Annotated in this window: 52 protein-coding genes, 1 tRNA gene, 2 pseudogenes and 1 riboswitch (1 of these 56 running past the window's edge); of the genes and pseudogenes, 24 read left to right on the forward strand and 31 right to left on the reverse strand. The window is 44.8% G+C overall.

Translation table 11 applies throughout. The features are described from left to right. Positions 1-485 (forward strand): annotated as a pseudogene (locus DXD65_RS11705) (hypothetical protein); the annotation flags it as partial. Between the two features lie 110 nt (positions 486-595). On the opposite strand, the gene DXD65_RS11710 reads toward DXD65_RS11705, so the two are convergent. The 3 genes from DXD65_RS11710 to DXD65_RS11720 all read right to left on the reverse strand — a co-directional run bounded on the left by DXD65_RS11710 (position 596) and on the right by DXD65_RS11720 (position 2,654). Continuing rightward, positions 596-925 (reverse strand): hypothetical protein, encoded by a 330-nt coding sequence (locus DXD65_RS11710; RefSeq protein ID WP_005655143.1) that lies wholly within the window; start codon positions 923-925, stop codon positions 596-598. Then, a complete protein-coding gene (locus DXD65_RS11715; RefSeq protein ID WP_005651667.1) occupies positions 922-1,227 on the reverse strand; it encodes a DNA-binding protein in 306 nt (101 codons plus the stop codon). The genes DXD65_RS11710 and DXD65_RS11715 overlap by 4 nt, the downstream gene beginning before the upstream one ends. A gap of 203 nt (positions 1,228-1,430) precedes the next feature. Beyond that, positions 1,431-2,654 (reverse strand): site-specific integrase, encoded by a 1,224-nt coding sequence (locus DXD65_RS11720; protein ID WP_008781863.1) that lies wholly within the window; start codon positions 2,652-2,654, stop codon positions 1,431-1,433. 411 nt (positions 2,655-3,065) lie between these two features. On the opposite strand from DXD65_RS11720, the gene DXD65_RS11725 reads away from it, so the two are divergent. From DXD65_RS11725 to DXD65_RS11760, 8 genes are all read left to right on the forward strand, one after another. After that, entirely contained in the window at positions 3,066-4,349 is a 1,284-nt protein-coding gene (locus DXD65_RS11725) for a site-specific integrase (RefSeq protein ID WP_004308773.1), read from the forward strand. Between the two features lie 63 nt (positions 4,350-4,412). After that, positions 4,413-5,708, forward strand: a complete 1,296-nt coding sequence (locus DXD65_RS11730) for a YhcG family protein (protein WP_004308774.1) — start codon at positions 4,413-4,415, stop codon at positions 5,706-5,708. A gap of 8 nt (positions 5,709-5,716) precedes the next feature. Next, on the forward strand, positions 5,717-6,760 hold the full coding sequence (locus DXD65_RS11735) for a hypothetical protein (protein WP_117887663.1): 1,044 nt from the start codon (positions 5,717-5,719) through the stop codon (positions 6,758-6,760). A gap of 224 nt (positions 6,761-6,984) precedes the next feature. Further along, complete coding sequence (locus DXD65_RS11740) at positions 6,985-7,293, forward strand: DUF3853 family protein (RefSeq protein ID WP_004308776.1); 309 nt, start codon at positions 6,985-6,987, stop codon at positions 7,291-7,293. Positions 7,294-7,307: 14 nt separating this feature from the next. Then, positions 7,308-8,384: an AAA family ATPase gene (locus DXD65_RS11745; RefSeq protein ID WP_008766855.1), complete on the forward strand. Its 1,077-nt coding sequence runs from the start codon at positions 7,308-7,310 to the stop codon at positions 8,382-8,384. 212 nt (positions 8,385-8,596) lie between these two features. Further along, positions 8,597-9,553, forward strand: a complete 957-nt coding sequence (locus DXD65_RS11750; protein WP_117887664.1) for a toprim domain-containing protein — start codon at positions 8,597-8,599, stop codon at positions 9,551-9,553. Positions 9,554-9,764: 211 nt separating this feature from the next. Beyond that, positions 9,765-11,168, forward strand: coding sequence for a hypothetical protein (locus DXD65_RS11755; RefSeq protein ID WP_004308779.1), 1,404 nt, complete (start codon positions 9,765-9,767; stop codon positions 11,166-11,168). Positions 11,169-11,256: 88 nt separating this feature from the next. Beyond that, positions 11,257-11,610 carry a nuclear transport factor 2 family protein gene (locus DXD65_RS11760; protein WP_004308780.1) on the forward strand — a complete coding sequence of 118 codons (354 nt, stop codon included), beginning with the start codon at positions 11,257-11,259 and terminating at the stop codon, positions 11,608-11,610. Positions 11,611-11,902: 292 nt separating this feature from the next. On the opposite strand, the gene DXD65_RS21135 is transcribed toward DXD65_RS11760, so the two are convergent. The 4 genes from DXD65_RS21135 to DXD65_RS11775 form a co-directional block, all read right to left on the reverse strand. Continuing rightward, entirely contained in the window at positions 11,903-12,046 is a 144-nt protein-coding gene (locus DXD65_RS21135; RefSeq protein WP_004308782.1) for a hypothetical protein, read from the reverse strand. A gap of 10 nt (positions 12,047-12,056) precedes the next feature. Further along, a complete protein-coding gene (gene lnu(AN2) / locus DXD65_RS11765; RefSeq protein ID WP_004308783.1) occupies positions 12,057-12,569 on the reverse strand; it encodes a lincosamide nucleotidyltransferase Lnu(AN2) in 513 nt (170 codons plus the stop codon). Between the two features lie 24 nt (positions 12,570-12,593). Next, positions 12,594-13,799, reverse strand: coding sequence for a macrolide efflux MFS transporter Mef(En2) (gene mef(En2), locus DXD65_RS11770; RefSeq protein ID WP_005786079.1), 1,206 nt, complete (start codon positions 13,797-13,799; stop codon positions 12,594-12,596). Positions 13,800-14,126: 327 nt separating this feature from the next. Continuing rightward, positions 14,127-14,211 (reverse strand) — tRNA-Ser (locus tag DXD65_RS11775). 116 nt (positions 14,212-14,327) lie between these two features. Here DXD65_RS11775 and DXD65_RS11780 point away from each other — a divergent pair. Both DXD65_RS11780 and DXD65_RS11785 read left to right on the forward strand, forming a co-directional pair. Beyond that, entirely contained in the window at positions 14,328-16,865 is a 2,538-nt protein-coding gene (locus DXD65_RS11780; protein WP_117878472.1) for an endonuclease MutS2, read from the forward strand. A 56-nt stretch (positions 16,866-16,921) separates the two neighbouring features. Then, complete coding sequence (locus DXD65_RS11785; RefSeq protein ID WP_005831694.1) at positions 16,922-18,133, forward strand: L-serine ammonia-lyase; 1,212 nt, start codon at positions 16,922-16,924, stop codon at positions 18,131-18,133. Between the two features lie 90 nt (positions 18,134-18,223). Here the strand turns inward: DXD65_RS11785 and DXD65_RS11790 are convergent, their stop codons facing one another. The 10 genes from DXD65_RS11790 to DXD65_RS11845 form a co-directional block, all read right to left on the reverse strand. Beyond that, positions 18,224-18,727, reverse strand: coding sequence for a PepSY-like domain-containing protein (locus DXD65_RS11790; RefSeq protein WP_009038162.1), 504 nt, complete (start codon positions 18,725-18,727; stop codon positions 18,224-18,226). A gap of 36 nt (positions 18,728-18,763) precedes the next feature. Beyond that, on the reverse strand, positions 18,764-19,204 hold the full coding sequence (locus DXD65_RS11795) for a PepSY-like domain-containing protein (protein ID WP_005831697.1): 441 nt from the start codon (positions 19,202-19,204) through the stop codon (positions 18,764-18,766). 92 nt (positions 19,205-19,296) lie between these two features. Continuing rightward, positions 19,297-20,586, reverse strand: a complete 1,290-nt coding sequence (locus tag DXD65_RS11800) for a sensor histidine kinase (RefSeq protein WP_009038161.1) — start codon at positions 20,584-20,586, stop codon at positions 19,297-19,299. After that, positions 20,583-21,260: a response regulator transcription factor gene (locus tag DXD65_RS11805; protein ID WP_005832639.1), complete on the reverse strand. Its 678-nt coding sequence runs from the start codon at positions 21,258-21,260 to the stop codon at positions 20,583-20,585. Before DXD65_RS11805 ends, DXD65_RS11800 begins: the two co-directional genes overlap by 4 nt. Before the next feature lie 49 nt (positions 21,261-21,309). Next, positions 21,310-21,858: a DUF4738 domain-containing protein gene (locus tag DXD65_RS11810; RefSeq protein ID WP_005831701.1), complete on the reverse strand. Its 549-nt coding sequence runs from the start codon at positions 21,856-21,858 to the stop codon at positions 21,310-21,312. Positions 21,859-21,918: 60 nt separating this feature from the next. Continuing rightward, a complete protein-coding gene (locus DXD65_RS11815; protein ID WP_016272777.1) occupies positions 21,919-22,368 on the reverse strand; it encodes a DUF4890 domain-containing protein in 450 nt (149 codons plus the stop codon). A 136-nt stretch (positions 22,369-22,504) separates the two neighbouring features. Next, entirely contained in the window at positions 22,505-22,732 is a 228-nt protein-coding gene (locus DXD65_RS11820; protein WP_005831704.1) for a DUF4248 domain-containing protein, read from the reverse strand. 126 nt (positions 22,733-22,858) lie between these two features. Then, positions 22,859-23,338 carry an HU family DNA-binding protein gene (locus DXD65_RS11825; protein ID WP_005831707.1) on the reverse strand — a complete coding sequence of 160 codons (480 nt, stop codon included), beginning with the start codon at positions 23,336-23,338 and terminating at the stop codon, positions 22,859-22,861. Between the two features lie 246 nt (positions 23,339-23,584). Beyond that, complete coding sequence (locus tag DXD65_RS21565) at positions 23,585-23,794, reverse strand: 4Fe-4S binding protein (protein WP_080597342.1); 210 nt, start codon at positions 23,792-23,794, stop codon at positions 23,585-23,587. 486 nt (positions 23,795-24,280) lie between these two features. Next, positions 24,281-24,901, reverse strand: a complete 621-nt coding sequence (locus DXD65_RS11845) for a DsbA family protein (RefSeq protein ID WP_005832650.1) — start codon at positions 24,899-24,901, stop codon at positions 24,281-24,283. A gap of 293 nt (positions 24,902-25,194) precedes the next feature. Between DXD65_RS11845 and DXD65_RS11850 the strand changes: the two genes are divergently transcribed. Continuing rightward, complete coding sequence (locus DXD65_RS11850) at positions 25,195-26,703, forward strand: DUF3843 family protein (protein ID WP_233556135.1); 1,509 nt, start codon at positions 25,195-25,197, stop codon at positions 26,701-26,703. Between the two features lie 51 nt (positions 26,704-26,754). Here the strand turns inward: DXD65_RS11850 and DXD65_RS11855 are convergent, their stop codons facing one another. Both DXD65_RS11855 and DXD65_RS11860 read right to left on the reverse strand, forming a co-directional pair. Beyond that, a complete protein-coding gene (locus DXD65_RS11855) occupies positions 26,755-27,441 on the reverse strand; it encodes a potassium channel family protein (protein ID WP_008665006.1) in 687 nt (228 codons plus the stop codon). Positions 27,442-27,446: 5 nt separating this feature from the next. Continuing rightward, positions 27,447-29,276, reverse strand: a complete 1,830-nt coding sequence (locus tag DXD65_RS11860; protein ID WP_005831722.1) for a TrkH family potassium uptake protein — start codon at positions 29,274-29,276, stop codon at positions 27,447-27,449. 133 nt (positions 29,277-29,409) lie between these two features. Here DXD65_RS11860 and DXD65_RS11865 point away from each other — a divergent pair, with 133 nt between their 5' ends. Further along, entirely contained in the window at positions 29,410-30,777 is a 1,368-nt protein-coding gene (locus DXD65_RS11865; protein ID WP_005831725.1) for a TrpB-like pyridoxal phosphate-dependent enzyme, read from the forward strand. On the opposite strand, the gene DXD65_RS11870 is transcribed toward DXD65_RS11865, so the two are convergent. From DXD65_RS11870 to DXD65_RS11915, 10 genes are all read right to left on the reverse strand, one after another. After that, complete coding sequence (locus tag DXD65_RS11870) at positions 30,774-32,372, reverse strand: ClC family H(+)/Cl(-) exchange transporter (protein ID WP_117887666.1); 1,599 nt, start codon at positions 32,370-32,372, stop codon at positions 30,774-30,776. The genes DXD65_RS11865 and DXD65_RS11870 overlap by 4 nt on opposite strands. Positions 32,373-32,444: 72 nt before the next feature. Beyond that, positions 32,445-32,621 carry a DUF4250 domain-containing protein gene (locus DXD65_RS11875; RefSeq protein WP_005832662.1) on the reverse strand — a complete coding sequence of 59 codons (177 nt, stop codon included), beginning with the start codon at positions 32,619-32,621 and terminating at the stop codon, positions 32,445-32,447. A gap of 118 nt (positions 32,622-32,739) precedes the next feature. Then, positions 32,740-34,293, reverse strand: a complete 1,554-nt coding sequence (locus DXD65_RS11880) for a carboxypeptidase-like regulatory domain-containing protein (protein ID WP_005831730.1) — start codon at positions 34,291-34,293, stop codon at positions 32,740-32,742. After that, positions 34,290-35,150 (reverse strand): FecR family protein, encoded by an 861-nt coding sequence (locus tag DXD65_RS11885; RefSeq protein WP_009038153.1) that lies wholly within the window; start codon positions 35,148-35,150, stop codon positions 34,290-34,292. The genes DXD65_RS11880 and DXD65_RS11885 overlap by 4 nt, the downstream gene beginning before the upstream one ends. Further along, entirely contained in the window at positions 35,147-35,698 is a 552-nt protein-coding gene (locus DXD65_RS11890) for an RNA polymerase sigma-70 factor (RefSeq protein ID WP_005831734.1), read from the reverse strand. The genes DXD65_RS11885 and DXD65_RS11890 overlap by 4 nt, the downstream gene beginning before the upstream one ends. 51 nt (positions 35,699-35,749) lie before the next feature. Then, on the reverse strand, positions 35,750-37,012 hold the full coding sequence (locus tag DXD65_RS11895; RefSeq protein ID WP_009038151.1) for a carboxypeptidase-like regulatory domain-containing protein: 1,263 nt from the start codon (positions 37,010-37,012) through the stop codon (positions 35,750-35,752). A gap of 167 nt (positions 37,013-37,179) precedes the next feature. After that, on the reverse strand, positions 37,180-38,208 hold the full coding sequence (locus tag DXD65_RS11900; RefSeq protein ID WP_117887667.1) for an iron ABC transporter permease: 1,029 nt from the start codon (positions 38,206-38,208) through the stop codon (positions 37,180-37,182). An 81-nt stretch (positions 38,209-38,289) separates the two neighbouring features. Continuing rightward, positions 38,290-39,423 (reverse strand): ABC transporter substrate-binding protein, encoded by a 1,134-nt coding sequence (locus tag DXD65_RS11905; RefSeq protein ID WP_117887668.1) that lies wholly within the window; start codon positions 39,421-39,423, stop codon positions 38,290-38,292. A 5-nt stretch (positions 39,424-39,428) separates the two neighbouring features. Then, complete coding sequence (locus tag DXD65_RS11910; RefSeq protein ID WP_057258666.1) at positions 39,429-40,529, reverse strand: YncE family protein; 1,101 nt, start codon at positions 40,527-40,529, stop codon at positions 39,429-39,431. A 53-nt stretch (positions 40,530-40,582) separates the two neighbouring features. Next, complete coding sequence (locus tag DXD65_RS11915; protein WP_034526139.1) at positions 40,583-42,598, reverse strand: TonB-dependent receptor plug domain-containing protein; 2,016 nt, start codon at positions 42,596-42,598, stop codon at positions 40,583-40,585. Between the two features lie 58 nt (positions 42,599-42,656). Beyond that, positions 42,657-42,856, reverse strand: a riboswitch (cobalamin riboswitch). A 100-nt stretch (positions 42,857-42,956) separates the two neighbouring features. On the opposite strand from DXD65_RS11915, the gene DXD65_RS11920 reads away from it, so the two are divergent. The 5 genes and pseudogenes from DXD65_RS11920 to DXD65_RS11940 all read left to right on the forward strand — a co-directional run bounded on the left by DXD65_RS11920 (position 42,957) and on the right by DXD65_RS11940 (position 48,099). After that, entirely contained in the window at positions 42,957-44,189 is a 1,233-nt protein-coding gene (locus tag DXD65_RS11920) for a Cof-type HAD-IIB family hydrolase (protein ID WP_005832678.1), read from the forward strand. A 129-nt stretch (positions 44,190-44,318) separates the two neighbouring features. Then, positions 44,319-44,857, forward strand: a pseudogene (locus DXD65_RS11925) (transcriptional regulator); the annotation flags it as partial. A gap of 405 nt (positions 44,858-45,262) precedes the next feature. Further along, positions 45,263-45,727: a hypothetical protein gene (locus tag DXD65_RS11930; protein ID WP_032570077.1), complete on the forward strand. Its 465-nt coding sequence runs from the start codon at positions 45,263-45,265 to the stop codon at positions 45,725-45,727. Between the two features lie 70 nt (positions 45,728-45,797). Further along, complete coding sequence (locus DXD65_RS11935; protein ID WP_032592789.1) at positions 45,798-47,375, forward strand: ATP-binding protein; 1,578 nt, start codon at positions 45,798-45,800, stop codon at positions 47,373-47,375. A 4-nt stretch (positions 47,376-47,379) separates the two neighbouring features. Further along, positions 47,380-48,099: a hypothetical protein gene (locus DXD65_RS11940; protein WP_117887691.1), complete on the forward strand. Its 720-nt coding sequence runs from the start codon at positions 47,380-47,382 to the stop codon at positions 48,097-48,099. Positions 48,100-48,109: 10 nt separating this feature from the next. Here the strand turns inward: DXD65_RS11940 and DXD65_RS11945 are convergent, their stop codons facing one another. Beyond that, positions 48,110-48,934: a restriction endonuclease gene (locus tag DXD65_RS11945; protein WP_032570107.1), complete on the reverse strand. Its 825-nt coding sequence runs from the start codon at positions 48,932-48,934 to the stop codon at positions 48,110-48,112. 322 nt (positions 48,935-49,256) lie between these two features. Between DXD65_RS11945 and DXD65_RS11950 the strand changes: the two genes are divergently transcribed. The 6 genes from DXD65_RS11950 (at position 49,257) to DXD65_RS11975 (ending at position 57,104) form a co-directional block, all read left to right on the forward strand. Continuing rightward, positions 49,257-49,469 (forward strand): helix-turn-helix transcriptional regulator, encoded by a 213-nt coding sequence (locus DXD65_RS11950; RefSeq protein WP_005816358.1) that lies wholly within the window; start codon positions 49,257-49,259, stop codon positions 49,467-49,469. A 15-nt stretch (positions 49,470-49,484) separates the two neighbouring features. Continuing rightward, complete coding sequence (locus DXD65_RS11955; RefSeq protein WP_005816356.1) at positions 49,485-50,516, forward strand: DNA cytosine methyltransferase; 1,032 nt, start codon at positions 49,485-49,487, stop codon at positions 50,514-50,516. Next, a complete protein-coding gene (locus tag DXD65_RS11960; protein ID WP_032570075.1) occupies positions 50,513-52,342 on the forward strand; it encodes an McrB family protein in 1,830 nt (609 codons plus the stop codon). Before DXD65_RS11955 ends, DXD65_RS11960 begins: the two co-directional genes overlap by 4 nt. A gap of 26 nt (positions 52,343-52,368) precedes the next feature. After that, entirely contained in the window at positions 52,369-54,570 is a 2,202-nt protein-coding gene (locus DXD65_RS11965; protein ID WP_032570074.1) for a DUF2357 domain-containing protein, read from the forward strand. A 98-nt stretch (positions 54,571-54,668) separates the two neighbouring features. Then, positions 54,669-56,498, forward strand: coding sequence for a hypothetical protein (locus DXD65_RS11970; RefSeq protein WP_032570073.1), 1,830 nt, complete (start codon positions 54,669-54,671; stop codon positions 56,496-56,498). Positions 56,499-56,591: 93 nt separating this feature from the next. After that, the gene (locus DXD65_RS11975) at positions 56,592-57,104 is read left to right on the forward strand and encodes a very short patch repair endonuclease (RefSeq protein WP_032570072.1); all 513 of its coding nucleotides are present in this window, start codon (positions 56,592-56,594) and stop codon (positions 57,102-57,104) included. A 22-nt stretch (positions 57,105-57,126) separates the two neighbouring features. On the opposite strand, the gene DXD65_RS11980 is transcribed toward DXD65_RS11975, so the two are convergent. Further along, positions 57,127-57,671, reverse strand: the 3' portion of a protein-coding gene (locus DXD65_RS11980) for a hypothetical protein (protein ID WP_032570071.1). It continues 118 nt past the right edge of the window; the window shows 545 of its 663 coding nt (coding positions 119-663); its start codon lies off the right edge, out of view — the gene reads right to left on this strand; the stop codon is at positions 57,127-57,129.

Consider the following 57,671-nt stretch of genomic DNA (forward strand, 5'->3'; position numbering starts at 1 on the left):
TCCTATGGCGGCGCACTTTTCAATTGGAATATTGGCGCACTTTTCAATTAGTATCTACAGTCGAGGGGCTGGACGGTATCAAATATACCTACAACAACGGTTATATAGCCAAAGACCCGAAACTGGCCGTCATGAACTTCATCAATGCGCTGGAACGCATTCCCGCCATGATAGAGAAACGGGAAAAGGAAAACGCGGAGCTGTCGAAGGACATCCCGGTCCTTCAGGAGATTGTGGCGGCTTCATGGCCCAAGGATGCGGAAATCAAGCGGCTGAATGAGGAACTTGCCACGCTGAACCGGAAAATACAGCTTACCATAAAACCGGCAGGCGGGCATGAAAGCGGAACGGATGACGGAACGGAAATGAAAGGACAGAAAGAGACAGGCGAAAGTGACAATACACCGGACCTGCCACGGAAGGCAAGGCATGTCCCCCCAATGGAAATTGCCGCCCCGTCAAACGGACTGAAAAAAATATCCTAAGTTTGCCGTAAAGAGCCGCTTTTCAGGAAATGACAAAGATATGGCCGGCACCCGGATAAATCCGGTCTGCCGGCCATACTCTTATCTGTAATGGAAAGAAGGGCACTCCGTCATTCCTCTTCCTCAAAGGAAAGGCTTTCCACCTGTCTGTTAATAACCTTCCAGTCAATGGAATCCTTCAGATTGATTATATCCACAATCGAATAATGCCTGGTCCCGTTCTCCTCTTCCGCAAAACGCAGCCGTCCGCTCAAACGCTGCTTCTCAATCTCTGCCGGATCGAGGTTTATCAGCTCACAAACCTCATCGGGCAGCATGGAGAGTTCTACACAGTTATCCTCACAGATATGTTGCAGCACGGCCAACATGTTGAGGGACTTCTTGTAACTTCTCACGAGTGCGGCGAACGAGCCGCTTTCAACCTTAATCATCTTTCTCATAACCTTTTATTTTTAGAGTGTTCTTCTTTTTCAAGCAGCATGGCACGCAGCACGTCCGAACGGCGGTAGTAAATCTTCCCCTTGTCACGGTGGAAAGGCAACGAACCGTCATTGCGGCGTCTTAGAAGTGTCCTGTCGGACATTTTGGTAAGCAGGCGCACGCCTTTTGAATCCAGTATCTCGCTGTCGGGCAAGTTATGTATGGCAGGAGCCAGTAACTTTTCAATGTTGGTTACTTTGGCGAGTATGGTACTGAGCATGTGAGTCATCTGCCCACCAGGTGCAGTTCTTCTGTTATTCATAATGACCTTGTTTTTATTGTTTACGGTGCAATATTACGGAGATATTACAAGGTCATTGGTTACTCAACCGTTGAGCAACCGCCAAAAAAAGACAGAAAACGCCAGAATGAAATAAAAAAGGCCGGAAGCAATCTCCGGCCATTCCTGAAAGAGCAAGCATCCGAACCTCATGTCTGCCTTTGCTCATTCCAAACACCCTCTCCTTACATGGAAAAATGAAAATCCATCTTTATCTGTGACATCTCACGTATCACTGTACGGTCCAGCACACGCGCATAATGACGGGTCATCTGAACATTGGTATGCCCCAGCATTTTAGCAACGCTCTCTATCGAAACACCATTAGCCAGGGCAAAAGTGGCAAAAGTATGACGCGCCACATGGGTGGTCAATGTTTTTTTTATGCCACAAATATCAGCCAGCTCCTTAAGATAGGCGTTCATTTTTTGATTACAAAGCACCGGAAAAAGCACACCATGTTTCCTGCAATATTCATTGGTGGAATACTTCTCCAATATTTTTAACGGAACTTCCATCAATGGGATGTTACACATGATTTTGGTCTTCTGCCTTCCCTTGCGTATCCATCTGACACCGTTCGAGTCCTCCACGATATGCTCCTTTCCCAATCCGTGAATATCCGAAAAGGCCAGACCGGTGAAGCAACAGAACACAAAAATATCCCGTACCTGACCCAGCCTCGGAATATCAATCTCCTTTGAAATCAGTTTTCGGATTTCCGAATCTTCCAAGAAGTCCGGCTCCACCTTATCCAACGAGAACCTGATTTCCAAAAACGGATCATTCTTCATCCATCCCTTGGCCAAAGCGATACGGATAATCTTCTTGAAGTTCTTCAGATACTTGGTGGCTGTATTATGACAACACTTTTTCGAGGTCTTAAGCCAAAACTCGTAATCCTCAACAAACTGGCGGGAAACTTCATCCAAAAGAATATCTTTCTTATGATATGTCTCCCAGACAAAATCCTGAGTATGCTTCAAGGATGTCTCATAACGCTGCACGGTTGCAGGCGCCATGTCCGTACCGGACAATCGGGCGCATTTATCATTATGTTCACGGAAAACCTCAAACAGGGTACGCTGTACGGGAGCATCCTTTCCCCAAAAACGGTCCAGGACACTACCGGCAGAAACCGCTACACCTTCTATTTCCAGTTCACGCTGAATTTTCATTATCCTCAAACGGATAGAATCAAGATACAGATTCAGTTCCTTGTACTCACGCTTCTTTTCCAGAGCCTTTCCTTTTGCCGCACTCCAGAACTCCGGAAGAATTGTTTTCTTCACTGAAGCATCAACCCGGACTCCATTCACTGTAATTCTCATCATTATCGGAGCCTCACCGTTCCGATTCAATTTCGTCCTACGAATGTAGAACAATAGACAAAATGTTGTTCTTTCCATCTTACTTGTTTTTTAATCACAAAACTAAAATTCCAAGAGCAACAAGTCAAGATGCAAAACACTGATAAACAATGAATTATTTACTTAATAGGTGTACCTGACATTGAAGGCAAACAGGTACACCGAATAGTACACCGAAAGAATGCTTTGATATGCTTATTTTTGCTATGCACCAAAAACAAAAAATCCCCGTAAAGTATTAATTTACAGGGATTTTCTTTGTTTTGCAATTCTTTCCAGCGGAGAGACAGGCTCTCGAACTTATACTTTCACAGAATATCATAAAACTGCAAACGACTGATAATCAAGTGTAAATTACAATATAGAGTAAAAGTAAATGTTTCTAAATGTCTTTTGCTATCTCAATAATTGGGTGTATATTTGGGTGTAGAATTTCAAACGCACCCAATTATGAATATCAAGCGCAACATCATTTTTGCATTGGAGAGCCGGAAAAAGAACGGTGTGCCAATCGTAGAGAACGTACCCATCCGTATGCGTGTCATCTTTGCCAGCCAACGCATCGAGTTTACAACGGGCTACCGGATTGACGTAGCCAAATGGGATGCAGATAAGCAGCGGGTAAAGAACGGATGTACCAACAAGCTAAAGCAAAGTGCAGCCGAAATCAATACGGACTTGCTGAAATACTATGCCGAAATCCAGAATATTTTCAAGGAATTTGAGGTGCAGGAGGTCATGCCAACGACCCAACAGTTGAAGGAAGCTTTCAACATGAGAATGAAAGACACCAGCGAAGAACAGCCGGAAGAAGCCCCTGTCAGCTTTTGGGAGGTGTTCGATGAGTTTGTAAAAGAGTGCGGTAACCAGAATAACTGGACGGCATCCACCTATGAAAAATTTGCAGCAGTGAGGAACCACCTCAAAGAGTTCAAGGAGGATGCAACGTTCAACTATTTCAACGAGTTTGGATTGAACGAATACGTCAACTTCCTGCGTGACACCAAGGATATGAGAAACAGCACCATCGGCAAGCAAATGGGATTCCTCAAATGGTTCCTGCGCTGGAGCTTCAAGAAAGGACATCATCAGAACATTGCATACGATACGTTCAAACCGAAACTGAAAACCACCTCGAAAAAAGTAATCTTCCTGACTTGGGATGAACTGAACAAGCTGAAAGACTACCAGATACCCAAGGATAAGCAATACCTGGAACGTGTGCGTGATGTTTTCCTGTTCTGCTGCTTTACGAGTTTGCGGTATTCGGATGTTCGCAATCTGAAAAGAAGCGATGTGAAGTCCGACCACATCGAAATAACCACAGTCAAGACTGCCGACAGCCTGACGATTGAACTGAACAAATACAGCAAAGCCATACTGGACAAATACAAGGACATCCATTTCGAGAATTACATGGCTCTGCCCGTCATCAGCAACCAGAAGATGAACGATTACCTGAAAGAGCTGGGCGAACTGGCAGAAATCAACGAGCCTGTACGGGAAACCTACTACAAGGGAAATGAACGTATTGATGAAGTCACACCCAAATACGCTTTGCTCAGTACCCATGCAGGAAGAAGGACATTCATCTGCAATGCGCTGGCTCTCGGAATCCCGGCACAGGTGGTCATGAAATGGACGGGACACAGCGACTACAAAGCTATGAAACCCTACATTGACATAGCGGATGATATTAAGGCAAATGCCATGAACAAGTTTAATCAACTATAAAAGTATCAAACAGTTTCATAGATAGTTACCAATGACTATATTTGTAGAAATTATCATCACAATATGAGCAACAAGGAATCCAACATAGAGAAAACGAATTTTGATGCATTCATACAAGCGGTCGGTTCGGAAATAGAACAGGCACAAGTAAGGCTGATTGTTGCAGCCAATGCACAAATGCTGTTCCATTACTGGAAGATAGGCAATTACATCCTTTATCACCAGCAGCTGCACGGATGGGGAAGCAAAATCATCAAGCAGTTGGCAAAGGCTATCCGACTGCATTACCCTGAAAAGAAAGGCTATTCGGAACGTAACCTTACCTATATGTGCCAGTTTGCAAAAGCATATCCTTTAAGAGCGTTGCAAAGTTTCATAGAAACAGATGCAAGCCTGTCTGTCCCAACCATACAGAGTGTGACCAATGAAGTATTAAAACTGAATGACAAGCAATTTACGCAGGAACTTACTGCGCAAATACAATCAATTGATTGTCAATCATTAGCAATTACGCAGGAAGTTCCTGCGCAATTTGAAGATGTGGGAAAAACCGTGTCTGCCATTTACAGGATGGGAATCAGGGAAATAGAAGAAGTTTTCTTGACCTCTCCTATAGCCAAAATAAACTGGACAAGCCAAATGACTATACTTGACAGTTCGCTACCTTTAGGTCTAAGCTACTGGTACATGAAGCAGTCTGTGGAAATGGGATGGAGCAGCAATGTATTGAAAATGCAAATTGACAGTGATTTGTATAGCCGACAAATCAGCAACAACAAGGTAAACAATTTCACGACCACACTTCCGGCTCCACAAAGCGACCTTGCCAATTACCTACTCAAAGACCCGTACATCTTTGATTTGGCAGGAGCCAAAGAAAAAGCAGACGAAAGGGATATTGAAGAACAGCTGGTGAAACACGTTACCCGCTACCTGTTGGAAATGGGCAACGGTTTTGCCTTCGTTGCCCGGCAGAAGCACTTCCAAGTCGGAAACAGCGATTTCTTTGCCGACCTGATTCTATATTCCATTCCGTTGCACGCATATATCGTGGTAGAATTAAAGGCTACCCCATTCAAACCGGAGTATGCAGGACAACTGAACTTCTACATCAATGTGGTGGATGATAAACTGAGGGGAGAGAATGACAACAAGACTATCGGGTTGTTGCTATGCAAGGGAAAAGACGAAGTTGTGGCACAATACGCATTGACAGGCTATGACCAGCCCATCGGCATCAGCGATTACCAATTGAGCAAAGCGATTCCCGAGAAACTGAAATCAGCGTTGCCCAGCGTGGAAGAAGTGGAAGAAGAACTGGCCTCTTTCCTTGACAAAGACAATAACACTCAAAAATAGTTGCGTCCATGAAAGATGTAATTACAACGCTGATTCCCCGATACGGAGAATTGAACAGAATATATAAAGACTGGTTTGATAATAAAGGTTTCTCTTTTGAAAAGCAGAAATTCATTACCAAGTTCTATCTGGACTACAATGATGTAACGGTTCTTGAAACAGCCATTCTTGAACTGGTGTTTCATCTTCCACAGGAGCAATACACACTGATTCTGAATAGCCTGAAAAAGGAAGTATGCGAAAACATAAGTTATTACAAGAAAGGATGTATGCCGGATGAACAGACCGTTTACAATATCTGCTTCCGAGTTTCAGAAATCTATAAAGAAGCCATAGAAGAACAGCAATACAAGACGACCAAGCTCCATGCTCCGCTAAACGAAGCATACCACCGATACGATTCCATAGGTTATCGGGAACACACTGCAGAGGATGAAAAGCGTGCGGAAATGGAATATGAACGGTGCAAAGATGAATACGAGGAGAAAAAAAACAAGCTGACCGAACTCTACGATCTGCAAAAACAGACCAGAGAGAAAGCCCTGCAATATGCAAAAAGCCGTTTCAATGAAATCTATCGGCTGGGCTGCCACCTCAAAGAGACATTGGCGAAATATGTATTTGATGAAACAAACGAGCCGGAAGAGCCAGCCGAACAAGAACCAAATGCCCCCAACATACAGGAAGAAGTGCTGGGAACGAAACAGACTGAGTATTTCAATATGGAACTGCTTTCGCTCATTCATGTAACCTGCGTGGGAGAACAGTTCGAGAATATTTCCGAACATGATTTCTATACCTGCATGAACCTGCTACCAAGCGACACCAAACCCCAAATCAGACCGAGAGAAAAAATACGTACCTGCTATCTGATATTCCTGATGAGCGAAAAACTGCCCAAACAGGACAGGGAGAATTGGAAGAGGAATATCCTGAAAATATTGGGTATTGAGGAAAGCTACTACAAGTCAAAGTACAAAGAGCCTGTTTCCGATTTCCCCAGTGACAGCAACCGGAAATTTGCCAAAGAAATGGATGGTATATTCCGATAATCTGTGATATGCCCTGACATTTTACGAAACAACCACTTTTACCACTCAAATTAAATTTTTGAGTGGTATTTTTATTATCTGATATTCAGATAAATAACAAGATATTCCATTTATATCAACCACATCCTTACCACTTACAACCCTACCTAATTTTGCATCGTTCGAGAACAGAGATAACAGCCAGTGCGCAGGGCTGATTGTTAAACGACTAAATAGATTGAACGATGAAAAATCTTCAAGAATTATTATCAAAACCCGTCTGGCAGATGACAGGTGAAGAGTTCATATTCCTAAGTAAGCACGCTTCCCGTCAAACGGAAACGCAGCCACAGCCCATTACAGACACAGAAAGAAAATATGTGTACGGAATACTGGGCATAGCCAAACTGTTCGGGTGCAGCCTACCCACCGCCAACCGTATCAAGAAAAGCGGAAAGATTGACAAGGCAATCACTCAGATAGGACGTAAGATTATCGTGGATGTTGAGCTTGCCCTTGAACTGGCTGGAAAGAAAACAGGAGGACGGAAATAACGGGAGGCATGGCTATGGACTATATGAAAGAGACTAAGGAAATATCGGCTGAAGAAGCCATAATCCTTTGGCAAGCCTCACGTTTGAGCCTGTCGAAAAGTTATGAGAAAGCACCTGAAATCCTTAAAGTACATGATTCTGTCATTGGGACATTGGGTAATTTCAGCGCATCCATCGGCAAAGCCAAAAGTAAAAAAACGTTCAATGTATCGGCTATCGTAGCCGCTGCATTGAAGAACGGCACAGTGCTGCGGTATGTGGCTGAACTGCCTGAAGATAAGCGGAAAGTGCTTTATGTTGATACAGAGCAAAGCCCTTACCATTGTCTGAAAGTCATGACGCGCATTTTGCGAATGGCTGGTTTGCCAGATGATAGGGACAATGAGAATCTTGAATTTCTTGCCTTAAGAAAATACACGCCTGAGCAGCGTATCAGGATTGTGGAACAGGCTATTTACAATACACCCGAAATCGGTCTTGTAATTATAGACGGCATACGGGATATGGTGTATGACATCAACAGCCCCAGTGAATCAACACGCATCATATCCAAGCTGATGCAGTGGACGGACGACAGGCAGATACATATCCATACGATACTGCATCAGAACAAAGGGGATGAGAACGCAAGAGGGCACATTGGTACGGAGTTGAACAACAAGGCGGAAACCGTATTGCAGGTAGAAAAGGACAAGGGCAACGGTGACATCAGCCATGTTTCAGCCATTCACATCCGGGCAATGGACTTTGAGCCTTTCGCATTCCGTATCAACGACAAAGCCCTTCCCGAACTCATTGAGGGATACAAACCTGAAACAAAGAAGCCGGGAAGACCCGAAGAAGAGAAGTTCGACCCTTACAGGCATATCACCGAGCAGCAGCACCGTATCGCATTGGAAGCCGTTTTCGGGCTGAAAGAGGAATACGGCTACAAGGAACTGGAAGATGCCTTAATCAAGACCTATATGTCAGTGGGTGTAAAGCTGAACCATAAAAAGGCGGTATCGCTCATCACCATGCTCCGCAACAAACGGATGATAGTGCAGGAGACAGGCAGAAAATACACATTCATGCCTGACTTCCACTATTAGCCCATTTCCCTGCAATCACTTCACTTTATTCTCGGGGTGTATATATTAGGAATATAGTGAAGTGCTTGGGGAATGGGACTAAATCACTTCACTTTATTACCGTATCCTATATATACGAGAATTTAGTGAAGTGATTATAGACCGTACTTCCTAAAAAGGTACGGGCAAAAAGAAAAATAAACCAATTCACCAACTACTAAAACAATCATTTTATGGATATACAGACAGCCAAGCAAATCAGAATAGCGGATTATCTGCATAGTTTAGGATATTCTCCCGTCAAGCAACAAGGTGTCAATCTGTGGTATAAATCACCGTTAAGGGAAGAAGCCGAAGCCTCGTTCAAGGTAAATACCGAACGTGAACAATGGTATGACTTCGGTTTGGGTAAAGGTGGTGGTATCATAGAACTGGCTGCACACCTGTACGCTACCGACCATGTACCTTACATCTTGAAACGGATAGCAGAGCAGACACCGCACGTGCGCCCGGTATCTTTCTCTTTTGGAAAGCAAAACTCTTCCGAGCCGAGCTTCCAACAGTTGGAGATTGTTCCGCTGTCATCTACTGCCCTGCTTGCCTACTTACAAGGTAGAGGAATTAACATAAAACTGGCGAAAAGAGAATGTAGTGAAGCACGTTTCACTCACAACGGCAAGCGGTACTTTGCCATCGCCTTTCCCAATGGTTCGTGTGGATATGAAATCCGCAACCGCTATTTCAAGGGCTGCATCGCCCCAAAGGAAATCTCCCACATCAGGCAGTCGGGAAAAGCGAGGAATACCTGTTATGTGTTCGAGGGATTTATGGACTACCTCTCCTTTTTGACATTGAGACAAGAGAGCTGCCCAAATTATCCGGAATTGGACGGGCAGGACTACATTGTATTGAACTCCGTATCGAATGTAAACAAGGCTCTCTATCCGTTGGGCAATTACGAACGCATCCACTGCTTTTTCGACAACGACCATGCAGGACTGGAAGCACTCCAGCAAATCCGCATGGAATACGGCAGAGAGCGGTACATCCGGGACGCTTCGCAGATTTACAGAGGATGCAAGGACTTGAACGAATACTTACAGAAACAGATTGAAAGAAAAAGGCAGCTCCAGTCCGCCAAAGGGGTGCGCAGCCAATCACCGGAAAAGAAGAACGGCTTCCAGTTATAGCCCACTATAACTACACGCTTCGCTTTCGTAGTTGTGGGCTCTCCCGAGGGGATTAGGGCTTTGCCCTAATGACCCACTCAGGGCGTTTCACCCCTGAGAACCCCGAGCAAAGAGTGACCCTCTCTTTGCAATCTCCGCTTATGGGTTACCCCTAAGAACCCCTCTGCGAAAGCGAGCAAAGTAAATCAATTGTAAACAAAGGAAAGAAGCTATGGCAACAAAATCAAGCATACATATCAAGCCTTGCAACATCGCATCGAGCGAGGCACACAACCGAAGGACTGCCGAGTATATGCGTAATATCGGGGAGTCCAGAATCTATGTCGTTCCCGAACTTTCCACCGATAACGAACAGTGGATAAATCCCGACTTCGGCACTCCCGAACTGCGAACTCATTATGACAATATCAAGCAAATGGTCAAGGAAAAGACCGGACGTGCCATGCAGGAAAAGGAAAGGGAACGCAAGGGAAAGAATGGAAAGATTATCAAGGTGGCGGGATGCTCACCCATCCGTGAAGGAGTATTGCTTATCAGACCGGACACCACACTGGCTGATGTACGCAAATTCGGTGAAGAGTGCCAAAGACGCTGGGGCATCACTCCGCTACAGATTTTCCTGCATAAAGACGAAGGGCATTGGCTGAACGGTCAGCCGGAAGCAGAAGACAAGGAGAGCTTCCAAGTCGGTAACAGATGGTTCAAACCAAATTATCATGCTCATGTCGTATTCGACTGGATGAACCATGAAACTGGAAAGAGCCGAAAGCTCAATGACGAGGATATGGCAACCATGCAGACCCTTGCTTCCGATATTCTCCTGATGGAACGTGGACAGGCAAAAGCTGTCACAGGTAAAGAGCATCTGGAACGAAATGATTTCATCATTGAGAAGCAGAAAGCCGAACTGCAACGTATAGAGGAAACCAAGCGACACAAGGAACAACAAGTAAGCCTTGCCGAACAGGAACTCAAACAGGTAAAAGCAGAGATACGCACGGACAAACTAAAGAAAACAGCCACCAATGCTGCTACCGCCATAGCAAGCGGTGTAGGTTCTCTTTTCGGAAGCGGTAAGCTGAAAGAACTGGAACATCACATCGAGCAGCTACATCAGGAAATTACCAAACGGGACAAAGCTACTGATGAATTAAAAATTCAGATACAACAAATACAGGAACAGCATAGCAGACAAATTCGTAATCTTCAAAGAATACATAATCAAGAACTTGAAGCCAAAGACAAGGAAATATCACGATTGAGCACCTTGCTTGAAAAAGCCCACAAATGGTTTCCCATGTTCAAAGAGATGTTGAGAATGGAAAAATTATGCGCTGTTATCGGGTTTACCAAAGACATGATAGAAAACCTCTTGACAAAGAAAGAATCCATACAATGTAGTGGCAAAATTTATTCCGAAGAACACAGGTGGAAATTTGACATCAAGAATGATATTTTTAGGGTTGAGAAACATCCGATGGATAGTGGTAAGCTTATGCTGACCATAAACCGACAACCCATAGTACAATGGTTTAAGGAACAATGGGAAAAGTTACAGCAGAATCTACGTAACTCGGTGCAGAGAGAGCAAAAATCCAGAGGATTTAGAATATAGAATAGCCTATTATTAATAAAATCAAGTATCTATGCATCCAAACAGATTGTTTTTATTACAGAATCAAAATCCTAAGAATTTATAAAAAATGAAGCCTAAAGAAGTTTTGGAAAAATGGATAGATTGCTTTAACAAAGCAGATGCTTATCATATAGCAGAGCTGTATGCTACTAATGCAGTAAATCATCAAGTCGCAAACGAACCAATAATAGGTAAAGAATCAATCTACAAAATGTTTGTGAATGAATTTGCCACTGCTAAAATGGTTTGTATGGTGGAAAATATTTTTGAAGATGGCGAATGGGCTATCATGGAATGGAAAGACTCTCTTGGACTTCGTGGATGCGGATTTTTTCATGTAAAAGATAACAAAATCGTCTTTCAAAGAGGGTATTGGGATAAACTTTCATTCTTGAAGCAACACAATCTTCCAATTGAATAAGTACTATCAGAATACGGACTGGGAAATTGAAATACCCAGTCCGAGTTATATAATGAATTTTACTTGTTAAACTATTTAAAGTCAGTTGGATAACAAACCATACCTTTCACATTCTCAGTAGCTCCAGGTATTAATTCAGCCACCATGCAATATTCATGAGAGACTTCGAAAGGAAATTCAATTCCTAAATCGATAGCCTTGCGATAGCCAAATCGAGGATAATACTCTTTATGCCCCAATACGACTGCTGTGCCGTAACCCAAAAGTGCTGCCCTCTGATGGGCTTACTGAATCAACATCCCCCCCCAATTCCCTTACGCTGGAATTCCGGCAAGACTGCCAATGGAGCTACACTCAGGGATGTGACAGACTGGGTGTCACTGTCTATCTTTACTTCTGTAAGTAAGATATACCAGACAATTTGTTTTTCTGTCATTTTCTTGTTCTTATCTAATTGTTAGGCTCATTGTTGTTATACATTGTTTAATTATAGATAAATCGTGAATATCCTTCTCTCTTAAATCGTAGCCCGAATGGAATACTTGTTGCCCTTTTGCAGAAATGCAAGGGATGCTTCTGCCTTCAAAGACTGCTGTTCCAAAATAGTCCGGTTGAAATTCATACCAGCCTCCATCCAAGTCGGCTTGTTTGGAAGTGCCGTCCGCATTCAAGACAAAAGGATGGATATCAATATAGCCTAATTCTTTGCTATACAGTTCCACACGGGTGGGCAACCAATTTGTTTCAATTTGATATCCTCTCTCCTGCAAAAGATCAAGGAGTTGGTCTGTATAATTGGCATCAAAATCAATGTCAATATCTCTATGCAAGCGGGTTTGCTGTCCGTACAAGACATCCACTCCCCAGCCTCCATCCAACCAAAACTGCATGTCCAGGCTTTCCAACAAGTCCAAAACTTGAAATAACTCTGTAATCGTAGTGTGTTCTTTCTTTGTCATATAATAATTCTTTAATAAATAATACTATGCGTAATTATCCAACTGCTTGATTGAAGAAATAAAATTTGCACCCACTCCAATCAGAAAGATAACCCATCCGCTGATCATAAAGACGGATGTGATACCCCATGCTTCCACCCAATATCCTGAAGCTACGATACCCAGCATTGATGGAAAGGTACTCAAACTAAAGATGAGAGAAAAAGTCCGTCCAAGCATGTCCGAAGCCAAGTTCTGCTGAATAATAGCGATGAAAAGCGCATGATAAATGGAATAGGCTATGCCTCCTGTAAATGTTAGGCAAACAAAACCTATAAATGCGCTTGATGGTAAATAACTGGCGCTAATCAGATACAATCCCAATATCACATAAGCCGTATGCATCACTAATGTTTGCTTGCTTTTCAAAGCCTTACAGGCAAGTACTAAACCGCCCAACAATGCCCCTGAGCCCCAACCCATTTCCACAACTCCCATTTGCAAAATGTTTCCGTTGAAATGCAGAAGCGTCATAAAAGGAAATAACGTAAAAACAGGCATAAGGACAAAAGTCACCAGCGTAAAGCATACGAATAAAGGCAAAATGCCCATTGTACGCCGCAAGGTATGCCAACATTCCGTCAGTTCTTTTTTGAAATCTGGAAGAACTTTCGTTTTTTGAAGAGAAGGAATCTGGACACAAAGTAAGGTCAGACAAGCAGCAACAGCTCCGATCACATCTATGAGCAGAATATACTGTATGGGAAGCCAAACAACGAGGCTTGCCCCTACAACGGGAGCTATCACCTCACTGAAGGATTGAATGGAATGGTACAAACCTGATACCCTGACAAGATGGTGCTTGGGAACCAGTAGAGGGATGCTTGCCTGTAAAGCAGGTGCATGAAACGTACTGCCTATTGAACGACAAGCAGTCAATAGATAAAAAAAAGAAAGGTCTTTATAACCCTTGGTTATCACAATAAAAAGACATAGGGTACAGAACGCGATGAACAAGTCCGAATAAAACATCGTTTTCTTTCGATTCCATCTGTCAACATAGACCCCGGCAAACAAGCCTAATACAAATTGTGGTAAAAATCCAGCTAAAATAGCCAGAGATAAAGCTGTCGGGGATTTAAATTCGTTGCTAATCCAAAAAATAATGGAGAAGCCAACAATCGTACTTGTTAAAATAGATATGAGTTGGCCTATTCCTATCACGGCCAAAGTTGATTTCCAATGATTCATTGTGCTAATATTTCATGCGTTTATAGATAAGTACTTTCGTACATTAAGCAAAACGAAATTCTATCCACACAAAAAACTTGTATTATAATCCACTCCTGACGTTGGAATACAATAACAAATACTTTCAGGACGATGTAAAGTCCTGAAAAATCAAACTGAATGGATAGATAAATATTAGTCTTTTCTCATCGGATTCTTTTAATATCGCTACTCTTTTATTATGTAGTGGTTGTATTATCTTAAATAAAACAAAAACACCCGACTTTACATTCTTGGGTGTAAAACTGGGTGTTTGTTTTGCAATCTGCTGATTTTCAGCGTTTGTTGCGGAGAGACAGGGATTCGAACCCCGGGTGCCTCGCAGCACAACGGTTTTCAAGACCGCCGCAATCGACCACTCTGCCACCTCTCCTAAAACTTCCTTTTCGGGAAGTGCTTTCCTCTTTAAAGCGGTGCAAAGGTACAAATCATTTTTAATTCTGCAAACTTCCTTTCTCTTTTTTCATGAATTAATAGTACTTTTGCACCATGATATATCCGCAGAACTTTGAACAGAAAATAGGTTTCGACCAAATACGCCAATTGCTGAAAGAAAAATGCCTCAGTACACTTGGCGAAGAACGGGTGATGGACATGGCATTCTCCGACCACTTTGGAGAGGTGGAGGAGCGTTTGGACCAAGTCACTGAATTTGTACGCATACTCCAAGAAGAAGACAACTTCCCGGCACAATACTTTTTTGATGTACGTCCGTCACTGAAACGCATACGCGTGGAAGGCATGTATCTAGATGAACAAGAGCTCTTTGACCTGCGCCGTTCACTAGAAACCATACGTGATATTGTACGCTTCCTACAGAAAAGCGACGATGATGAGGAAGAGGGCGCTTCCCCCTACCCTTGTCTGAAAAGATTGGCAGGAGACATCACCGTTTTCCCACAGCTCATAGCAAAAATAAACGGCATCCTCTCTCCTTACGGAAAAATCAAGGACAATGCCTCTACAGAGTTGGCACGCATCCGCCGGGAACTGGCAAGTACTATGGGAAGTATCTCCCGCTCACTGAACAGTATTCTACGAAATGCCCAGTCCGAGGGCGTTGTGGACAAAGATGTAACGCCCACCATGCGTGACGGCCGTCTGGTCATTCCCGTTGCACCGGCACTGAAACGGAAAATACGCGGTATTGTACACGACGAGTCGGCCAGTGGTAAAACCGTATTCATCGAGCCTGCCGAAGTAGTGGAAGCCAACAATCGCATACGAGAACTTGAAGGTGACGAACGCAGAGAAATTATCCGCATCCTGACGGACTTCTCCAACCAGCTGCGCCCCTCCATCTCCGACGTACTGCTATCATACGAGTTCCTTGCCGAAATAGACTTCATACGTGCCAAAGCATTGTTTGCCGAGCAAATATCCGGACTCAAACCGGCTCTCGAAAACAAGCAACTACTGGACTGGACAATGGCGGTACACCCACTCTTGCAACTTTCTCTCGCCAAACATGGCAAAAAAGTCGTACCGCTTGACATCGAACTGAATGAAAAGCAACGTATCCTTATTATCTCCGGTCCGAACGCAGGCGGCAAGTCTGTCTGCCTAAAGACAGTAGGCTTATTACAATACATGCTGCAATCCGGACTACTCATCCCGATGCACGAACGCAGTCATACCGGAATATTCAGCAGCATATTCATTGACATCGGTGACGAGCAGTCCATTGAAGATGATTTGAGTACCTACTCCTCCCACCTTACGAACATGAAAATCATGATGAAAAACTGCAATGAACGGAGCCTCATCCTGATTGATGAATTCGGTGGTGGAACAGAACCCCAGATAGGAGGCGCCATCGCCGAAGCCGTATTGAAACGCTTCAACCAAAAACAGACGTTCGGTGTCATCACCACACACTATCAGAATCTGAAACATTTTGCCGAAGACCATGAAGGTGTAGTAAACGGCGCCATGCTCTATGACCGCCATCTGATGCAAGCACTGTTCCAGTTGCAGATAGGCAATCCGGGCAGTTCGTTCGCTGTAGAGATTGCCCGCAAAATAGGTCTGCCGGAAGATGTCATCGCCGATGCCTCGGAAATTGTGGGCAGTGAATACATCAATGCCGATAAGTACCTGCAAGACATTGTGCGCGACAAACGCTATTGGGAAGGCAAACGCCAGACAATACGCCAGCGTGAAAAGCACATGGAAGAGACTATCGAGCGTTATCAAACCGAAATCGAAGATTTGCAGAAATCCCGGAAGGAGATTCTGCGCAAAGCGAAGGAAGAAGTGGAGCAACTGATGCAGGAAGCCAATGCACGCATCGAGAACACCATACGCTCCATCAAAGAAGCCCAAGCAGAAAAAGAAAAAACACGCCAGGCCCGCCAGGAGTTGACGAACTTCCGTGAATCAATGGAAGCGCTTGCCAACAAGGAACTGGAAGAAAAAATCGCCCGCAAAATGGAAAAGCTGAAAGAGAAGCAGAACCGGAAAAAGGAAAAGAAAGCGGGCAAAGGAAAAGAGAACGGACTGTCTGCCCAGGCTTTGGCAGAACAGCAGGCGCGGAAAGAGGCAGAACGCCTTGCAGCCATCACCCCCGGCTGCAACGTCAGAATAAAGGGCCAAACCTCTGTGGGCGAAGTAATGGAAGTGAATGGCAAGAATGCGGTCATCGCGTTCGGCAGCATCAAGACTACCGTAAAGCTGGACAGGCTGGAACGTACCAACGCGCAGCCTAAACAAGCTGATGTGTCCACCAAAAGCACTTTCATCAGCGCCCAGACCCAGGACAGCATGTACGAGAAGAAACTGCATTTCAAACAAGACATTGATGTCCGCGGCATGCGTGGCGACGAAGCCTTGCAAGCCGTTACCTATTTCATTGATGACGCCATCCTTGTCGGCATGTCACGCGTGCGTATCCTTCACGGAACGGGAACAGGCATCCTGCGCATGCTTATCCGTCAATATCTGGAAACTGTTCCCGGAGTGCGCCACTTTGCCGACGAACATATACAGTTCGGCGGAGCAGGCATCACCGTTGTGGACTTGAGTTAATGGATAATTGACAGTTGATAATTGATAGTTAAAGCTAAATCATAAATCTGAAATATATGAAATCAATCAAAGAACTCTACCGTATCGGTACCGGTCCATCCAGCAGCCACACCATGGGACCGCGCAAGGCAGCTCAGATATTCCTGGAAAGGCATCCCGAAGCAGCCGCATTCCAAGTAACCCTATACGGAAGCCTCGCCGCTACCGGCAAGGGACACATGACCAATGTTGCCATCACCGAGACATTGCAACCCGCAGCACCGGTAGAAATAATCTGGGAACCCAAAATATTCCTGCCCTTCCATCCCAACGGCATGAAATTCGTCTCTTTGGACAGCGAAGGCAAGGAGACCGACCAATGGACTGTATTCAGTGTCGGCGGCGGTGCCCTGGCAGAAGAGAATGACGGAGCATCATCCGTAAACACCCCGGATGTATACGAAATGAACAGTATGACCGAAATACTACAATGGTGTGAACGTACCGGAAAAAGTTACTGGGAGTACGTCAAGGAATGCGAGGAAAGCGACATTTGGGATTACCTGCAGGAGGTATGGAAAACCATGCAGGCTGCCGTAAAACGGGGATTGGATAGTGAAGGAGTCTTGCCTGGCCCTCTGAATCTGCGCCGAAAGGCTTCTACCTATTATATACGTGCCAGTGGCTACAAGGCTTCCCTCCAGTCGCGCGGACTGGTATTTGCCTATGCCTTGGCAGTAAGTGAAGAAAATGCGTCAGGTGGGGTCATTGTCACTGCACCTACCTGCGGTTCGTGTGGCATTGTACCGGCAGTGCTCTATCATCTGCAAAAAAGCCGGGAGTTCAGCGACACACGCATACTTCGTGCCCTTGCCACAGCTGGACTGATAGGAAACATCGTGAAGACCAACGCTTCCATTTCGGGAGCGGAAGCCGGATGCCAGGCAGAGGTAGGTGTAGCATGTTCCATGGCATCAGCCGCAGCCAACCAATTGTTTGGAGGCAGTCCGGCACAAATAGAATATGCCGCCGAAATGGGATTGGAGCATCATTTGGGTATGACCTGCGACCCAGTTTGCGGACTGGTACAAATCCCGTGCATCGAACGTAATGCCTACGCCGCCGCACGCGCCTTGGATGCCAACCTTTACTCCTCCTTCACCGACGGCATGCACCGCGTGTCATTCGACAAAGTGGTGGAAGTCATGAAAGAAACCGGAAACGACCTGCCCTCCCTCTACAAAGAAACCAGCGAAGGAGGACTGGCGAAGGATTATAAGCCGATGTAGTTAAGGATAAGGGATTAAGGATTAAGGGATTAAGTTTTCAATATGATTGCACAACACTAATGTCCTTAATCCCTTATCCTTAACTCTTCTCTAATCAAGTTTTACCGGCCAATGCGTATCATCCCTATTACCGCTCACATCTTTTGTCTGTAGCAAGCCGCCTTCTTCCGAATAGAACAATTGATACTCTGCATTTCCCTTTTCAACTTCAATGACAAACTGCATAGGCACTACCGGATACTCCAAAAGAACAATCTCCTCTATCTTCCAACCGGCATACTCACTGGCGCTGAAAGAGGTCTGTACTGTTCCCGGAAGATTATTCCAAAGCAATTCGGTTTCCGTCAGTTGCCATTCCGCCTGATTATTGAACCATACATCCTTTTCCTGCCCATCCACTTTACAATCTGCAACGAAATAGCCCCCTTTCTGTTCCCATTCCACATGGATTGCGGAAGGGTATTTGGACTTCAATGCTTGTGACATTGCTTCGGGCACTTTGACATCATCCTTGTCGTCATCATCACTGCATGCACCAAGTGCCAAGGCGGCGATGAACATCATCGCCAACATTTGAATCTTTATTCTCATCATTTCTCTATAAAGTTTAGGTTAATAGTTACTGGAGAATCAATCGTCCATGCTGACGAACTTTCCCTTTTTGTTGAACTTCAAAGAGTAGTCATTACCCAATTCAATTTCCACACCGGTACGTCCGCGTTCGATTTTAGTAATAATCTCTCTCGGGAAGTTAGCCTTCACATACTCCTTTACCGGAACCGGAATCAATGCTTCGGGAACAGCGGACTTCTTGCAATCCACTTCCAACCAATTTCCTTTCTTGTCGAAGTCTATTTCCGTACGGTCTGTCAACAGCACTTCATATTTTTTAGTCTGCAATATTTCACTTTCAATCTTGATGTGTGAAATGTGCGGTTTCGAGAAATACTGGTTGATAAAATTGCGTGCCGTCAGCGGAAGCTGCTTGGTATCCTGAGTGATGACATCACCGGCAAAGGCAAACTGAACAGCTACAAGAGCCAACACAAGAATAGACAATACTTTCTTCATAATCGTTATTTTTTAATGTTACTAATAAATTTCATATTATTCACACTGCAAATAACGGTAGAGAATTAGGAAAGATTTGGGAACAATCGCAGTTAACGGTAAATTTCACTTTCTTTAACCAGACGGAAGGTATGCATACCGTCTTGCCATTCATACGTGAGCTTCAATGAAGACGACAACGCAATGGAACGCGCTATGGCAAGCCCCAGTCCGGTGGAGTCCTTCTTGCCATCCATGCCATGATAGAAACGCCGGAACAACTTCTCTCCATCCAAAGGAACATCACCCGTATTCTTTATGACCAGCGAAGTTGGAGTGGTAAGTACCTGCAACTCTCCCCCTTCCCTATTGTGCAGCAACGAATTCTTCACCAGATTGGAAACCAGTATTTGCGCCAGCGAATGGTTGCAACGGATAATAAAAGGCTGCTCCTCCCGTTTTCGTATCAGTCTCACCTGCTTATGTTCATAGATATCCATCAGGTCGGGCAAGAGTTCATCCAATATCTCATCCACCGAGACATCCTCCATCTCGGTATACTGCCCGTTCTCTATACGGGAAAGCAACAGCAGGGACTTGTTCAGTTTTACGGCACGCCCCAGCGTGGCATATATCTCGTCCAGCTGCTCCATTTGCTGTTCCGTCATCCCTTCACTCTCAGCCAGCAGTTCCACTTTTCCCCTCACGATGGCAAGCGGTGTCTGCAACTCATGCGAGGCATTCTCGATGAACTGCTTCTGCTCCTCGTATGCCTTGTAGCTGCGGTTGCCCATATCCAATGCAGCATCGCTCAGCTGGCGGAACTCCCGTATCTTCGTCGGGTTGTCCAATGGAGGCACCTCCTTGCCGGGCTGAATGCAGTGCAGCCAGTCAAGCAACCTATGTAACGGACGGAACACTCCCTTCAGCACCAACTGGATGCCGATGGAAGTACAGATGAGAAACAACAGGAACAGCGCTCCCAGATACCAAAGCATAGCCTCCACCATGTCATCCCGCTCCAAAATGGAAATCATCAGTTTCAACTCATAATATTGCCCGTCGGGCATACGGAAAGCGGTACACATGACACGTACCGGTTCGTCTTCATCCTCCAGTTCGATATAAACCGTAGCATCATAGAACACTTGTCTGTAATGCCGCCCTTCCTCTTCGGATATAGGAGTGAACTTATAGAAAGACATCAACGAGCCTTCCGTTTCGAGTATCGAGGGGTCGTGAAGCGCACTCTCCATCAATATCTCACCGTAATTCTCCAACGTATCGTCCGTCTCATCCACCACCTCGTCAATGATTGCGTAATAGAACAGCACACCCCACACTGCCATCAACAGAAACAGCAGCAATGCAAGTTTGCGGTAGGTGTAGCTCAGCAGCTTCATAGTTCGGAGAGTTTGTAGCCGAATCCATAGACAGCCTTTAATTCTATGGTAGCCTCAGCTTGTTTCAATTTCTTACGCAGATTCTTCACTTGCGAGTAGATAAAATCCAACGAATCCGCCTGGTCTATATTGTCTCCCCACACCGACTCGGCAAGGCTCATTTTATTGATGACCCGGCCGGGGTTGACTACAAAATAATAGAGCAGGTCGAACTCCTTGCGGTTCAGCTGCAAGGGTTTTCCGTTTATCTCTACCTGCCGTTTGTCGGGGTAGAGCAAAAGATTTCCAAGGGTGACGGTCACATCTCCCTTCGCCTGCCGCCGACGTATCAATGACTTGACACGTGCATTGAGTTCTGCCAGATGGAAAGGCTTTGTAAGGTAATCGTCGGCTCCCAGTTCCAGCCCGTCCACCTTGTCGTCCAGCGAGTCTTTGGCCGAGATAATAAGCACACTGTCACTGCGGTGCAGCCGTTTCAGCTCACGCAGCAAGTCCAGACCGCTCCCGCCAGGCAACATGATATCCAGCAAAATGCAGTCGTAATCGTAGTCATTGATTTTATCCAATGCCGAAAAATAGTCGGCAGCGGTCTCTACAACAAACTTTTCTTTCAAGAGCGAAGTGCGGATGGTTTCCCGCAAATCTTGCTCATCTTCTACAATCAGGATTTTCATACCGGCAAAGATGGTCTATAAAACTGGAAACAATCTGGAAAACTATCCACTAATCAATGCTGTCTGTCTGATAGTCCTCCATCAGTTCTTCTTTTGCCATGGAGATTTTCCCGTCAGCCGTAATGGTCAGTCTGATGGGAACATAAAGGTCGGATTGCGGATAGCAGACGCTCGCCGCGTATATGATTCCTTGCGGAGTGGTCTTGTCATAGACCAGCCCCTCAAGAATGGAGTACTTCATGAACTTGGCATCCACCAACGAAGCAAAATTATCTTTGGTGAACACTTTATCCACCACCTGCTTCCCGCCGCACGTGATGCGCAAGGTGATACGGTTATCCACAAATTTCTCCCCCTGCTCGTTTTTCACTATCGGCAGAGATTCATCCGGCCGGCGCACTACAGAAGACTGATACTCTTTTCCCTTATACGTAAAGGATGTTTTTACATCAGACACCTGCATGCGCTGTGGGCCGGCAATTTCTGTACTATCCTGCATCAATACCTGCGTACCGTCTTTCTTATTCTTGTCTTGCGACGAACAAGCAGTGAAGAAAATGACCGATGCACACACTAAAATATAGACTATATTCTTCATCGTTCTGTTTTTTAGTAGTTGACCGGACAAAAATAGTACAAATTGAATGCAATAGAAAATTTATTTTCTTTTAGATTCCATTTTTGCTTTTCTATCCTGCACTTTCTTGCTGTATGCAGCATATTGTTCTTCCGTCATAATCTTCTGGAGTTGTGAATCATAAGCAATACGGGCAGTCTTCATCTCTTCACGCTTCTTTTCCATCTCCGCTTTTTTCTGCGCGCGTTGCTCATCCGTCAATTGATGGCGCTTGCCATCTCTCTTATGATGCTTGTGTGCTTTGGCACGATGCATCGGCATATCTCCCATTTTCTCAACCAATGCCAGATTTGCCTCCAGCAGTTGTTGTTTCTGCGTATCGTTCAAGGAGTACTCTTTCACCATCCGTTCCGTCATGCGCTCGGCACGGACTTTCGGTTCGGGCATTTTATCACTGTGGCGGGCATGTTGTGCCATTGCCATGCCACCCATCAGGAAGGCGGCCATCCATATCAGAACTATTCTTTTCATCATTTTTCTCTTTTTTTAATTAATACCTTATGTTAGTTATACCTATTGTGTTGCAACGTATCTATGACAAAAACAAAAGCGGGAAGTTTAACCGCAACTTCCCGCTTTAACATAATAAATGAGGTTGAAAAGAATATTAAGGTTCGTCCAGATACTGTACGATAAGACTCACCTGCTTCGGCATGAATGTCCGTGTCCTTACATTGTACCCGGTATGCGCCAAGGCTTCATACAGTTCATGATTCCGTTTTATCCACCGCGTCAGGGTGCGGATGGCGCAACGTGCAGTAGCATTGGGGCAATAGAGGCATGCCAAATCTTTCTTTTTATAAGTCGTGATACGAAAGCCATTTTCTGTTTCCATAGCAGTTTGTCTGATTTTTAAATGATTGATGTAAAGATACGATATTCAAAAGGCGAAGTCAAGTATTTCAAGGAGAATATGAACCTTTTTCTGAGAAAGTTCATATTCTCCTTATTTACAGAATGTTTATCCTAACGGATTTTCTCCCTGGTCGCCATCGGAACCGCCGCCATCCGGATTTGGTTTGGAGCTACCCCCGCCAGAAACGGTGCCGTTGCCCGACCAATCCATCTTCTCTACGCTGGCGCGGGTCAGCATGTCCCTAAAGTAGAAGCCCGGGGTGAAGATAATCTTGCGGCGATAAATCGTGCTTGCCGTCACGTCTTCCAGTTTGTCCTGGCTCTTAGCGTTGATGCCGGGACGAAAACAGCCGAACTCACCCAGCTGTACCGAAAATCCCTTGTTGATATCCATATTCAAGGTGTCGATCAATCCGTCCAGCACCAACTTCACCACACCGCGAGGCGCCATGCCTATCTTGGAAACCTCGTCGCATAAATCCTTAAAACCTACCACACCCAAAGTTTTCATCTGCGCCACGTACTTTTCCGTTTTTGTCTCGTCAAAACCGAATACTCTCTTTTTTACTTCATAATTCAAAGCCATAGTTTTTTAATTTTAAATTGATTAATAAAAGTCGGTCTTGTTCGCTCGTCAGTCTGCAAAACCAGTTTCTTTGTGACCACGATGCAAAGATACAACGGGCAGAAAACGGGGTGGTGCTTTAACGGAGGTTTAAGGAGGTTTTCGTAGGATAAAAAAGGATATTGGAGAAAAAGAAAGGAACTGATAGACAATGACTAAGAAATTTTATTCCTTAATCATACATTGTTTTTATCCTTTACGGCATCTTTAATTGACAGCGTAAAAAAGTTCAAGTTCTTTTCTCTCTGAATTTGCGCTTGCAAACTCCAAACTCTTTTTTCCCAAAAATGGATAGTGGTAGTTTCGTGAGCCGACAGGACATAGGGCAATGCACCTTCCACATGAAATACATTGACCTTCATCTGTCTTTATGGGGTTCTCCGACGCAATGGCACGTGTCGGGCACTCTTCCTGAATAGGACGGCACGCCTACGACCAACAATTCATCGCGTCCCAATCTCAAACCGGGGGATTAAAACATTACTCGTAATGTCATGTTGGATATTATCGGCGTGCAGCTGCTTGACGATACCCTGCACGATGGCTTTGGTAGTAAATGTAGCACTGAAAAAAACAGAATGGACTTTATGTATCTCCATAAATCTTAATTTATCCGATTAAATTTCTAATAACCGTAAATTTATTGGTATCCGTTCAAGGTCAGGCAGAAGAAGTCACTGTCATCATACGGATAATCGTATTCGATGGGGAGTTCTTCTTTCTCTATTTTCTTGAATCCGGCTTTCTCATAAAACAGATGTGCTCTGTCCGTATTCTTGGGGGTGTCGAGAATGATTTACCTCCAGCTTTTTCAATATGCGGAATAACAGCCCTTTATCCATATTGAGCTCACGGGATATGTCCTTTGCATTTCGATTCGGATGCAAATACACATCTTGAATTTTACCTCTTTCTGGCATACACCACACTCGGCCCCATCCCATGCCTCATCAGCACCCCTTCTTCTATAAACCTATTCAAATCGACAACCGCCTGCTTATAACTACGTCCTGCCAGCCGTGCATACTGAGAGCGATTGATGCAGGGATACTGCTGCAAATACTCATCCAGCAACTGCCAGCGCTGCTCCACGCCCAACGCCTCATCGGCAGACGAAGCAGGCGCCGATGCCGATTGCGGACAACGCTCCAACTGCATCTTACCTTTCAAATCCTTATAGAACTCCCTGCCCAGACGGAAATTCAACCCGCGCAAAGCGATGGAAGCAGCACGAAGCTCTTTCTTGTCCGTCGCCTGGCGGGTACAACTCAAAGAGGGGGTGAAGTAACCCAGTTCGCCCAGCTCCACCGTCCAGCCATTGGCAAGGCAGTCGCGCAACTCATCCATAAAGCCTGCCATCGCTCCTTCCAGCAGGCTGCGGCTGAGGCCGGTGAAAAGATGTACACGCTCGATAAATTCCTTGCGGTCGATGGTGCCCTTGGGGACAAAGCGGGCATAAAGGGATTGTTGCTCGCCGGTCTGGCGGACGTCGGGTTTCTCAAAAAGGTCGTAATACGCACTCATATATATTCTGTTTTTAAATGGTCCTGCAATTCCGTCATTTCTTCTTCCACAGCATTAAGGAGAAGAAATGCTATTCTTTAATCGTTCCACTATGGAGAAAATATCATTCCACCACGGAAGAAAAATCGTTCCACCATGGTGGAACGATTTTTTCCACACGATGGAACGATTTAATAGTAGCATACAAATATACTAATCAAAAGGAGGAAAAACAAGAAAATTCCCATAAAAAACATATCTTTACGCTGGAAATGAAACATATAAAAAATACACACCAAACTCACTTTAGAGTCATGAAGAAAATATATCCCAAAAAATGGTTGGAACTGCATCCTTACAAGCAGACAAACAGCGTTGACCAGTACTACGTCGGCATTGCAAACGAAATCCACAAAAGACTTTATTCTTCAACGATAGCCGACGCCTTCGAAGAAGAAGAAAACATACGCTATACAAGCCTCTGCCTCGCCGCATGGTTTGAGGACGTCATCTCCCAGACCGGAATCTGGCAGGCATTCACTGCCGAGTGCCGGAAGCGATACGGAACCTATCTGCCCTTCTACCCCATCAAAGGCGATTATTTTCCGGATGAAATCAATCTGGAGGACATACGCTTTCTGCTTTGGCACCATATACAATATCTGTGCCGGGGAATAAGCGCCATCAACCCCGAGAATCCCGGAATAGAGCAGACTGCACAAGAGATATACGGACTGCTTGCAGAGGAATACGAAACCGCTCCCGAAAATGAAAGGATGCAGGAATTTCTATACCACTCTGCCATGGGAGAAGAAGACTTCTTCCACTACCGGGAGATACTGGATTGGTTTCACTACCAATGCTACTTCAACATCGAAAATGTCGCCCAATGCCGGGACGAAGCTGAACGGTTGCTGGATGATGAAAAGATTACTCCCGAAATGGCAGAGACCCTCATATATGCCACACGCACCTCACTGACGTTCAAAGGCCGCCGCAACCTGCTGTCGCTGACCTCACCGGAATGGCTGGCTCTCATCGGAAAAGCCCATCCCGAACATCAGCTTTGGGGCAAGGTGAAGGTACGGAAAAACAGTTGCTATCTGCTGGAGAAAGAAGATGACAGGTATCTGTACGTCAAAGATTTGTGCAGTGAGGACGAAGGCGAATTCAAGATAACCAAGAAGTCCTTGAACCTTTCGGCCATCCGTAGCCGAGAGGTAGGGAAAAGCACCCTTATCTGCGAACTGATTTATTTTGGCAACGCATGGTGGCAGTGCGGCATGCTTCTCGAGAACAAGTACAACCAGAAAATGGCGGAATATGTGGACGACTTGACGAAACAGAAAGAAAAGACGAATGAAAAGGCTGCATTCCATGATTTCATAAAAGTATCCGGCGGGAAATCTTTTGTATTCTGCCAATCGCAAGAGGAGATTTCTGATTTTCTGCTGAACAAGATGGACTACAATTTGAAAGAAGGCCTGGACATACCACGCATAAATACGGAAAACGGAGCCATGCTGATGGCCAACCCGCACACCGGCCTACATATCCAATTCAAGCTGTGCGAATGCATCAAATCTCCGGACAACCCCAATTATAATAAGAAGGAAGCAGAGAAAAACGCCATTATGTTCATCGTCAACCCAGACATTATCCCCTACCAATTGAGTTGCATCCTGCAAGACGAAGGCATGCTTCCGGATGCTTATCTGAACAGTTTGCAAAGAAAAGAATACGGGCAAGAGTTCATACGCAAGAATGCACACTTCCTGACTGATTATTTCCATTATCGGTGTCGGGAGAAAGACTTTGATTAGTTGAAAATGGGGGGTGAATACCACTTTTGACACATTTCCAACTACCAATTATCATAGTGCTTTCCAGAACTTCTGGAAATCCTTATACCGTCCGTAGCACACTAACTGGTCGCCGGCTTGTATCTGGTCATTTTCCGGCAGTTCGTTCAGTACATTGTGTTCCACATACGAGACGCCCAGGCAATTCTTCAAAGTCTCGGCACGTTTCAAGGCGAGCATCTTCAGGCCAAACTCCTTATCGAGATTCAATTCATTGGCATAATAGCCAATGAACTTGTCCGGAACGGTGAACTTGACTACATAATAATCCGGTGCCACGCGGAATGTCTCCATATCGGCACCGAATTCCAGCAACTGTACCAGTCCGCGTGCGGCATCCTCCTCGGGAGTAAGAATGCGTTCCAGCTCAAAAGCCTCGAGTACGGAACGGTGGACAGCGTCAATGGCGCGGGCATAGATATGCTGCACCTTCTTCTGCTTCAGCAAAGCCACTACACGGATGGATGCACCGAAATTCTCGCCGATGGCAACAATCACCACATCCACACTGTTCAGCGGCAACACGGACAAGGCCTGCTCGTCCGTCGCATCGATGACAAAGGCTGTAGCAATCTTTTCCTTCAGACTATCCACCCGGCCGGCGCTCACGTCCGCACCTATCACTTCGTGCCCCAGTGCAGAAAGCTCCTCTGCCAGCACGTGACCATAATTCCCTAAACCGATAATAATATACTTCATCTCATTTAATTGATAATAATCTGACCACTCGGATACTGATACTTCGTATGCTTCTTCTGCTTGATGATGCCAAGCATCAGCGTAATTAGTCCCACACGCCCCACAAACATCAGCAGTGCCACCAGCAGCTTGCTGTCGTCTCCCAACCGCGGGGTAAGGTTCAAACTGGACCCCACCGTGCTCAATGCCGACACACACTCGAAGGTAATGGCCAAAAGCGACGTACCCGGCTCCAGAATGCTGATGATGAAAATAAACAGCAACAAGACGCCGAACGACATCACCACCGTGGCATTGGAACGACGGATGGAATCGTGTGACAGCTCACGACCAAACACCTCTACCCGTTCCGTGCCGCGCAACACAGCCACCAGATTCAGCACCACTACCGCAAAGGCATTTACCTTGATACCGCCTGCCGTAGACTGTGAACCGCCTCCCACCCACATCAGAAACAGATATATAAGCAATGTCTGTACCCCCAAGCCTGCCAAGTCCACACTGGTAAAGCCTGCCGTACGGGGACACGTGGCATTGAAAAACGCCTGCGTCCACTTGTCTGCCACCGACATGCCGGCGAAGGAGGCATTCCACTCAAAGACAGCAATGCCCACCGTGCCCAGCACCAGCAGCAGGAAGGTGACTATCAGTACAATCTTTGTATTCAGGTTGTACAGATGGTAAAAACGCTTGCCGTCCCAATGCCACGTACGCAGAAAGTGCCACAGACGACGCAGATGGTAAAGAATAATATCCTTGAAATTCACCAGTATGGGGAAACCGATACCCCCCAGAATAATCAGCAGAGATATATAGATGAAGAACGGGTTGTGCCCCGTCATCACCAACGGATTGCCCAGATTTCCGGGCAACGTGGAGAATCCCGCATTGCAGAAAGCGGAAATGGCATGAAAAGCGGAAAAAGCCAGCTCTTCCTGAAGGTCCATCCCCATCGTCCCGTGGATGTCTCCCCAGATAGCAAGCATCCCTATTCCTTCAATCACCAGCGTAAAGGCCAGAATATAGACCAGGGTGGAGAGCAAGGAATTCAAGGAATTGGAACTCACCATGTCGCGCACCACCAACTGATTGTACAACGAGGTATTACCCATGAAGAACATGGCAAAGAAGCTCGTCAGTGTCATCACTCCCAGACCGCCTATCTGAATCAGCAGAATGATTACCACAAAACCGGTCGGGGTAAAAGTGGACGCCACATCGACAGACGTCAGCCCCGTGACGCACACCGCACTGGTGGATATGAACAGCGAGTCGACCCACGATATGCCGTTCATCGTGCAGCGCGGCAACATCAACAGCCCCGTGCCTATCATTATGATTATCAGGAAACTTGCAGCCAGAATAAGCGAAGGGTTCGTACGCCGCCCCAGCAACCGTACCAGCCCGTTGGAAAGGCTGAAAAAGGAAAACACCAGCAGCAGGACAAGATGATAGGCCTTGCCATGCAGAAATTCCCAGAACTGCAAGATGGCGCCCTCCTCCTCCGGACGATGGAAAATGACCGGGATAAGGGTCAGATAGAGCAGAATGGTCAGTATCCAGGTGAGCTTACTGAAGGTGCGCCGGGTATCCTTGTATTCCAGCAAAATGCGAAGGGTGACATCTACCAGAAAAACAATCCACACCCCATGGTACAAGCGTTGGAGCTGATGCGCCTCGACCTCTGAAATCGTAAAGCCATGCTCATAGACCACGCCGACAATCAGCAGGATGGAGGCCAAATAAGTGATGGAAGTCATTACTCCCACTGTCATCCGTACGTAAGGGTGAATCCATTTATTTTGATACAAAAGGAATTTATGATAAATCTTCATAAATGCATCGATTAATGAAACGCGGCAAACTTAGACAAATATACCTTGATATACAAAAAACAAAAGGAAAAAGAAATTGGTTCAAAAATAATAGCTACATTTGGGCATTGAATTATTAATAATTTTAACCACTATGAGCAACAAAAAGAAAAGATTCATTCTCCCGGAAGAGGAAATCCCACAGTACTGGTATAACATACAAGCCGATATGGTGAACAAGCCCATGCCACCGCTTCACCCCGGCACCAAGCAACCGCTGAAAGCAGAAGACTTGTATCCTATCTTTGCCGAGGAACTCTGCCGCCAGGAACTGAATCAGACTGACACGTGGATTGAAATCCCCGAAGAGGTCCGCGAAATGTACAAATACTACCGCAGCACTCCGCTGGTGCGCGCTTATGGATTGGAGAAAGCGCTCGGCACACCGGCACATATCTACTTCAAGAACGAGAGCGTCAGCCCGATGGGCTCGCACAAGCTGAACTCCGCCATCCCACAGGCATACTATTGCAAGCAGGAGGGAGTGACTAACGTGACCACCGAAACCGGTGCCGGACAATGGGGAGCTTCCCTGGCATATGCCGCCCGCCTCTTCGGACTGGAAGCCGCTGTCTATCAGGTAAAAATCAGTTACGAGCAAAAGCCCTACCGCCGCAGCATCATGCAGACATTCGGTGCGCAGGTTACCCCGTCTCCCTCCATGTCTACCCGCGCCGGAAAAGATATACTGACCGCCCATCCCAACTATCAGGGCTCGCTGGGAACAGCCATTTCCGAAGCCATAGAGCTGGCACAGACCACTCCCAACTGCAAATATACCCTCGGCTCCGTATTGAGCCACGTGGCCCTGCACCAGACCGTCATCGGACTGGAAGCCGAAAAGCAGATGGAAATGGCGGGTGAATATCCCGACACCGTCATCGCCTGCTTCGGAGGAGGTTCCAACTTTGGCGGTATCGCCTTCCCCTTCATGCGCCACAACATCCTCGAAGGAAAGAAAACACGCTTTGTCGCCGCCGAACCTGCTTCATGTCCGAAGCTGACACGCGGCAAATTCCAATACGACTTCGGAGACGAGGCCGGATACACTCCGTTGCTGCCCATGTTTACACTGGGACACAACTTTGCCCCTGCCAATATCCATGCCGGCGGCCTACGCTATCACGGTGCAGGTGTCATCGTATCACAACTGCTGAAAGACGGTTATATGGAAGCGGTGGACATCAAGCAGCTCGAATCATTCGACGCCGGTTGTCTGTTTGCGCAAGCAGAGGGCATCATCCCCGCCCCCGAGTCCTGCCATGCCATTGCCGCCACCATCCGCGAAGCAAACAAATGCAAGGAAACGGGTGAAGAGAAGGTGATTCTGTTCAACCTTTCCGGTCACGGACTTATCGACATGGCATCCTACGACAAGTATTTGTCCGGCGATTTAGTGAATTACGAGCTGACGGATGCCGACATCCAGAAGAATCTGGACGAGATAGGCAATCTGGCTTAATAGATATTCGCCATACTGACAAGCGGTTCATAGAGTTTCTCTATGTCCTGCGAGTCCATCTCAATCTGTACCTGGTCCCCCGGAATCAAACGAGTTCCTGCGGGGACCAGATTTTTTCCATCCCGATGTACATTGATAATGACGCAACGCTCCGGCAGGAACAGTTCGTCCACCAGTTTCCCGTCCAGATAAGAATCCGTCATAATCTCCACTGAAAGCGTATAGCGTTTCTCTTCTTTAAAATCGGGAGCATGAATCATATCTTCATAGAGGGAGACGTTGGAAGGCTTCATTTGCAGAAGTTCCGTAAAATAGTAGGTCAACCCACCAACAACCACCGAAGGGTAAAAGACCTCAAAATGCCCCGTAATCTCCGTAATCAGCACAATGGCCGTGAGCGGTGTACGGACCACGGCCACCAGAAAAGCCGACATGGAAACAAGCATGATATAACTGACATTCTCTTGCCCGATGACACCGTACCTCACTCCTACCAGACCGACAATCTGCCCCAACAACCCTCCCGTAACCAGCGTCGGAATGAAACTGCCGCCCGGCAATCCGGAAGAGACAGAGAAAACTGAAAAGACAAAATGCAACAACATGACGGCCGTCACCCACATAATCTGCGTACTGCCGTTCTGTGCCTGGGCCAGCAGAAACTGCTCCCCGCCTCCGGTCAGATTGACCTGCATCAGCGAAATGATGTAGGCCACCAGCACCAGATAGAACATCTTGACATACGCCGGAGAATTGACTTTGGCATACACATGCCTGAAAGCATTCATGGTGGAGGAGTAGAACTTCCCGCATACGGAGACAATCACCGCCAATATCAAGAAATACTTCATCTGGACAAAGAAGGCGAAAACCGGTTCCGTTACTTCTATCAGATGGTAAGGATTCACGGGAAAGGCCATGCTTGCCACGGCTCCTGCCACAACACCCGCCAGCAAGGTAGTGATGGCCGTCTTAGGGGCATCGAAGCGTTCAATGGATTCTATTACAATGAGCGAGGAAGCCAGTGGCGCTGCAAAAGCCGCAGCGAGCCCCGCTCCCGCCCCGGCTGCCAGCAACTGTTTCTGTTCGCCTTTCAGGATATGGGTCCAGCGAGATACCAGGCTACCCACATAAGAGCCTATCTGCACGGAAGGCCCTTCGCGTCCCAAAGACAGCCCCGCCGAGAAGGACAGAATACCCCCTACAAACTTGGATACCATCTCGATGAAAGGATGCCGGTAAGTGATGCGCCCGTTAATCACGCCGCGTGTCTGCGGAATACCTCCCCCGCCGATAAGCGGCATTTTCCCCACGAGCCACATGACGAAGACGAGAATGCCCCAAGAAAACAGAAAGAGTGGAATGTGCCAGTACCAGGCCGGATGCGAAGCGAAGAAACCACTGCGGAGGTGGAACAGATAATAGAGAAGATAGTGATAGGGCACAGCGACCAGTCCCGTCAGCAAACCGACGAACATGCTGACGAAATACAACCGGGCATCCACCAGCTTCAACTTCCAGATGTGCCAGCCGCGTACTGTTTTCCAGTTCTTGACCCTCGTCCAAAGACGTTCTGCCTTATCCCATAGTTCCATAACAAAACAACTCCCGTTAACTTGCGCTTTACAACAACAAGCAACGGGAGTTGTTTTATACAGAAACATTATTTACCAAAATCTGTTCTTTGCAGGATTATACTCAAATCCCACGAGCTTCAATTTTCGTACAATGTCCTCTTTCTCTACGTTCATATCCTCGCAGAGCGCGTCCAGCGAAGGATAGAAATCACGCAGTTTCATGTTGATGAAGCTGTACAGCATCACCGGGTCCTCAGGTAATCTCATAGTTACAATCTTTAAATTTAAACTAATACCGGGGACAAAATTACAATAAAAAACAAAATAGAGATAATTTTAGTGTAGAATATACAACCTACCCACCGCAAACGATTGAGGGCCATGTTTACGGAGCTTCCGTCTGCTCTATCTTCAGGGAGACCTTCTCGATAATCTTTCCAAGCTCCTCTTCCAGCGGAATCACATTGAAGTCGCCCCAGAAATCGGCGTCATACTTGAAGTCGGTTTCAGAGAAGACGGTATGCACCGGCAACCGTTCCGCACGCGGGAAGCGCGTCACGTTCTCCCCGTCAATCCGGCAGGTCACCATCTCGAACCAGGTATACAGAGTGGGATTACTGAAGAGCATGCGTTTTCTCTTCATCTTGAAGTAAAGGTCGCCACGGATGTGGTGGACATAATAGGTACCGTTCCAGGGTTTGTATGAGACGGTATAGACAAGTTTCTCCGTTGTCAGCCTGATTTTCGGAGCCTGGCGTATCACGAAAAGCCGTGTGGCGGCCTTCACATACCGGGGATGAATTTCGAAGCGGGCACGCAGCAAGGCGCTGTTCTCCGAGTCTATATAGAGTTCTCCGCAGAACAAAGGCTCCTTTACCCCACGTTTCTGCTCAAAATAGACGACGTTGGCAGTACGGTCGTCCACCGATACGATGTCGCCCGAAGTATAGGTATAAAGTTCCTCGCCGGATTCCAGCAAGAGGAAGTCTGGAAGATTCTTCATGATGTCCAACTGCAGACATGCCTCCACCCCGGAGCTGATTTTGGCAAGCACACTGTCCGTCTGCTCCCGGTTATCTATCTTGCTCATCTTGAGCAGTTTCACCTGGTCTTTCTGTCCGGGTTCCATCGTCGGTGATTTGTAGACCTTGAAAACGGCCTCCGTCAGGCTCTGGAACTTGTTCTTCAGTTGTACACCTTCCCGGTAGAAGGTGGTCAGATAGACCGGAGAAGTGGAGCAGTTCCTATCCCGGTGCTCTATCATCTCGCGAAGCAGCTTTTTAGGCTCCACCAAGCGGATAAGCACTTCTTGCAAGGAAATGACTTTCGGCTCAAGGCTCAGGACATTGCTGCGTCCTTCCAAAGCAGAGGCTTCCACCGTTTGCCCCACATAACCCAGATGGGAGAAGGAGAGCATGCAGCGCCTCAACGAGTCGGGCAGGTTGAGCCGGAATTCACCGTTCTGGTTGGTAATGTTACCCAGTGAGGTTCCTTGTGCGATGACCGACGCACTGACGACGGGCTCTCCCGTCTCCTTGTCCAGCAGGATTCCGGCAATGGTGGAATATGCCGGTCGGGGCGGCAGGGGTACCGTTTCTTCCATACTCTTCCTTTCTGCCGCCCGTGTTATCAATATATGGTTGCCTAATACCTTCAATTCGAGGTTCCGGCTGCCGGTTATCCTATGAATGGCCTGCCTCACGGAACACTCCTGCTTCCTGACCCTCACCACTGAGTCGTTATGGATGACCTTACTATCATAGATAAACAGATAGCCGGACTGCTCCGAGACTTTCCCCAACAGCGCATAAACCGTTCCCTTCATTCCAGGCAGCCGGACGATGCGGTCCAGCACATCGCCTCCGTCCGCTCTTGCACTGCCTGCCAGGAAGAAAATGAAGAGTGGCAAATGGAGAATGAAGCATTTCATTGAATTCATTGTTCCGACAATATCAGTCTATTGCCCTGACGTGTACACTTCAAGTCGAACGTCCAGCATATCAGCTCGGCCACAGACTCCGGGGAGTTATTCGAAAATTCGACCGTCAGCCGCCGTTTGCCCAGGGTTGGCGACGCGGCTTCTATCTGCCAGCCGGCAGACTCCTTATTGATGGCACGCAGCACATCCTCCAGGCACTCGTCCTTGAAACGGATGTTGCTGGTGTAGCGGTCAAAGAGCTCCGGATTCTCCGTCTCGCTGACGAGCAGACTGCCCCCCTGCAAGATAACCGTTTCTCCCGCCTCTACAAAGACCGTCTGTTCCTCTTGTTTCAGCAGCACCTTCACCTTCCCGCGCTTCACGGACAAGCTGAAGGGGAGCCCTTCATTGCTCCTGACATTGAAAGCCGTGCCCAGTACCTCCACACGCACCCTCGCCGTCTCAATCGTAAAAGCCTGCTCGGGTTTCTTTGCCACATCGAAGAAGGCTTCACCCTGCAGGTTCACTTCCCGCTTGTCTTCCGCAAAATGTTCGGGATACTTCAGCGTGCTTTCCTGCGCCAGATATACCACCGAACCGTCTTCAAGGGTCTTGACCAGTGTGGGCTTCTCCCGGTTCTCCTCCGTCAGCAAGCTACGACTGTCCCCACCTTGTTCCGGTACGGCCCACCATGCGGCAAAACATACGATTCCGGCAATCACGGCTGCCGCAACGCTCCCCCACTTGAGGTAAAGCCTGCGGTGCATTGCCGGAGCATGTTCCGCATCTGCCGGCAGCAGGCAGTCCGTTTCGAAGCGGGCATAAAGCCGTACCCATGCCTCGTCGGTCCTTGTCTTCTTTTTATCTACTTCCATCATTGTGTCCGGATATAATTATCAATTTCATTTCGTAAGGTTCGGAGTACCTTGGTCATTTCCGCTTCCACCGTCTTGACGGACAACGAAAGCGACAAGGCAATCTCTGCATATTTCTTCCCCTCCATGCGGTGCATCCTGAAAATCTGCTGCCGGCGCCGGGGCTGCTTGTCGAGCGTATGCCGGATGAGAGTCCGTAGTTCCTCGTACTCCAAATGCGCGTGGGGGTCGGACGAATAGCCCGGCCCGGACTCCGTACGGACAGATGCCCGATAGCGCTCCTTGACCTCCTGATGCTCACAAAACTGCACGGCTTCATTCCTCACAGAACGGTAGAGATAGCTTTTCACGGACTGGAATACTTGTAACCGCTCCCGGTTCTTCCACAGCACGTAGAACAGCTCCTCCACAATTTCCTCGGCAGACGCCGTATCACCCGTGATGCCCGCAGCATACCAGCAAAGAGGGGAATAATACCGGCGGAAGATTCCTTCGAACGCCTTTATATCGCCCTCCTTTATTCTGGCCAGTATCATCAGTTCGTCCAGCATACACGGTGTTTTTTCTCGGTTGCTCCAAATATAAGGAAAACTATCAGATAATCAATTGGATTGTTTCCGCAATTTGCTGACTGCATTCTCCAGGGATTCCGTAGGTTCTATGATATTGTAGTTCCTCCAGAAGTCTTCGTTCCAGTACTCATCCACCAGGTCGTAGAATACCTGCTTCCGTTTGAAGGTGTTCTTGTTGGAGATGCCGGAGAGAGGGCTTTCCGTCCTGTCGGTCACCACCATTTCAGAGAAAGCGGTGTAGCTGGAGGAGAACAGCCTTTTTTTCCAGTCGCATTTAAAGCGGATGACATTCCGTATATAGTTCAGGTAAGTCTTGGCCCCCTGCTGCTTGTAGGTCACCAGATAGGTGACTTCCTGCGGGCGGAACCGTAAGCCGACGGGCTTCTTATGCAGAATGGCCTCCACTGCCTTCACCCGATTTGCCATGTCCAGGCCAAACTCGGCACGTGTAAAGGAAAGCCGTTCGTAGTCTATATACAGTTTCCCGATGAACAAGGCATACATCAGGCTGACCCGCGGACGGAAGCTGACCACATACTGCATGCGGTTATCCAAATTGACGGGGTCCTCCATACGGAATTCATAATAGTCCAGATTGTCCGTGCTCAACAGCGCATCGCCATTCTTCACAATGTCCAGATAAAGGGACAAATTGGGACCTCCCACCACTTTCACAGCCAGCGTGTCACTCTGCTTTTGGCTCAGCAGGCGGCGGCCTTTCAGCAGCTGCACCTTGTCGCGGTCTACATCGCGGGAGTTATAATCCGTCTTATAGACATCCATCACTGCCTCGGACACGCTGATATAGCGGCGGCGCTTCTGCACGGTTTCCCGATAGAAGGCGGTCAGCATGTTGTCATTGCCAGAATAATTTACTGGAATTTTCTTGATGGCCTCTTCCACTATGACGCGGGGATTATTGCCATAGACCACAATCTCGCTCAAAAGATTGGGGGCCGGTATCATCCAGATGGTCAGCTCGCCCGTTTTTTCAAGTTCTTCCAGAGAGAGGTGTGTAGTGAGATAGCCGATATGGGAGACTTCCAGTCCACGGAAAGCTTCCGCTTCCGCTACTTTCAAGGAGAATGTGCCGTCGGCATTGGTCACCGTTCCGATATTGTTGCCGACAACAGAGACGTTCACGTTTTCGAGTTTCTTCCTGCTGTCCTTGTTCTTGACCGTACCGGTGATGACGAGCTCGTTCACTGCCGCGTCCTGCGCCATCAACGGGGTGATACCCGAAGATAAGAATGCAAACAAACACCCAAGTGTAAATCCTACAAAGTTTTTCATAAGGCATGTTTTTAAGGGGTTTCTATTAATAAGAGCGGTGAGGAAGATAAAACCCTATAGAATGGAGAGAAAAATACAAAAAAAGTAGCACGTTGATAATCAGAGAGAAATTTTGCCAAGACATTGCCATAGGTTTGGCAAAAACTTGTCAAGCTGTCGGCAATAGCTTAGTTGAATTGTTGGGGCTTCCGCTGGCTCAGAATAACGTAGATGATGACCGGCGCACCGATAATGGGCGTGACGGCATTCAAGGGAATAATACCCGCTTCGCCGGGCAAGACGCAAATCAGATTGCAAAGCAGTGCCACTGCACCGCCACTCAGGATGGTGACCGGCAATAGGGAATTGTGATTGGCTGTCCCCAATATCATGCGGGCCACATGCGGCACGGCCAGGCCAATAAAGGCGACCGGACCACAGAAAGCGGTGGTGACAGCCGTCAAGAGCCCGGTGATAATCAAAAGCCAGTTGCGCACACGGCGGATATTGACACCTAGATTTTCGGCATAGCGCTCTCCCAGCAACAAGGCGTTCAGGGACTTTATCAACAATAATGAGCCGAACAGTCCCACAATGGTGACCAGCGCAAAGGCCGGCATCTGCTGTAGGGAAACTCCACCGAAGTTGCCCAGCCCCCATATCATATAGGACTGCACCCCCTCTGCCGTAGCAAAGAAGTTCAGCAGGGCAATGGCCGAAGAAGCGATGTAGCCTATCATGATACCCGTTATCAGCAGCATGATATTGCTCTTTATCAGCGTGGAAAAGAAAAGGATAAGTGCCATAATCAGCATGGCTCCGATAAATGCGCCAAGCAGTACGGAGAAGAAGCCGGACAGACTGAACGCCCCTGCCGTGATGCTGCCGCCAAACAGCAACATGACGAAGGCCACTCCCAGACTTGCCCCGGCGTTGATGCCCAGAATGGATGGTCCTGCCAGCGGATTCTTGAAAGCCGTCTGCAACATCAGTCCGCAGACAGCCAATGCGCCACCGCAAAGCAGCGCCGTCAGCGCTTGGGGCAAACGGGATTCCCAAAGAATGAAGCTCCAGCTTGCCTTCTCCCCCTCTCCACCGAGCAGGATACGGAAAACATCGGCAGGCGGAATCGAAACCGACCCCACCAGCAGATTGCCCGCAAAAAGCAATAAGATTACTACTCCCAACCCGATACCATATTTCCAGCCTTTACTCATAGTTACATTATTTAGCACACAGAGACATGGAGGCACAGAGTTTTCTATTACTTTCACAAAAGTTCCGTATCTCTGTGTTCATCACTCCTTCAGTCTGCAAAAATAGCGCAAGCCTCCCAAATCTCCTATTTCGGGATGCAGAATCTGTATCAGATCGGATAACAAATAATCGGGACGGAACGGAGTCTCCTCGTAGAAAGGAACTTTTGCCGTATTACAACCATAGACATTCCGGGTCTTGAAAGCCTTAAAACCGGTGTAGCCGATATAATCCGCCTCCAAATCAGCATAGCTCATGTCGCGGTCGCGGTTGAACTTCACCAGCCAGACGTCGGCATCGCCCGCCTTGTCGAAAACGGTCTCGAAAGCCAGAGGAACAGAGCCGCTGTGGGTATCGTCGGCAAAAGCGTAACGCCCGCAAGCATCCTGAAAAAGCCTTCCTATGGTGCTACGCCCTCCCGGCACGTACCATGCCGAGCCGCTTTTCAACTCACTGACAACGGAGAACGAGGTGGATGAAAGTTGCGCACGCATCTTGAGGCGTTGGTAACAACTGTCCACTTCAGCAAAAAGGTTGTCGGCTTGTGGCGCAACCCCGAAGAGCAGTCCGTAGAAACGCATCCACTCGGCACGTCCCAAAGCGGAGGTTTCCATGTAGTCGGCACATTCGATGATGGGAATATCCAGTTTCTCGATACGGCCATAACCGCCACTGTTCTCGAACGGAGACAGAAGGATGGCATCGGGATGCAGGTCGATGATGCGCTCCATATCGGGATTCATACCGTCGCCACAATCGGCGATGGTGCCCCGGCGGCAGGCTTCGTGAACGGTGGGCAGTTTGATGTACTTCAAGTCGCAGACACCGCCGATGCTACCAAACACACCCAGATTATCCATCAGTCCGCAGTGGACGGAAGAGTAGATGACTGATTTGGAGAGCGGGGTACGTACCACAGTACCTGCCGGAAGATGTGCCGGGAGTTCGCGGTCTTTCGGGACCAGTATATAGGTATGTAGCGTGTGCAACGTATCCCAAGGATTGCGCAAGGTGGCAAGGGTATAGCCGGGATAGGACACTAAGGTAAGATTCTCTGCATAACGTAAGGGAATGGTGTCACCGTTGGCCAAAGCAGAGGCAGTCTTGCCCCTTCCTCCGCAGGAGGAAAGAAACAGGACTGCGAACAGACAGATAAGTAAACTATTTCTTTTCATTGATATTAATTGAAGAAGATAGCAGAATTAGGATTCATACCTCCTGCATCGAACTGCTCTATAAAGGTACCGTCTTTCTTGAAACGATAAATGGTGCCGTTCGTGGTATATTCAGAAGTACCAATATAGAAATCACCGTTATTATCATTTACTTCCAACATATAAATCGTAGAAGTTTTCAACTTTTCCGGTATATCCTTCAAGAAAGAAGCTTCATCCATCTTTCCAGTCTTTATATTATAAGTAAAAAAAGAAGCGGTAGGATTGGTGTAATTTGAATAAGTCAAATAGAGAATATCATCAGTAGCACACATACGGGTGGCACTGCCTAATTCCGTCACCTTATTGTTGGCAGCAGGGTCTATCATCTGTAATGAATAGCCAATATCAACATAATTACCCCATGAAATCAAAAAAACCTTATCATCCTCTTCAACCAAAGCATTGGGGTTCAAACCTACCGTCAACGTCTCTTTCAACTTGAAAGTACGCAAATCTATCACCTTTACGTCATTGTGATAAGTGCTCCAATCAGCAGTACAGCTATTCGCCACATAAAGCATATCCTCGCAGATTGCCACACCTTCCAGATTGTCGCCAAGTCCGGTCAATTTATCCACTACCTCCAACGTTTTCGCATTGATTTTAGCTACAGCTCCTCCGTAGAAGGAAGCATAGATATATCCATCCTCAGCATCGATATAACGAATGCCTGCACTGAGGTTGTTGTCGTCTACAAACGAAACACGTTTCAACTCCACACCAGCAGCATTCAGCTTAGTCAGATAATTGGAACCACTTACAGCTATATATATTTCATCTTCATACTCAATCATACTCTGACCAAGGTCACCCAACTTGGCGTTGTTTTGAGTCTGGTAAATATCACTGATGAAATCCGCATCCTTATTGGGTGCATAAAAGGCAAGTCTTGCGTTATTAGCTCCCCAACCACCCTCATTCAGAATATAAACACGCGTCTGCGGCAGTGTCACCTTCGACCCGCCGTCATCCAGAGAATCGTCATCGTCGTCACTACAAGATGCCAAAGAGGCACCCAAAGCAAGCATGCAGAGCATACCGAATAATAAACTTCTTACTTTCATAATCACAGTTGTTATTGTTTATAATTAGTTTTTGTTGTTCATAAATAGATTATTCAAAACTTGAAAGTACCCGTCAACCGCCACGAACGACCCGGCATAGGATAATATTTTATCACGTCATACTGTTCATCGGTCAGATTTATAATCTCGGCCTGCAACAGAAGCCGGCAACCGCCCAAAGCAAACTCATGAGAGAGGCTCATCGTATGCTCCAGATAGCCCTCAATCTCATTCTCCGGAATGTTCTGCGACAAATAGTAACGCTTTCCCACTCCTACCGCCGAGTAGCCCACATTCACCCACGGCGTTTCTACAATGGCGGACGCGTTTCCGCTATGAAGAGGAGTATAAGGCAATTGGTCCTTATAGTTCTTCGCGTCGGAATCGGTCAGGTCAATGGCCTTTTGCCATGTATATCCGCCCGACATAATCAGTCTTATTTTCTCCGTCAATGGAACGGTTGCCGCCAAAGTGGCATCCACACCTGCGGCATGCACCTTGCCGTAGTTCGCCATCTTCCACGCATAGGTGGTGGGAAAAGCCACAATCTTATCCGTCACATCATTATAGTAACCGTCGAGCGTAACGGAGATATAGTCGAACACAGACAATCCGGATTTGCTCCATGTGATACCGACATTATATTCGTCTGCCTTCTCGGGTCGCAGATTACGGTTGCCCAGCCGGTAGTAATAGAGGTCGTTGAAAGTGGGCAGACGGAACGTACTCTTATACATCAACCGGAAATACAGCGACTCGTCCTGCCAAGGCTGCATACTGACTGATAAAGAGGGGGCAAAGCGATGGAAGTCATCGGGGACCGTACCTTTCTCGGCATGCTCCGAAGTGGCAGTATGCACCAGCGAAGCCGTGGCCGTGAGCCATCCTTGCCGGTAGCGTGCATTGAAGGCACTGATGGAAGTATATCTTGTAGGGAAAGGACATTCCGGCAAACTGTTGCGCAACTTGTTTATCACCCCATCCTGCGCCAACGAAAGGGTCAAAGCTTCCAAAGGACGGTAGAGAACGGTCGCGGAAATATAATATTCGTCTTGCCGGTGATTTTCCCGATAATATCCGTCGGCATATTCCTTGCCCTCATCCTTATATTGGTTCCAGCCATGATTATACTTTGCCTGTGCCTGCAAACTCCACCGGGGCGAAAAATGCTTCCTATAACGTGCCTGCACAAAAGTATTCTCATCCCAAAGCGTTTCATCGGAAAGGGGATTATAGAGCGTAACCGCCCCTGGAAGTCCCCGGCGGGAATAGAAGTAATAACCCTTCACATCCAGTTCGCTGTCATCCTTGAAAGTATGATAAAAGGTAGCTTCGCCCTGCCAGGAATAGATGCCGGAGTTGTTACGTTTCTCTTCCGTCACGTATTTCCCATTGACCAGCGTGAAAGGGTAATTACCGTCTGCCCTCATATAACCGGCATCTACCGCCACGCGTGTACGGCAGCCCAGTTTCTGCCACCAGCGCAGCGAGGGGCTGACCATGCCGAACGACCCTCCGCGCACCCGTGCCTGAAAAGCGGCATTGCGCCCGTCATCAAAATGAGGTTTTTCCGTCTCTATGCCCAGCACACCGGCCGACGCATACAAGCGGGCGGACTGCAACAAGTCCTCCGACTGCCCGATGGCGAGCGAAAGCATGGAAACATTGTCCAGCGAAAAACGCCCGATATCTATCTGCCCTGCCTGACAATTACTCACCGCCACCCCGTCATAACTGACAGCTGTATGGGCTGCTCCCATATTGCGTATGGAAACCGTTTTCAGTCCTCCAATGCCTCCATAGTCCTTTACATTGGCTCCGGCAAAACGGCGTACAGCATCTGCCATATTCTGTATTCCCAGCTGGCTGATATCCTGCCGTGACATCGTCTGTATGGGTACGGCAGAAGTCACTTTATTGGGCGACCTGCGTGCTGTCACTGTCACTTTCTCTATCTGATGCACTTTCCCCGTAATCGTATCTCCCCCCACCTCCTGGGCAGAGAGCCGGAGTATACTTGCACCCAATGAAACAGCACAGACCAGTAATACCTTAGTCCTTCCTGACATAGAATAAATGAAGATTATCTTAAACCATTTGCGCACTGCCCACTTTCCTCGAATGGACAATTTTTCGACTTTGTTTTGCAGGTCTTCTGACTCGTTCCCGGTACATCGCCTTCCCGTTCTTCCCGAAGAACAGTGGCACAAGTATGATACACCGAGCATGGAACTCACAGCAGCGGGACTGTTCGGGACTTTCACCCGATTCCCTTTTCATCCGCTTCTCCGGATAGAGAACGCGGAACAAAACGTGGACAAAGATAGGATAAATAAAAGAAGTTTCAGTAAACAATAAAACGAATATTACCGTTTTAACAGTCATTTTTTTAACTTTGTAACATAATAACCCCAAAATCGAGTTGCCATGAAATATAAGTTATTGGTTCTTGATGTAGATGGAACGCTACTCAATGATGAAAGAGAAATTAGTAAAAGGACATTAGCTGCTCTGCTAAAGGTCCAGCAAATGGGAGTGCGCATAGTTTTGGCATCCGGTAGGCCGACTTATGGACTGATGCCACTGGCCAAAACCCTCGAACTCGGCAATTATGGAGGGTTTGTTCTCTCCTATAACGGTTGCCAGATAATAAAAGCACAGAACGGAGAAATATTGTTTGAACGACGCATCAATCCGGAAATGCTGCCTTATCTGGAAAAGAAAGCCCGCAAGAACGGCTTTGCCATCTTCACCTACCACGATGATACCCTCATTACGGATAGTCCGGACAATGAATATATAAAGAATGAAGCCCTGCTAAACAATTTGAAGATAATCAGGGAAGATGAATTCTCTACTGCCATAGACTTCGCGCCTTGCAAGTGCATGCTGGTGAGTGATAAGGAAAAAGCTCTGATAGGGCTGGAACAACATTGGGAAAAACGCCTGGCAGGTACTCTGGATGCTTTCCGTTCCGAGCCTTACTTTTTAGAGGTGGTGCCCTGCGGAGTCAATAAAGCGAATACGTTAGGCGCCCTATTAGAGCATTTGGGAGTAACACGGGAAGAAGTCATTGCCGTTGGAGATGGCGTATGCGATGTGACCATGCTCCAATTGGCCGGCATGGGGGTAGCTATGGGACATTCACAAGATTCTGTAAAGGTCTGTGCAGACTATGTGACTGCATCGAATGAAGAAGATGGAGTGGCCCTGGCCGTAGAAAAACTAATATTGGCAGAAGTGCGTGCAGCAGAGGTGCCTCTTGATTTACTGAACGAACGGGCACGACACGCATTGATGGGAAACTTGGGCATTCAATACACATACGCTTCGGATGAGCGCGTAGAAGCAACCATGCCGGTCGACTACCGTACCCGCCAACCCTTCGGCATTCTGCATGGCGGTGCCACCCTTGCCTTGGCAGAAACCGTTGCCGGGCTCGGCTCCATGATTATCTGCGAATCTGATGAGATTGTCGTGGGAATGCAAGTCAGCGGAAATCATATTTCTTCTGCACACGAAGGAGATACCGTAAGGGCAGTGGCAACCATCGTTCATAAAGGGCGTTCATCCCATGTGTGGAATGTGGACGTATTTACTTCCACCAATAAACTGGTCTCCTCTATACGGGTAGTGAATAGTGTTATAAAGAAAAGATAAAATAACTGTTATAAACTACGTAATGTAAATGCATGAAAATCAAAAAGGAACGAGGGGGTTAACCAATTCCTCGGTTTTATCCTTACCTTTGTAAATTATATTAGAGTGTTATACCCGAACAACAAAAAGAAAACGATGCAGATACGCAACAATACATTGATAACGGAATGTTCAGCTTATGATTTCAAGGAAATGTTGGGACGTAAGAAAGTGAAGTCATGGCTTAAATCCGTGTCGGCTTTTGCCAATACGGAAGCATCTTCTTTCTTCACTACATTCTATAATCTGAATTGGGGAAAGAACGAAAGAATACCCGTAGAAGAAGTGGCCGAAAGGGTAAACAGTCCCCTCAAAAAGTATCCTGCAAACGAAGAAAGTTCAGTCGAAAAGTTCGGTGTAAATGCGAAAATGTTCGGTGTAAACGACAAAAGTTCGGAGAGAGCACAGATGCCCCTAAAAACATAGGAAAGACAGCACAGAAGATTATCGATTTCGTCATTTCCGTTCCTCCTATGTCAGCCGAAACTATGGCTTACAAGATTGGTATAAGTTCTCGTGCCGTAGAAAAACAAATTGCAAAATTGCGGTCTATGGATATCTTATCTCGTGAAGGTGAGAACTTTGGTGGCTATTGGCGCATTGTCATTAATCCTCAAACTGAAAAATAAGTATATAAGACTGACTTGAAATTCAAAAACACAAGAGGCGTGCAACTTAATGGATTACACGCCTCTTTTTTCTATAAAATCACCTATTGCAACTTACTTCACTTCCTCAAAATCAACGTGATATATCTATCAGCGACTTGCGTACACGTGTTGCAAATATAACGCAAATCTGAAAATAAGCATTCATAAGCAACAACAGCTCTTGCTCACAAAAGTACGATTTTTATTCATAAACAACGAGATGTAAACGCATAAAAATCAAAAGAAAGCGATATTTTTAACAGATTCTTCGGTTTTATCCTTACCTTTGTATTCTATATTGAGTTATTGTATCTGAATAATAAAATCAGTTACATCAATAAGAAAAATAGGAAGAACTCGATTAACAATATAAAACATAGTAAGATGAGAAGATTTGTAACATTCACTGTTGTATTTTTATGTGCAACAATAGGGCTTGCCCAAACGAAACAAAGCGATCAACAAGCCCCCAAAGATTCAGTTTTAAATAGAATTGATAGCCTTGTTCAAATAACGAATGCTTGGTTAGAACAAATAGAACTTGACCATTCTCTGAAACAACGTTATAAATTATATCAGACAGAGAACATATACACCCTACTTCAATTAGATACTAAAACAGGAATGATAGAACAAGTTCAATGGTCTTTAGATTCAGAAAACGAAGGTAGCGTAACTATAAATAATGATGACTTGAATTATGGATTTGGTCATGGCTCTGGAAGTTTTGAACTATATCCCACAAAAAATATGTACCAGTTTATTCTACTGGACAAAACAAGTGGAAGAAAATGGCATGTTCAATGGGGGATGAAAACAAAGGAACGTTGGATTAGAAGAATTTATTAGTATTTTCACAAAAGTGACATCTAAGAGTTATCTATAAAAACAGTAGATGCCTCTAAACAATAAGAAAACGATGCAGATACACAACAATACATTGATAGCAGAATGCTCAGCTTACGATTTCAAGGAAATGTTGGAGCGTAAGAAAGTAAAGTCGTGGCTTAAATCCGTGTCGGCTTTCGCTAATACGGATGGTGGCAGTTTGTTCTATGGAGTGAATGATGACGGCATAATTGTAGGGTTGGAGAATCCACAAGCCGATGCTGATTTTATCAGTGAAATGATAAAGGCAAGACTTGACCCTGTGCCGGAAATTCAACTTATTCCGATAGAACATGAAGAGCATACCCTGCTTGAAGTGAAAGTAAAGGCAGGAACGCTTACACCTTATTACTATTATCAGGATGGGACACGTACCGCATATGTACGAGTTGGCAATGAAAGTGTAGAATGCAACTCCCAACAATTACTTTCGTTGGTATTAAAAGGCACGCACATGACTTGGGATTCACTGCCTACCCAAGTGGATGCCAGCAAACATTCTTTCATCATCCTTGCCAATACTTTCCGTGAGCAAACCCATCAGGAATGGAATGACAAGTATCTGGAATCATTCGGACTGGTAACTCCTGACAGCAAACTGACCAATGCAGGATTGCTGTTTGTGGATAATTGCACAGTATTTCAATCGCGTATTTTCTGCACCCGTTGGACTGGACTATATAAGGATGATGCCATCAGTTCCGTGGAACATCGGGCTAACCTTGTGCTGCTCTTAAAATATGGTATGGATTTCATCAAGAACTATACCATGAGCGGTTGGGTGAAGATGCCTAACTATCGTCTAAACCTACCGGACTATTCAGACCGTGCCATCTTTGAAGGGTTGGTAAACCACCTTATCCATAGAGATTATACTGTGATGGGTGGTGAAGTGCATATTGACATTTACGATGACCGTGTAGAATTAGTATCACCCGGTGCCATGCTCGACGGTACACAGATTCAAGACCGTGACATATACAAAGTGCCGTCCATGCGCCGTAACCCCGTCATTGCGGATGTGTTCACACAGTTGGACTATATGGAGAAACGTGGCTCCGGTTTACGCAAAATGCGGGAGCTTACGGAAAAACTACCCAATTTCCTGCAAGGAAAAGAACCTCAATATCAAACGGAAGCGACTTCTTTCTACACTACTTTCTATAATCTGAACTGGGGTGACAACGGAAGAATACCTGTTGAGGAAGTGGCTAACAGGGTAAACAGTACCCTCGAAAAGTACCTTGAAAACGAAGAAAGTTCGGTGGAAAAGTTCGGTGGAAACAGCAAAAGTTCGGTGAAAACCTTTGGTGATACGCAAGAAAGTTCGGAGAAAGGTTCGGAGATAATCCAAAAAGGTTCGGAGAAAAAGTTCGGAGATTCGAAAAACAAATCTAAAAGCATTGGGAAAACCGCACAAAAGATTATTGATTTCGTCATTTCCGACCCATCAATGTCTGCAGAAGCAATGGCCTATAAAATAGGAATAAGCTCCCGAGCCGTAGAAAAACATATTTCAAAGCTTCGTTCTATGGGAATTTTGTCTCGTGAAGGAGCAGACCATGGTGGCTATTGGCGCATTATTGTTAACCCTCAAACTGAGCAATAAACTTATGGGAACATCTTTCATACCTTTCGGTGCAATAATTGCCGTTTTGATTATCGCCTTTCTGTTTGCCTCTTTGCCACAGGTAAACCATAAAACGCGATACAGAGTGCTTTATGCAATAGCCATTATCATGCTATTAGCTGTTATCCCTATCAGTGAGTATATGGCTGAGAATACAAAAAATTCAAACAGCAATTATCTGCTTGTTCTGATATTCGATGTTGCAGTAGGTTATTTCTGTATGTACATTGCCGCATTGCTGAAATTCAATGTCCTTAAACGAAAAAATCAAGCATTGGAAAATGCCTTGACCGAAAAGCAACAAGAAAATATAGCAATCCTATTGGAACATCAGAACGAGAAGCAACAAGCACTTCAGCAAAGAGAACTTGAATGGTTGGCAGGGAAAATAAAGATGTTTACCGAAGAAGAACAGAAAGCTGTTCTTGCCAGTGCTTGCGCATTTGCAGAACACGGTTTGATAGTCACTCCCTCAATAACCATTCAACTCAAAGCTACATGTAGTCAGCAAGATCTTATGTATTTTGTTTGTTCCGTCTTTTTCAACATGGGCAAGAAGCGTAGTGATATTGTAAGTTTCTTATCTCAGGTTTTTCCGCTTTACTTTCCTGCAGGAGAAAGTGTATTGGCTAAAAAGATGCCGGGATGGGAAAGAGTAAAAGAGAGGAGAGAGAAAGAAATAAAATCATTAGTTCCACATTGAAACCGTACCACTAGCGTTTAGCAACTAATCTAATTTCCCCATTCAAAGCATCCTTTAGGATAGCCTTGATAAACTCTTGAGCGTCAATAGATATATTCATCGTTTTGTTATTTTGTTCATACTCATATTTTATTGCTCTAATTTTCACTAAGCCACAATGGGTATCTATATAGGAATTCTCTAAAGAAAAAATATGGTCTTCATCTGGGCGTAACTGATTTTCTAAATTATCCAATGTATCTATAATTTCTCCTTTCGCATTACAGATGCTTCTGTCTTTAACTTGCAAAGGAATATAAATGGAATGAAGCCATTTCTCTTTTGGAGGAAAGTTTAGACAATCTAATCGTTCTCTATATGCTTGAAGATCTAAACCGTTTTCTTTTGCCCATATATCATCCACCTCAAAAAGACAATGTCTGACTGATACATTTATACAGGTTTTTACTTCTGCAACAATAGCTTCTCCTTGATTGGGTGTTCTCAATTCTTTTAAACTTATACCATAATGGCTGCCAATTTTTTTAGCCCCCTCTTGGTAACCAATCTTTGTAACCATAATTCCAGATACATTATCTAAATCCGATAGCACACCATAAAAATCACGAACTTTACTAATTGGAATAGGCTTGTTATAATTTTTGCATTCAACAGCAACTTTATGTAATACTCCTGCTATTTCATACTCCCAATATACATCTATTTGATGTTTCTGTCCTGATTTACCAAGAATCTTTATATTATGTTTGACTTTTGTACTTTTTACGACATCAGCGTTCACTAATTCTTGATAAATTTCTTGGGTAAATTTCTCATATTCTATGTTAGCATTCATATTTCGCATCAAATTAACTTCATAAATTAACCATATTACATATGTAAAGATACGATTTTTCTTTTTATAGACGCACTTTACGAGTAAATATCTTTTAGTAGATCCATTGGATAACATGAAATAAGTTGTATAAATTGTAGATAATTCTAATACACTTTTTAAGTCAAGAGACAACCACAGTCAACTACAGACAACCATATAATTGAAATATACAACAATATAAAGTCGTTTTTTATCATCATATAATCATATGAACACAATTATAAGATGATAATACAAAAAGAATGATTACCTTTGCATTCAAAAACATATCACAGAACGTATGAGTAAAGACATAAATCGTTTGAAGGTGGTTTTAGCAGAAAAGAAACGCACCAATAAATGGTTAGCAGAACAGTTGGGAAAAGACCCGGGAACTGTTTCAAAATGGTGTACAAATACCATGCAACCGAACTTGGAGACTTTAGTGGAAATCGCAAAAGTCCTTGAAGTGGATACGAAGGATTTATTGTGGTCAATAAAAGATAATAAGTAAAGAGAACAGATATCAATGAGAAAAAAATATAAAGGAATAGATTTGTTTTGTGGCATAGGCGGTTTTCGGCTTGCCATGAACAGTAGTCAGGTAGAGTGTGTATTCTCATCTGATAATGATAAGTTCGCCCAACAAACCTATGAAGCCAATTTTCATGAAGTACCAACAGGAGACATAAAGGCTGTTAATGAAAAAGACATTCCGAGTTTTGACATCTTAACAGCGGGATTCCCATGTCAACCATTTAGTTATGCAGGAGAAAAACAAGGTTTTAATGATGAGGTAAGAGGTACTCTGTTCTTTGATGTATGTCGAATTTTAGAATACCATAAACCACCAATGGTCTTTCTTGAAAACGTAAAAGGTTTGAAATCTCACGATAATGGCAAAACACTCCAGACTGTTTTGGACACTCTAAAGAAGCTTGGTTATTACCCACATTGGACTATTTTGTCTTCTTTAGATTATGGTCTTCCTCAAAAACGAGAAAGATGGTATTGCGTAGCCTTTAGAACCGAAGTCGATTTTGAATGGCCTAAGCCTGTAAAAGGGCATCCCGTATTGCGTGACATTATAGACATGAATGATAGGAATCCATCTTTGGCTATTCCTAAATTTGAATTGGACAGAATAGATTATCATTTTGCAAATGCCAAGCCTGGTGATAGAATCCAACATGACAATTCAAAATATAAGCCAAATACGAAGAAAGGAAAATATGGCGTTTTTTCTTTTCAAAAGGCAGACGGTTCTTTGCGATTTCATGTTGGTGATCCAGCTAAAACACAAATTCAGGAAGCATTCTATTCCTGTCTTGACACATATGCTTCTACAATTATAGCTAATAGGACACCAAAACTATGGGATATCCGCAGAAAGTTGTCTGTACTTGAATCAAAAAGACTTCAAGGCTTCCCTGATGACTTTGTGTTCCCTGTGTCCGATGCACAAGCATACAAACAGTTAGGAAACTCTGTTAGTGTGCCAATTATCGTAACGATAATGAATAATATGATTAAAACTTACGAAAAAACTCTTGAAAAATGAAATTCATAAGTGTAAAATCTGTAGTCGAGGCCTACAAAGGCTTTCAAGATTGTATGACCAATAAGTCTTGGGGATATTTGGCTCTATTGAAAGGATGCAAGAGCAGTATTTGCCCCTCCGTACCTTATGAGGTTAATCTTGACGAAGTATCAAGCTTTCTTGAAAACATCTTCAATCTGAGTCAAGCAAAAAAACGATACAGTAGTGGACGTGTATTGTACGTTGTATTCTCAAATAAATGGGATAAATATTTTAATGATCAAGGAAGACACACTCCCAATATCTATGATGTAGCAATTTGGGCATATAGGAGAAATTCTTTTGAAGACAATATGACAAAGGAAGAAATTCTCCAAAAGTTTGCAGAAGAGTTCAACATCCCATTAAACATTATTTCAAACAGTTTCAACACTCATTCTAAAGAAATTGAGTTTACAGACTCTTTATATTCTGAAACTGTACTCAAAGCAGAATTGAATGCTATTGGCGTCGATGTGTCCAAAGAAAATATTGATGCAAAGAAAGGAAGTGTTGTAGCAGCTCCTGGCGAAATAAGCCGTGGTCCTTTTGTTCAAACATTATATGCAGGATTAGAGATTACAGATTATGTTATTATTTTACAATCAGACTACCTGTCTCTTTATGGTAATGCCATAAAATCTATTAATAGCATAGATCATACTAGCCAAAACAAATATTCTAATTACCGCTCCTACATTACCGCCATCAAGACCAAACCCTTCCTTTTGCTTGCCGGTATATCCGGTACGGGCAAAAGCCGTATTGTCCGTGAATTGGCCCGTGCGTGTTGGGACGAAGATTCCACTGAATATAAAGCTCAGAAACCTAAGAATTTTGAGATGATTCAGGTAAAACCCAATTGGCATGATTCTACAGAACTGATAGGATATGTGAGTCGTGTCAGCGGAAAACCCATATATGTGATTGGCGATTTCTTAAGATTTATCACAAAGGCTTGGGAAAACTTGGATGTACCTCATTTCCTTTGTCTGGATGAAATGAACCTTGCTCCGGTAGAACAATATTTTGCGGAATTCCTTAGTGTGATAGAATCTCGTAAAAGCAATGAAGACGGTACGATTACTACAGACCCTATCCTGAAAAAAAGCACAGAAGATTGGTATCGAGTATTAACGGCCGAACTGACAGGAAACAATGAAGCATTAAGAAACCGCTTTTTGGAAGAAGGTATCACCATTCCACAGAACCTAATCGTAGTGGGCACGGTAAATATGGATGAAACGACTTTCTCATTCTCCCGTAAGGTACTTGACCGTGCCATGACCATAGAAATGAATGAAGTAGATTTGTATGCCGGATTGGACAATAAATATGAACGCATTGGTAAACTGAATAGCGATATGCTTATCGGTATAGCCGTAGAAGGTGTGGATGTATATGTCGACAACGAGGATATTTGCAATAAGGTATTGGCTTATTTGCAAGCAGTGAATGACGTTCTTAATGGCACGCCGTTCAAGGTCGCCTACCGCACGCGGAACGAATTCCTACTTTATGTGGTAAACAATTTACCTTACAATATGGATGAAAACGGAAACGAGTTCAGTGAGGATGAGGTCATAGCAACCGCATTGGATGAGATAACAAGCATGAAAATCTTGTCGCGAATAGAAGGTGATGATACAAAAGTCAAGCATTCACTTCTTGAAAGGATGATTACTACTATCGAAGCGCAGTTGTTAGCATTGACTGGAGAAGATAAGAAAATAGAATCTGTTTCCATAGCCAAGCTGAAAGAGATGCAAGAACGGTTGTCATCCGGCTATACAAGTTTCTGGAGTTAAAAACAATCAGATATTCGCAAAGGACGATGGAACTGCTTACCATAAAGCATCAGGATTTTAAAATGATTGTCGAATGTGCAAAATTCGATGACATTTGGCATAAAGCCAAGAGTAATATTGGAGAAGAATGCTTACACTCCACTTATTCTTGGTCAGAAGGCGTATCATCTGTTATCCTGAGCAACTATATCGGAGAAGAAATTACGATTGAAAACAGCCAACAAGCTCCCGCCATATTTTTCGACAACACCGATTATCCTATTTGGGTGGAATTCAAGGACTATGTGAAAAAGGCTCAGTTTGGTTCTATTCTCCAAAGTGAAAATGAAAAATTCACTTTTCGCAGACAGATATTGGCAGGTTTCTTGAATTATGGCAATGAAGTCGGACGCAGTGAAATACAACTCATATACCAAGTGGGAGCAGAAACCCGCAGTTTTGTCTTCTCTTTTGAGGTGTTGAGTACAAAACTCAACTATCACGAGCATTGGAAAGCCATTATAGAGGATATTGAACAAGAGTACAGAATGCTTTCGCTCGACTATATGCGAAGAACCTTTCATGGCTTTTCGCCCGATGCAAGCGGAGAGACCCCGGAAATAATCTGGTGGAGCGTATTTGCCAATGAGCAAAAGAAATTCATCAAGGCCTGCAAAAACATTATTGACCGCCCAAGACATCGTTTACACGGAAAAGAGACTTACAAACGTGCCGATAAGCTGACATTTGTTCCCTCTTGCATAGAAAACGAACTGGCGGAACATCGGGCAGACTGTTCGCATCTATATCGTGTGGAAGAACGTGTGTGGACAAATGATACAAAGGAAAATAGATTCTTGAAATTTGCGCTTGGACAGATTACCGATAGATACGAGATCCTGAAGAAGCGTATAGAAGCGATAAAGAATGCCTCGGATGTGATGAAAGAGGATATGCAAGCCACATTGGCAACGCTAAAACACTTGCAACGAAATCCATTCTTCCGTACCGTAGGAAATTACAAGGGGATGAATCAAGAAAGTCTGGTTTTACAAAAAGCTACCGGATATAGTCAGATATATCGCACATGGAGTCTGCTTCACCGCTCTTATTCTCTGAATGATGGCATATACCGTTTACAAACCAAAGACATTGCAACACTGTATGAAATATGGTGTTTCATAGAAGTAAGCCATATAGTGAAAGAAAAACTGCATTTGTCTGATGAAGATATAGACCACAGGAATCGCATGGAAATGAACGGACTATTTACATGGGATTTGGGTAAAGGTGAACATTCACGCATACTTTTCAAGAAAGACGATATAGAATTGGCAGAACTTGTTTATAATCCAAAGAGTACGGAGCGAGAAAACTTATCGGCAGGTATAAAAGATTGGACTGTGCCAACTGTCCCCCAAAAGCCGGACATTGTGTTGCAACTTACCAAGAACGATTTGCAAGAAGGAATGAAAATGACTTACCTGTTTGATGCGAAATATCGTATTGACGGGAAAGACAAAAACGGTGTGGACGTTCCACCGGAAGATGCTATCAACCAGATGCACAGATATCGCGATGCCATCTATTACAAAGATTATCAGTCGGATGCCTTGAAGAAGGAAGTAATTGGCGGCTACATCCTGTTTCCCGGTGATGGCGAACCGGCTGTAGTGGCAGAATCCAAGTTTCGCAAGACTATAGACGAAGTAAACATTGGAGCTTTCCCGCTTCGCCCCAAAGACACGCATAACAGGCAGTTACTGGAACGATTCATAGAAGAGCTTATTCTAACCAAATCGTATGAGACCATATCAAAGGTAATACCGCAAAAAGGTGCATTATTGCAAGTGCCCAATCGCCTCCTTATCGGTTTAGTAGGAAACAGTTCACGACCGGGATACACACAAAGTTTCCTTGATGGCAATGCCACCTTATACCATACAGGACCTAAGTTCCCCACGACCATTTCATTGCATGACCTTCATTACTTTATACCTTATATAAAGAGTAAGGGAGTTCGTGATATATATGAAATTGTCCGTGTAAGGACTATTACAGGAAAGGAAGCAAAGCAAACAGAAGGAGAAGATGCTACAGACGACATGCGATTAGCGTTTGAGTTGCGTTTCAGCCGGAAGCTGTTTGACGATTATCGACCGATAGATACTCATAAGATGATTAGCTATACATTTATTGACACGACATTTGATGAAATAGAAAAGTGGGTAGTAATTGATAAATTCTAAAATGTACATTCACCATACTATTACCAGACCATGATTACATCAGATAAATTTTATTTCAAAAGGTCGTATATTCAACAAACCTTTAAATTCTAGACAAAATGAGAAATTGTGACAAATTACATTTGTGCGATCATTTAGTATTAAATGAAGGCGCTTATTTCTATAAAAAAAACGAACTTGAAGTAGGAAAGGATAGAATTCAAGAGGTATTTAATTCTGTATTGACTGAGATCGAATACGAACTATTTACAAAGATTTGTCGTAAGAGAGAAATAGTGAATGTACCCAACAAACAGGAAATCTATTATTCTTTGCTTGTTTTCAAATTCGCAACTTACCCCTCTTTTTTAGATTTTGAAGAAGAAAATTTTCCAAAAAAATTAATGGAAAACAGATTAGCATATTTGCTTATTGTGGAAATAAACGATTATATTATTCTAGTCAAAAAAAACATATCACGTATTAGCTCTTTCATTAATAGCCTAACTTCCATACCAACTGATACTTTAGCTGGTGTACTGGTTGACGATGATACTGTTTTTCAGCAAATGAAATTAAGCAATATGAATATGAACGAGAATGCCATGCGCAACAAATCTTATGAAGCCAACAGTTTGGAAAACACGATGCCAATGTTTGGCTCTAATCATACAGTTGTTAATACAGCACGATTTGCCAATACTAATGGCTTATGTACTGTAAACATAAACACCTCACGATTGACAAAATTTGGAACTAAGAAAAACTTAATAGAGTTATTGGAGTGGATGAATGTTTTAATTACAAAAATTGATTCATATATTCCACAAGAATCATTCTTTTCACGTTTTGCCAAACCACAATCATGGAAAAAACAGCAAGATAAATTAGAACCGGTATCATTACTTATAGATATATTTAAACTTAATTCTTATATTCAGGAACTTCACTGTACGGATGTTTTTTTGAAAAAGGAAGGCGAAGAAGAATATTTTGCAAAAACAAACATCTTTGCAAAATACATAATTTCTGGTATGAAGTGTCTTACTTTAGATGAGAAAGAAAAAGATATTTATAGGAAAAAGGGCAAACGTAATATTGGTGTAAAAAAGATGAAATCAGGCTTGAAGATTGTGGCATGTGGTAATTTATTTGATTCTTTGTATTTTTGTGAAGACGATGGGACATACGTGAAAATTATTGATTTGATGAACAACTTGGGATGTTTTTCTGTCGGTTTTTCGAATTATTCATACATATATATGGGCAAAAGGCTTTATATGAATGTAGGCATACAAAAAGATTTTGAATCGATTCTTTCTATTTTATATCCGATGAATGAGATTGCTGCTGTCACAAGCGAAAAGGGTGATGGATATGACGCAACAAGTACAGATTTTAAAATAGGCTCAATGTTTAATGTTGTAGAAAAGAAAATATTTAATGATGCGGATTTCTTATTGTGCGATGATTTGGGTAACGAATGGGCAGACCATATAGCCATCAGAGAAAATTCAATGTCTTACATTCATTCTAAATGCAATGATGGAAGCGCAACTCTTTCTGCATCCAAGTTTCAAGAAGTAATCGGTCAAGCTATAAAAAACATAGGCAATATGAATCCCGATGACAATACCATTCAAGAGAAAATGAAAGGAATGAATGGAAAATGGAATGGAACCAATATAAATAAATGTAGAATAGGAATGCCGGCAGATTATGAAAGGTTGTATAAAAAATTGAGATATAATCCCAATAAAGTACAGGAAATCTGCCTTGCTGTAAATTATCTATCTAAATCTGCACTAGCCGAGGCTTTTGATAAAATAAAGAATAATCAGCCGCTAAAACAGAAAAATAATGTTGTGCAGCTTGTTTGGTTATTGAGCGGATTTATTTCTACTTGCAAAGAAGCAGATTTAAATTGCCGTATTTTTTGTAAAGACTAGGAAATTACCAAAACTTTAATGATTTTATAAGTTGTAGAAGCCATACCAGCCAAGAGGCAAAGACTAAAGTGTTAATAGATAATACTATTTTAGATGGATAAACTAACAAAAGAACAACGTCATCGTTGTATGTCCGCTATAAAAGGAAAGAATACAAAACCTGAATTATTGGTTCGGAAATTCCTTTTTAGCCGTGGCTTCCGCTATCGGCTCAATCATCCACGCCTTCCCGGTCATCCCGATATAGTACTTCGTAAATATCGAACTGTCATTTTTGTAAATGGTTGTTTTTGGCATGGTCATGAAAAATGCAAATACTTTCGTCCGTCTAAAACCAACATTGATTTTTGGCAAAAGAAAATAGAACGAAACAAAGAACGTGATAAAAAAGAGCAATGCCAACTTGCTGCTATGGGCTGGCATTGCATCACGATTTGGGAATGTCAACTAAAGCCTAAAGTCCGCATGGAAACACTTGATTCTTTAGCGTATACATTAAATCACATTTTCCTTGAAGATAGAAAAATTAGAACTTACCAAATAGCGGAAACTAACGATAGTCTTATGGTTGCAGAACCAGAAACTCCATATGGAAAAACACCCTAATGATATATGCCCCATAGAATGTTCATCGTTCTTTATTAACCTTAGATTGTGAATGATCCGCTTCCATCAAATGCTGATACTGATGCTGTTCTTTCACCGCCCGATACATCGAATAATGTGCAAAGGATTCTTCCTTATATTTCATACTACTAATAGAAGCAGCAACAGTCCACATTAGAATAACGACAACGAAGGCCACAACATATCGTAGCTTAATATGATATCCATGTATAAACATCCCATTGATATTGGGTGGAATAACCGTTACTGGATTTTTCAATTCATTGATTCTCGCAAGTATCTCGTCCTGCCGCTTTAATATGCAATCGGTATTTGCTTCAATAGTCATACGATTGAGATTGTAATCGCAAACGTGTCTATAAAGATATTCAAGAAATTTAGACTTCTGCTTGAATAGTTCAATAAGCTTCGGAAACCATAGCGAAAATGGCAATGTATCAGGTTGCTGCTTCCAGATATGTTTCTTCACCACTGATAACGCATCATTCCAACAGGAACAGAAACTTTTGGCGACTCCATTATAAATGGTCTTTTCGTCAAAGTCCA

Origin of the sequence: Bacteroides sp. 4_1_36, from assembly GCF_003466325.1 — a bacterium.
GTDB lineage: Bacteria > Bacteroidota > Bacteroidia > Bacteroidales > Bacteroidaceae > Bacteroides > Bacteroides uniformis.

Excerpts from the sequence above, each read along its gene's own strand:
- DXD65_RS11910 (WP_057258666.1), bottom strand. The coding sequence starts at position 40,529 with ATGAAAGTAAGAAGTTTATTATTCGGTATGCTCTGCATGCTTGCTTTG.
- DXD65_RS11915 (WP_034526139.1), bottom strand. The coding sequence starts at position 42,598 with ATGTCAGGAAGGACTAAGGTATTACTGGTCTGTGCTGTTTCATTGGGT.
- DXD65_RS11975 (WP_032570072.1), top strand. The coding sequence starts at position 56,592 with ATGGATAAACTAACAAAAGAACAACGTCATCGTTGTATGTCCGCTATA.
- DXD65_RS11785 (WP_005831694.1), top strand. The coding sequence starts at position 16,922 with ATGAAATCAATCAAAGAACTCTACCGTATCGGTACCGGTCCATCCAGC.
- DXD65_RS11890 (WP_005831734.1), bottom strand. The coding sequence starts at position 35,698 with ATGCTGGACGAACTGATGATACTGGCCAGAATAAAGGAGGGCGATATA.
- DXD65_RS11920 (WP_005832678.1), top strand. The coding sequence starts at position 42,957 with ATGAAATATAAGTTATTGGTTCTTGATGTAGATGGAACGCTACTCAAT.
- DXD65_RS11800 (WP_009038161.1), bottom strand. The coding sequence starts at position 20,586 with ATGAAGCTGCTGAGCTACACCTACCGCAAACTTGCATTGCTGCTGTTT.
- DXD65_RS11960 (WP_032570075.1), top strand. The coding sequence starts at position 50,513 with ATGAAATTCATAAGTGTAAAATCTGTAGTCGAGGCCTACAAAGGCTTT.
- DXD65_RS11820 (WP_005831704.1), bottom strand. The coding sequence starts at position 22,732 with ATGGAAACAGAAAATGGCTTTCGTATCACGACTTATAAAAAGAAAGAT.
- DXD65_RS11870 (WP_117887666.1), bottom strand. The coding sequence starts at position 32,372 with ATGGAACTATGGGATAAGGCAGAACGTCTTTGGACGAGGGTCAAGAAC.
- DXD65_RS11935 (WP_032592789.1), top strand. The coding sequence starts at position 45,798 with ATGCAGATACACAACAATACATTGATAGCAGAATGCTCAGCTTACGAT.
- DXD65_RS21135 (WP_004308782.1), bottom strand. The coding sequence starts at position 12,046 with ATGACAGAAAAACAAATTGTCTGGTATATCTTACTTACAGAAGTAAAG.
- DXD65_RS11950 (WP_005816358.1), top strand. The coding sequence starts at position 49,257 with ATGAGTAAAGACATAAATCGTTTGAAGGTGGTTTTAGCAGAAAAGAAA.
- DXD65_RS11850 (WP_233556135.1), top strand. The coding sequence starts at position 25,195 with ATGAAGAAAATATATCCCAAAAAATGGTTGGAACTGCATCCTTACAAG.
- DXD65_RS11795 (WP_005831697.1), bottom strand. The coding sequence starts at position 19,204 with ATGAAGAAAGTATTGTCTATTCTTGTGTTGGCTCTTGTAGCTGTTCAG.
- DXD65_RS11930 (WP_032570077.1), top strand. The coding sequence starts at position 45,263 with ATGAGAAGATTTGTAACATTCACTGTTGTATTTTTATGTGCAACAATA.
- DXD65_RS11710 (WP_005655143.1), bottom strand. The coding sequence starts at position 925 with ATGAGAAAGATGATTAAGGTTGAAAGCGGCTCGTTCGCCGCACTCGTG.
- DXD65_RS11855 (WP_008665006.1), bottom strand. The coding sequence starts at position 27,441 with ATGAAGTATATTATTATCGGTTTAGGGAATTATGGTCACGTGCTGGCA.
- DXD65_RS11740 (WP_004308776.1), top strand. The coding sequence starts at position 6,985 with ATGAAAAATCTTCAAGAATTATTATCAAAACCCGTCTGGCAGATGACA.
- DXD65_RS11750 (WP_117887664.1), top strand. The coding sequence starts at position 8,597 with ATGGATATACAGACAGCCAAGCAAATCAGAATAGCGGATTATCTGCAT.
- DXD65_RS11945 (WP_032570107.1), bottom strand. The coding sequence starts at position 48,934 with ATGAATGCTAACATAGAATATGAGAAATTTACCCAAGAAATTTATCAA.
- DXD65_RS11880 (WP_005831730.1), bottom strand. The coding sequence starts at position 34,293 with ATGAATTCAATGAAATGCTTCATTCTCCATTTGCCACTCTTCATTTTC.
- DXD65_RS11875 (WP_005832662.1), bottom strand. The coding sequence starts at position 32,621 with ATGAGATTACCTGAGGACCCGGTGATGCTGTACAGCTTCATCAACATG.
- DXD65_RS11805 (WP_005832639.1), bottom strand. The coding sequence starts at position 21,260 with ATGAAAATCCTGATTGTAGAAGATGAGCAAGATTTGCGGGAAACCATC.
- DXD65_RS11895 (WP_009038151.1), bottom strand. The coding sequence starts at position 37,012 with ATGAAAAACTTTGTAGGATTTACACTTGGGTGTTTGTTTGCATTCTTA.
- DXD65_RS11940 (WP_117887691.1), top strand. The coding sequence starts at position 47,380 with ATGGGAACATCTTTCATACCTTTCGGTGCAATAATTGCCGTTTTGATT.
- DXD65_RS11730 (WP_004308774.1), top strand. The coding sequence starts at position 4,413 with ATGAGCAACAAGGAATCCAACATAGAGAAAACGAATTTTGATGCATTC.
- DXD65_RS11810 (WP_005831701.1), bottom strand. The coding sequence starts at position 21,858 with ATGAAGAATATAGTCTATATTTTAGTGTGTGCATCGGTCATTTTCTTC.
- DXD65_RS11825 (WP_005831707.1), bottom strand. The coding sequence starts at position 23,338 with ATGGCTTTGAATTATGAAGTAAAAAAGAGAGTATTCGGTTTTGACGAG.
- DXD65_RS11720 (WP_008781863.1), bottom strand. The coding sequence starts at position 2,654 with ATGGAAAGAACAACATTTTGTCTATTGTTCTACATTCGTAGGACGAAA.
- DXD65_RS11815 (WP_016272777.1), bottom strand. The coding sequence starts at position 22,368 with ATGAAAAGAATAGTTCTGATATGGATGGCCGCCTTCCTGATGGGTGGC.
- DXD65_RS11900 (WP_117887667.1), bottom strand. The coding sequence starts at position 38,208 with ATGAGTAAAGGCTGGAAATATGGTATCGGGTTGGGAGTAGTAATCTTA.
- DXD65_RS11755 (WP_004308779.1), top strand. The coding sequence starts at position 9,765 with ATGGCAACAAAATCAAGCATACATATCAAGCCTTGCAACATCGCATCG.
- DXD65_RS11865 (WP_005831725.1), top strand. The coding sequence starts at position 29,410 with ATGAGCAACAAAAAGAAAAGATTCATTCTCCCGGAAGAGGAAATCCCA.
- DXD65_RS11735 (WP_117887663.1), top strand. The coding sequence starts at position 5,717 with ATGAAAGATGTAATTACAACGCTGATTCCCCGATACGGAGAATTGAAC.
- DXD65_RS11725 (WP_004308773.1), top strand. The coding sequence starts at position 3,066 with ATGAATATCAAGCGCAACATCATTTTTGCATTGGAGAGCCGGAAAAAG.
- DXD65_RS11965 (WP_032570074.1), top strand. The coding sequence starts at position 52,369 with ATGGAACTGCTTACCATAAAGCATCAGGATTTTAAAATGATTGTCGAA.
- DXD65_RS11905 (WP_117887668.1), bottom strand. The coding sequence starts at position 39,423 with ATGAAAAGAAATAGTTTACTTATCTGTCTGTTCGCAGTCCTGTTTCTT.
- DXD65_RS11860 (WP_005831722.1), bottom strand. The coding sequence starts at position 29,276 with ATGAAGATTTATCATAAATTCCTTTTGTATCAAAATAAATGGATTCAC.
- DXD65_RS11955 (WP_005816356.1), top strand. The coding sequence starts at position 49,485 with ATGAGAAAAAAATATAAAGGAATAGATTTGTTTTGTGGCATAGGCGGT.
- DXD65_RS11780 (WP_117878472.1), top strand. The coding sequence starts at position 14,328 with ATGATATATCCGCAGAACTTTGAACAGAAAATAGGTTTCGACCAAATA.
- DXD65_RS11970 (WP_032570073.1), top strand. The coding sequence starts at position 54,669 with ATGAGAAATTGTGACAAATTACATTTGTGCGATCATTTAGTATTAAAT.
- DXD65_RS11745 (WP_008766855.1), top strand. The coding sequence starts at position 7,308 with ATGGACTATATGAAAGAGACTAAGGAAATATCGGCTGAAGAAGCCATA.
- DXD65_RS11790 (WP_009038162.1), bottom strand. The coding sequence starts at position 18,727 with ATGATGAGAATAAAGATTCAAATGTTGGCGATGATGTTCATCGCCGCC.
- DXD65_RS11715 (WP_005651667.1), bottom strand. The coding sequence starts at position 1,227 with ATGAATAACAGAAGAACTGCACCTGGTGGGCAGATGACTCACATGCTC.
- DXD65_RS11760 (WP_004308780.1), top strand. The coding sequence starts at position 11,257 with ATGAAGCCTAAAGAAGTTTTGGAAAAATGGATAGATTGCTTTAACAAA.
- DXD65_RS11845 (WP_005832650.1), bottom strand. The coding sequence starts at position 24,901 with ATGAGTGCGTATTACGACCTTTTTGAGAAACCCGACGTCCGCCAGACC.
- DXD65_RS11885 (WP_009038153.1), bottom strand. The coding sequence starts at position 35,150 with ATGATGGAAGTAGATAAAAAGAAGACAAGGACCGACGAGGCATGGGTA.